Source organism: Kitasatospora sp. NPDC097643, assembly GCF_040302625.1.
GTDB lineage: Bacteria > Actinomycetota > Actinomycetes > Streptomycetales > Streptomycetaceae > Kitasatospora.
Map to the genome: position 1 here is coordinate 114,268 of NZ_JBEOSA010000006.1, position 57,671 is coordinate 171,938.

The following is a 57,671-nucleotide window of genomic DNA, read 5'->3' on the forward strand; positions in this document are numbered from 1 at the left end:
ACCTCGGCGCGCAGCAGGTACCAGCCGTCGTCCGGCCCGGCCGACAGGGTGCCGCCGACCCCGGCGAGGCGGACGGTCAGGCCGCCGATCCCGGAACCGGACGGGCCGCCGACGACCGATGCCGATGGTTCGTCAATTCTGCTACCTGGCACGGACAACGGTGTGCCGATGCCCTCCGGCACCCCGTCGTTCTCCACCTCCAGGCGCGCCACGCCCTCCCGGACGGAGGCGGCGATCCGGGCATGGCGTGCGGAACTGTGCCGCAGGATGTTGGTGACCGCCTCGCGCAGAACGACGCCCAGCACCGCGCCGACCGGCGCCGGCACCGGCTCGTCCTCCAGCTCCACCGTGATCGCCGCCGCCGCCAACACCGCTGCTGCCGAGGCCAGTTCGGCGGTGAACGACAGGCGGGGGCTGTCCTCGGCCACCGTGTGCAGCTCGGTCCGCCCGCGCTCGGCCAGCGCCACGATGTCCCGCAGCTCGGCCAGGCAGCGTTCGGGGTCGGCGGCCGCCAGACGGCGGGCGAGTTCGGCCTTGAGCAGGATCGCGGCCAGTCCGTGGCCGAGCAGGTCGTGCAGGTCGCGGGCGGCGCGCAGGCGCTCGGTCACGACGGCGGCGCGGGCCAGCCCCGACCCGGCCGCCTGGAGCCCGCGCACCAGGCGGACCAGGCGCAGCACCCCGTACACGACCACGCAGGTGACCAGGGCGTTGAGGGCGGTGATCAGCGCCGCCCCCGGGCCGGCGCCGACGATCAGCCCGGCGGCCCCGGCCATCGCGACGGCGAGCGCCGCGCCGGTCCGCAGCGGCAGGGCGATCAGCAGCGAGCCGGCGAGGATTCCGGCCGCGCCGATCCAGTTCCGGCCGAACCAGGGCAGCGGGAGGAGGGCGACGGCCGCCGAGGCCAGCAGGGCGAGCCGGGCGTGGTGCGTGGCGTCCCGGATCGAGAAGCGGATCTGGAGCGCGCAGAAGCCCAGCACGCACGGCACGCCGAAGCCGAGCAGCGGCACCGGGACGAACAGCAGGGCCTTGACGCAGAAGGCGGCCAGCAGGAAGTAGTAGAGGCCGAGCGCCGTCCGCAGCTCGGGCGGGTCGGTGGCGGCCTCCGGCGCGGGGGTGGCCGCGACCACCGCCTCGACGGCGAAGCGCCCGTCCGGTTCCAGACCGGCCGTCAGCCGGCCGCCGACGGCCCGGACCCGGGCGGCGAGGTCGTCCAGGACCTCGGCGCCGAGCGCGGCGGTCGGCACGCCGTCACTGACCACGCGCAGCACCACCCGGTCGAGCCGTTCGCCGGTGGAGACCTCGCACCGTCGTGCGTCGCCGACCCGGACGACCGCCGTCACGGCCTCGCGCAGCACGGTCGCCAGCACCGTCCCGGCCGGCCCGAGCGGCTCGCGGTGCCCGATCCGGACGTCCGCGGCGATGCCGGCGGACGCCAGCAGCGCCCGCGCGCTGGCCGCCTCCGGGGCCAGCGAGAGGCTGCGCAGTTCGGCGGCGGTGGCGCGGGTCGCGGCCAGGGTCCGGCGTGCGACGGCGATCAGGCGGTCCAGGAGCGCCGGGTCGCCCTGCGCGGCCAGGCCGTGCACCTGCGCCAGGCCCCGGTCCAGTTCGGCCTGGAGCTCGGACGCGATGCGCAGCCGCTCGGCGGTGACCGCGGAGGCGGCCAGGGTGAGCCGCGCGGCGTGGACGCGGGCCGCGAGCAGCGCCAGCCTGGTGACGGCGTAGAGCATGACACCGCCGATCGCGACGGTGGTCGTCATGTCGACGGTGTCGCGGACGCTGTCCGACCGCGCCGCCTGCACCAGCACCGCGCCGGCGCCGAGCAGGCCCAGCAGCGCCGGACGTCGCTCCAGCAGCAGCGAGGCGGCCGGCAGGCAGAGCAGCCCGATCGAGGTGCCGAGCGGACCGACCGCGAACGCGGCGACGGCGAGCTCCAGCACCGTCCAGACGGCCGGCGCCACCGCCGGCGCCACCGTCCGCGGCATCGCCACCGCGAATCCCGGGACCGCCCACAGGTGCCGCAGCTGCAACCCCACCAGCGCGAGCGCCGCCACGGCCACCGCCGCCCCGGCACCCGGCTCCGCCGGGATCCGCCCCAGCCCCTTGAGCAGGTGCACCGAACCCAACGCTGCGGCCACCGCCATCACCAGCACACCTGCCAGCCGCGGCGCGATGTCCCTCCCCGCTACCCCCTCCACCCGGGCATCGTACGCGCCGGAAGACAAGTGACAGCCGACAGATAACAGATAACAGATAACAGATAACAGATTTCAACATCTGTCAGCTGTTATCTGTCAGCCGTCACCTGTCACCCCCGCCTCCGCCTCCGCCTCCGCCGCCCGTCTCACCGCGCGTGGTCCGCCAGGGACAGCAACAGGTGGGCCGACTCCGGTCGCAGGTGGTCGGAGTGCGCACCCGCCGGCACCCCTCCCTTCACGAAGACCTCGCTCGCGTCCACACTGACGAACCAGTGATCCAGTGCGGCGAGCGGATAGGGAGCGTCCACCGCCCGCATGCGGATCGACGACACCGGCTCCGGCGTGGTGCCGATGCCCTGGTTGCCGATGCCGCGCCGCTTCTCGGCGATGCGGTGCCACAGCCCGGTCGCCCAGTCCCGCTCGGCGTACGTGGCAACCACCGGGCCCCGCAGCGGTGCCTGCGCGAGTGCGGTGAACGTCGTGTCAAAGGCGTCCCGGGGCGCGGCCATCTGGAACAGCAGCATGCTGTCCACGGTGAACGCCCGACCCGGCGGGCCGGGCCTGGACCAGCCGAGGGTCTCTCCGTGCACGCCGTCCGCCGCCCACTGCACCGCCTCGCAGAGGACCCGGCACCCGAAGGAGTGCCCCACGAGGTGCAGGAACTGCCCGTTCCGCGTCGCGAGCACACCCGACGCGGCCGGATCCCCGCGCCGCTCGTCGAGGTATCCGAGCAGCTGTCCGATGATCCGGGCGGCGTGCGCGTTCTCGCCGGTGCTCAGCGCGTGCGCCCGGTCCCGGGTGGTGCCGTAGCCGGCTCGCGACGGCCACCGGACCGCCACCGTCCACGGCGCGAACCCCTCCTCGAGCTGCGGGTAGAGAACGGCACCCCGCTCCGCGTACTGCTCCTGCGCCAGGGTGTGCAGCCGAGCGGCCGCGGTGAGCGCCGACTCCGCTTTCGTCCTCCAGCCGTGCACGTACACGACGATGTCGGTGGCCCAGGCGGGCGGGGTCAGCACCTCGGCGAACTGATCGAGGAGCCGGTTGGCGGGTACCGGAACACCGTGGTCGAGGAGCCACCCGTGCTCGTCGAGATCGACGGTGCAGAGGTGCGGGGCATCGGGGGCGTCGGGGGCGTCGGTCATCGTGCGAGCTCCAGTCTGCTGTCCATCCCGCGGTGCAGCGCGTACGCGAAGCCCAGCGGGTTGCGGAACTTCCCGGCGAAGTGGCAGGCCAGGTCATGGGCGATCTCGCCCGCCGTCTCCAGGCCCTCCAGATAACGGCTGACGAACGCCCGCGCGTACTCGGCGGCGAAGATCTGCGGCATCTCGATCAGCGGGCCCAGCACACCCTTCGCTCCGGAGTCGATCAACGCACGCCCCAGGTACGGACGTTCCATCGTCTCGCCGGCCAGACCCGCATGACACGCGTTGAGGAACACGAACGGCTGGAACGGGGTCGACTCGCCCGCTCCGCTCCGCCACTCGATGACCGACTGGGCGTCGATCGGCACGGCGTCCGTCAGCGTCACCGCCAGGTGCGGGGGCTGGGAGCCGTGGTTGACGAAGACGCCGTGGCACCAGAAGTACATGAGCTGCTCGTCCAGTTCGGGCCTGGCCAGATCGTCCAGCAGCGCCTTGCGGGTCGTGCGCTCGACGAACTCGGTGTCCCGGGCGAGTGCGGCCGCCACGTCCGCGGTCTGGGGGCGGCACCGGCGGCCGACCATGGTGTCGTGGTTGAGGCTGACGGCCGGCCGCGATCGGGGCACGGCGGGCTCGGTCGGCACGGGGTAGGTGCCCAGGGTCTGCTCGATCTGGTGGCGGAAGCCGAGGAAGCGGTCGAAGAGGCCGTCGAGGCCGTGCAGCGCGGTCCGCTCAGGGGGGAGGCAGAGCATGGGCCACGGCACCGGAAGGTCCGTGTCGAACCGGATCCGCAGGCCGCGCCCCGCGAGCGCCTCCAGCAGGTAGGACCGGAAGAGCCGCACCGGGCGGTCCCCGCTCCCGAGCAGGGTGTCCCACAGCAGCGCGCTCCCGACGAGGGCCAACTCCTGCACCGCCTCGACCAGTTCCTCCTCCGGCAGGCCACTGAGGTCCGCGAGTTCCGTGTACGGCTTCGACGGCCGGCCCGCCACCGGCAGGCCGTGGTCGTCGAGCGACGGGCGGGCGACCAGCACGTCGTTCCAGAGCCCGCACAGCCTGGCGGTCCGACCACGGAGGAGGGACGGCTTCACCGGGAGCCGTGCGGCATGCGGCCCACCGGCCAGTTCGGGCAGGCAGGATCCGTACATCTGGGCGTGAATGGCATCGTCCGCCGTCATCACCAGGGTCACGGTCAGGTCGGGTGCCCTGGTCGCGGTGCGGTGCCCGAGGTGGGTGAAGTTGGCGCTGGGGTTGTGGACGATCCGGACGGGTAGTTCGCGCGGCACTGCCTCAGCCCCTCCGGGCGTGCGTGGGGTTCGGCGTCGCATCCAGGGGATCGTCACCGAGACCGGTCAGGGCGATCTCGGTCTCCACCACCTGGAGAACGGTTCCGGTGTGCTCGTCCGCGATCGTGAAACGAAAGCGGTGCAGGCCGGGCCGGTGCGGAGCGAGCAGGAACTCGGCCCCTCGCGCCGGGTCTGCCGACGGCCGCAGCAGCGCACCGGCCGGCTGGACCTCGGCGGGCGTCAGCGGCGTGGCTACGACGGAGAGCCAGGGAAGCTCCCCCTCCCTCCGCGCCCACGGATGGTCGACGCCCGGCACCACCCTTAGCAATACGCGGGTCGGATGGCCGTCGAGGAGGGCCAACCGGACCTGGCACTTGCCGCCGGGAAGCGCAAGACCGGGACCACTCCTCCGGAGGCCGTGCGGCGCGAGCGCGTTCACGGTGCCCGTCGGAACGACGAAATCCCTTGCCCATCGGGGCAGTTCCGGACGGCGCCAGTCACCGCTGGACAGCCAGAGCTCCAGCCGATCGTCGAACAGCGGGTTGGCGGCATGTAGCGCGTCCGCCGCGGCGCCCGCCGCGCTCCGCAGGTCCTTCCCCGACAGCGCGGCACGCACAAAGGCTCCACAAATCAGACCCGCGCGGTCGCCCAGTTGGGCGAAGCCACTCTCGGCCAGGGCAACGAGCTCCGCCAGCACTTCCTGGCTGCCCCGCCACGCCAGCTCCAACTGGGTCCAGGCAATCCCCCGCGGACATCCGGCCCACTCGAACTCACGCCCGGCCTCCAACAGCGCGCCAGGTGAATGGTCGGGCATCCGGAAGTGTCGTTCCACCCAGTCGAGTTGATGGAGCGCCCAACCCACTCCGACATTGTCCGACAACCGCCTGAACACCTTGAGCGCGCCGTGCAGGTCCTCCCACGCCTGCTCACCGTCGCCCATATCCGCCAGGACAAGCGCTCGCTGGTAGGTGGCCCACCCGATTCCGCGCAGATCCTCGGTCTCGCCATGGCGGTCGAGCGCGGAGCGCAGAGCGACGAGGGCCGAGTAGTGGTCCCCTTGCAGGTGGTGGGCCCGGCCGACGCCGGTCGCGACCCAGGCCGACGCCCGGGTGTCCCCGATCCGGTGGAAGACCTCGTCGGCCTCGTGCAGAAGATCGTTGGCCGAACCCGGCGAGCCCCGCAGCAGGTCCAACAGCCCCTGGTGGAGCCGGGCGTGGGCCAACCCACGCCCACTGCCGACAGCGCGATGCGCTTCCTCGGCTTTCGCGAGAGTACCCACCGATCGACCGTGGGCACCCTGCTCAAGGAAGGTCGCCGCGTCGGCGAGCCAGGACCAGCCGTCGTCCGCCCCACACAGGGCGGTGAATCGGCGAACCTCGTTCAGCAGACCCTGGTGGACGTGGAGCACCGCCAAGTCCGTCCACGCCTGGTCGGGGTTACGAGCCAAATGGGCCTTCGCCCGGTTCAGCTCACCGATGTCTCGGGCCACGACACCGAGCCAGCGGTCGAGGTCCACGGCCTCCGCCTGGGAGGTGCCGAGCCGGGACACCGCTCCGCGGAGGGCGATCAGATCGTGGGCATTGCCGCGCAGGGCGTGGTACTGGGCCAGATGCCAGAGGAGTTGCGCGTCCAGTTCGGCGTCCGCGCTGCCCCGGTCGACGATGGTGTTGATCTCGTCCATCCGCTGGTCCAGGTCACCGTCGGCTCCGAATGCATCCGATCGCGGCTCCGCGCGGTCGATGCGCTCCAGGGCACGCCGGATGAGACCGAGGCCGTGCCGACCGTGTTCGACCCGCGGGTCCCGGCCGAACAGGGCCGACGGAGAGGGAACGACCGGAGTCGCCGTGAGCACGTAGCGGTTGACGCCCAGATGGTGGACGAGCCCCTTGCTCAGTAGCTCCTGGGACTCCGGAATCGTCTCGTCCAGACTCCGGAGCACCTGCCGTCGCATCACCCGGGCCATGGTGGCCAGGTCGAAGACCGGGGCGTCCAGGAACTCCAGGGCCCCCAGCACCTGCCTCGCCTCCTCGCTCACCTGGGCACAGGCGAGGCGGACCAGGCCGGTCGGCGACGGGTCGCCCAGGCGAGGGACTCGCCCTTCTCTACCCCCCTCGGGGAGCGTCACGGCGATCCGCAGGAGCCGAGGCAACCCCTGGGCCGCAGCGATCAGTTCGGACATCGACTCGCTGTCGGCAGGCGGCCGGTCCCAGCCGAGGGCAACCCGGCCGGCCAACTCGCGGGCTGCCGTGGGCCCCAGCGGCGACACCGCGTGGATCCGCCCCCTGAACGAGGTAGGAACGCCCCGGTCCGACAGATCCTCGCGGGTGGTCAGGACGATCACCGCGGAGGTGGCGGCGAAGGCCTGAAGCAGCGGCTCCGCGGACTCCAGTGACGGCACTCCGTCCAGGACGACCACGGCGGGCCTGCCGCCGAGGTGGTTCTGGACCAAGGAGGTGAAGGAGACACCGTCCCCCCGGAAGAGGTCCCGCCGAGGGGCACCCAGCCGCCCCAACAGCCGGGCCAAGGTCGCCTCGGGATCGAACTCCCCATTCCACAACGGCACCCAGCACACCGGCCAGCCGAGCGCCGCGCCCGCATCCTGCGCCAACCGCGCCGCCAGCGCCGACGTACCCACGCCGGCCCGCCCGTGCAGGGTGAGCGTGCGCGGCCGGGGCAGGGGACCGTTCGTCAGATGGACGAGCAGCTCGGCGAGTTCTTCGTCCCGCCCGACGAGGGGGTCGGCGAGCCAGGGAGGCGGCGCGGGCCTGCGCAGTGGGAACGAGTCGGACAACGGTGTCTCTACCCCCTGGATGGCGTTCCGTTCCGGTCAGCATCCCAGCGCCGCGCCCGACCCGACAAGGCCGGCGCGGGCGGGCTGACGGGTAACAAGTAACAGATGACGAATGACAGGTAACAGATGACAGATGACAGATTTCAACATCTGTCATCTGTCATCCGCCGCCCGCGCCCCCCGTCAGCGCGAAGCGCGGGTGACCGGTATCCAGAGTTCCGACTCGGCGTCGGGCGTGCCCGGGACAAAGCGGAGCTGGAGGACCTCCGGGCCCGGGCGGGCCTCGTACGGGTTGGACGGGAACCACTGGCTGGCCACGTCGCCCCACATCCGTTGCAGCGCCTCCGGGAACGGCCCGCTGTTGGTGAACACCGCCCACGTCCCGGCCGGGACGTGCAGGACGTCCAGGTCGTCCGGGACGACGGCGTCCTCGCGCGCCACCACCGCGTGCCAGTAGTCGTATTCGGACCCCTCCTCCCGGTTGGGCGAGAAGCCGTCGCTCACCGACACGATGCCGACCGGGTCCCGGCCGGTCAGGGCCGTGATCCGCTCGACGGTCTCCTTGCCGATCCCCTGGATGAACTCGGCGACCTTCGGGTTGACGCCCTCGTAGATCAACGTCACCCGGGCCTTCTTGCCGACGATCCGGAAGTCCGGCCGCTCGACGATCCGGTACTCCATGCTGCTGCTCCCTTCCACGACGAGTCGGAAGGACATCCGGGGCTGGGAGGTGAGCACCGCGCCGTCGCGCCGGGCCTCGCCCGGTCCGACGCCGTGCATCGCCCGGAACGCCCGGGCGAACGCCTCTCCCGAGGTGTAGCCGTACCGGACCGCGATGTCGAGCAACGTCCGCTCGCCGTCGAGGACTTCGGCCCCCGCGACGGTCAGTCGCCGGCGCCGGACGTACTCCGACAGCGGCATCCCGGCGAGCATCGAGAACAACCGCCGGAAGTGGTACTCCGACGTCATCGCGATCCGCGCCAGCCCGGCCACGTCGATCTCACGGTCCAGCTCCCGTTCGATGTGCTCCATCGCCCGGTTCAGGTGCTCCAGCACTCCGACCCCCGTCCTTCCCTTACTGATCTCCACCGTAGGAAGGACCCACCCTGCCGTACCCGACAATCGGTGCCCGCTCCGGTCGGGTCCGACGCGGGTCCGACGCGGGTACGGCAGGGCGGAGACCAGGGAGCGTCAGACCAGGGAGCGTCAGACCAGACCCTGGGCCAGCATCGCGTCCGCGACCAGCTCGAAGCCGGCGATGTTGGCGCCGACCACGTAGTCGCCGGGGTGGCCGTAGCGCTCGGCGGTGGCGTGACAGGTGTCGTGGATGTGCTTCATGATCGCGGCCAGCCGCTCCTCGGTGCGGGCGAAGGTCCACGAGTCGCGCGAGGCGTTCTGCTGCATCTCCAGGGCGCTGGTCGCGACGCCGCCGGCGTTGGCGGCCTTGCCCGGGCCGAAGGCGACCCCGGCCTGCTGGAAGATCCGCACCGCCTCCGGCGTGGTGGGCATGTTGGCGCCCTCGGCGACGGCCGTGACCCCGCCGCGGACCAGCGCCAGCGCGTCCGTCTCGGTGAGCTCGTTCTGGGTGGCACAGGGCAGCGCGATGTCGCACGGCACGTTCCACACCCCGCCCGCCCCCCCCCCCCCGACGAACCGGACGTGGCTGCCGCGCAGTCGGGCGTAGTCGGCGACCCGGCCGCGCCGAACCTCCTTGACCTCCTTGAGGAGTTCGAGGTCGACGCCCTTCTCGTCCACGACGTGGCCGGAGGAGTCGGAGCAGGTGAGCACGGTCGCGCCGAGCTCCTGCGCCTTCTCGATCGCGTAGACGGCGACGTTGCCGGAGCCGGAGACGACGACCCGGCGACCCTCCAGGTCCTCGCCGCGGCTGCGCAGCATCTCGGCGGTGAACAGCACGCAGCCGTAGCCGGTCGCCTCGGTCCTGACCTGCGCGCCGCCCCAGCCGATGCCCTTGCCGGTGAGCACGCCGCTCTCGTACCGGTTGGTGATCCGCTTGTACTGGCCGAAGAGGTAGCCGATCTCGCGGCCGCCGACGCCGATGTCCCCGGCCGGTACGTCGGTGTGCTCGCCGAGGTGGCGGTACAGCTCGGTCATGAAGGACTGGCAGAACCGCATGATCTCGGCGTCCGAGCGGCCCTTGGGGTCGAAGTCGGAGCCGCCCTTGCCGCCGCCGATGGAGAGCCCGGTGAGCGCGTTCTTGAAGATCTGCTCGAAGCCGAGGAACTTGACGATGCCGAGGTTCACCGAGGGGTGGAAGCGCAGCCCGCCCTTGTAGGGGCCGAGGACGCTGCTGAACTCCACCCGGAAGCCGCGGTTGACGTGGATGTCGCCGGCGTCGTCCGTCCACGGCACCCGGAACATCAGCTGCCGCTCGGGTTCGACGATCCGCTCGACGATCCGGGCGTCGACGAACTCGGGGCGGCGCGCGAGCACCGGCTCCAGCGTCTCCAGCACCTCGTGCACGGCCTGGTGGAACTCCGCCTCGCCCTTGTTCCGACGGACCACGTCGGCGTACAGCGCTTCGATCGACATCTGCCAAGAACCTTCCGTAGTGAGGGTTTTGCGTTCCGTACGATCCCCCGGCGCGCTCGCGAACACATGGAGCGGGACTGAACCGCCGGGTACCTCCCGGCGTACCTCCGGGGTGGCGGCGGGCTTCGGGATCGGCTCGGTCGCGGCCCGCGCGCTGGACACCGCCACGGTCGAACAAATCGCCGGGAAGGTGGCAGGGAACAGGCCGGGCGTCCGGGGTGTTGCCGCCTCCGTAGTCACGCCCAGTCACGCCAGCCGGGGAAAGGGCACCGACCGTATCTAGTTGTTCAAATTGGAACGACCTAGTACGGTCGGCATCCTCGATCCCCTCAGGAACGGAGGCCCGCCCATGCCGCAGCCCGGCTCCGCCACGGTGCGCTCGCGTGTGCGCATCCCGCTGACCTTCCCGGACGGCTACCGCGCCGAGGCGGAGGTGTTCACCTTCCACGGCCTCGCCGACGGCGCCGAGCACCTCGCGCTCTCCTTCGGCGAGGTCCCGGACGGCGGGACACCGCTGGTGCGCCTGCACTCGGAGTGCCTGACCGGGGACGTGTTCGGCTCGGACCGCTGCGACTGCGGCCCGCAGCTGCGCGAGTCGGTCGAACGGATCGCCGAGGCCGGCGGCTACCTGCTGTACCTGCGGCAGGAGGGCCGGGGCATCGGCCTCTACAACAAGCTCGACGCCTACGCCCTCCAGGACTCCGGCCTGGACACCTACGACGCCAACACCGCGCTCGGGCTGCCCGAGGACGGCCGGGACTACACCGCCGCCGCGCAGATGCTGGCCGCGCTCGACACCACCGGCGTCGACCTGCTGAGCAACAACCCGGACAAGGCCGCGCAGCTGGCCGACCTGGGCATCACCGTGCGGCGCCGGGTGCCGACCGGCGTGCACCTGTCGGCGAGCAACGTGCGGTACCTGCGGGCGAAGGTGGAGCGGACGGGGCACTCGATCGAGCTGTCCCGGCTGGTCGGCTGAGCCGGCCGACCAGCCGCACGCCGGTCGGTCGGCTGAACCGGACGACCGGCCGGGACGCGGTCGCTTCCTCAGCGGCCGGCGCGCAGGACGGCGCGCTGGACCGCGAGGCAGGCGAGCGGGAGGGCGACCAGGATCGCCGCCCAGAAGGCGGCGTGCCCCCAGAACCCGGCGATCCAGCCGTAGAAGGGCTCGGCCACCGTGATCCGCAGCGCCTCCATCGGCCCGAGCGGCGGCGGCAGGGCGCCGAGCAGCACGGTGGCGGGCACCCAGAGCACGAAGAGCCGACGGGCGGTGGCCGGCCCGGCCAGCATGCTCGCGCACGAGACCGCCGCCAGCAGCACGGTGAACCCGGCCTGGTAGGAGGCGCCGACCTGGCCGGTGCCCCAGGAGGCCGGGGTCGGGTGGTGCCCCGTGACGGCCAGCCGCACCTCGACGGCCGCCCACAGCAGGACGACCAGGACGAACGTGCCGCCGAGCGCGAACCGGAGCCGGTCGCGCAGCCCGGCCCCGCCCGTCCGCCAGGTCCGGGACGTCGGCCCCCGGACCGGCGCCGGTGCCGACGTGGAACCCGCACCACGCCGTCCCGCCGCACCCCGCCCCGAAGCCGAAGCCGAAGCCGAAGCCGCGCCCGAACCGGAACCCGAACCCGCACCCGTACCCGCGCCGGAACCCGCCGCGACCCCGCCCCCGGACAGCTCCCGCCACTGCCGGCCGGTCCGCTCCCGCGCGACCCGCGCCGCCTTCAGGAGGCGCACGGCCCGCTCGGCCAGCACCAGGGCCAGGACGACCCCGACGGCCGCCGCCACCCCGGCCCAACTCCCCATCCCGCCCTCGAACATCACCATCCGGTCGACGACGGCGGGCGGCGGCGCCAGCGCCGTCATCGGCGGCCCCAGCCGCAGGTAGCCGATCGCGCCGGCCCCGACCGCGACCAGCGCCACCGTCCCCCGGCCGACCCGGGCGGGGTAGGCCGCCAGGATCAGGCCGGCCGCCACGGCCGCGCCCAGCTGCTCGGCCACCATGCGGGCCGCGTGCTCGCCCGCCGTCCGCAGCGGGCCGCCGAACAGGCTGTTGGGCAGGATCTTCAGCTGGTTGCCGGCGTCGACGCTGATCCGGGCGACCCGGCCCGCCCAGAGCAGCAGCGCGAGGGCGAGGAACAGCAGCAGCACGGCCGCGGCCTGCCGGGGCAGCGCGATCCGGGCGTTCGCCCACCAGACGCGGGCCAGCGGGAGCAGCCGGTCCCCGAGGACACCACCGGTCGCGCCGCCGGGCCGGGCCGCCCCCGCGGCGCCGGTCCGCCCGGTCGCGCCCGCCCCGGCGGGGGCGCGCCGGGCCCGGAGCGCCTCGGCGGCGACCAGCGTCGCGCAGCCGGCCACCGTCGCGGGGTCGGCCCGGACGGCCCGTCGGCGCAGCGCGGACCAGCGGCGGCGCACGTCGTCGGCCGCGCCCCGGCGCAGGCCGGCCCAGGCGGCGAGGAGGAGGTCCACCACGACCGCCGCGACCAGGGCCATCGCGGCCGACACCCGGGCGGACAGCGGCAGTCGGTGGAGCGCGGCGGGCAGCGGGGAGAGCCGGGCGATCAGCCGGGCGTGCTCGTCGGGCTGGACGGTGAGCCAGACGGTGAGGCGGTACGCCTCGGCCTGTTCCTCGGCGCTCAGGCCGTCGCCGGTGCGGCGGCCGCCGCCGAGCTCCCGGGCGGCGCGGTCGGTCTCGGCCACGACCTGCGGCACCCGGGCGAGGGCGAGCAGCCGTCCGCAGTGCTCGCCGTGGCACTCAGGGTGGTCGCAGTCGTAGCGGGCGGCGAGGGGCGGCACCGCCGCGTTGACCAGCTCGTCGACGAAGGCGACGGCGTCCGGCTCGGTGCCGATCAGGGTGAGTCCGGCGGAGTCGATCGGGCGTTCCCGGTAGACCGGGGTGGCGGAGGGCGCGAAGGCCGCGCCGAGGGCGAGGATGGCGAGCGCGGCGGCGCGGGCCCGCGCGGGGCCCCGGGCGCCCTTGACGGCCCGCAGGTAGTCCAGGTCGAAGACGGTGTCGCGGACCTCGTCGCGCAGCCAGACGAGCAGGCGTTCGGCGCCGCCGTCGACCAGCCACTCGGCGGCCTCGCCGGGGCGGTTGAGCATGCTCCAGGCCAGCCCGGACGGGGCGTGGTACGAATCACCGAGGAAGGTGACCGGCCGGTGGGCGTGGCCGCCGGGGGCACCGCCGCCCGGGGCCTGCTGGCGGACCACGGCCGGGCTGCGGCCCGCCAGCCAGTCGCCGACCTGGGCGGCCTGCCAGCGGTGCGCCGGGTTGCGGGTGAACAGGCCCTGGAGCAGCAGCAGTCGGCGCGGGTCGGTGACGGCGGAGAGGTCGACCTCGTGCCCGAAGACCAGGTCGTACTGCAGCACCTCGTCGCTGACCAGCAGGCCGTCGGCGTCCAGGTAGCGGGGCCGGCCGGTGTACAGCTCGTACAGCACGTTGCCCAGGCCCCACCAGGGCCCGGCCGGGTGGTTGGCCCCGGCGAGCTGCTCGGGGGCCATGTAGGCGACGGTCACCTGGAGTTCGGGCGAGAAGGTGCGGCTGGCGGTGAGCCGGGCGACGCCGCCGAAGTCGGCGATCACGAACCGGCCGGGGCCGTCGCCGGGGCGCACCAGGATGTTGGCGGGCTTGAAGTCCAGCGGGTTGCGCCGGATCTCGCGCTGCCAGAAGTCGAGCATGGCGACGAGTTCGCGGACGATGCCGTCGCTCACCGCGGGGTCGGCGAGCCGGCCGTCCCGGCGCAGTTCGGCGATGTGGTCGGCGAGGGTGACCGGCAGGTACTCCATCGCGACCCAGTCGCAGCCGATCCCGGCGTGGTCGACCTGGCCGTAGTCGAGCAGGCGCGGCACGTGCCGGTGGAAGGCCGCGTTGCGCAGGTGTTCCAGCAGTTCGGTGTCCATGGCCTGGCCGGAGCGGGTGACCTTCACCGCCGCGTCCCCGCCGCCGTCCGTCCGCCGCACGTGCCAGACGGTGCCCTCGGTGCCGGATCCGGCCACGGCGTAGGGCTCGTAGCGGTTCAGCAGGGCCGCCGGGAAGGCGCCGCCGAAGTGGCCGCCGCGGGCGGGGGCCGGGCGGCGGCTGACGGTCGGCGGGGTGGCGCCGCGCGGGGTGACCCGGGTGGGCGCGTCCGGGGCGGCGCGGAACCGTTTGAGCCGCGAGGGCGGCCCGGCCGCGCCGGTCTGGTCGGCCTGCGCCCAGGGCATCCGGTCCACCCGGGTGCGCGGGCCCGCTCCGGTCGGCGTACCGTCGGCCATCCTGTCGTTCTCCCTCCAGCCGCACGGCGTGACGCATCATCATGTCGCAGGTGGGAGCGGATCGTTAAGGCCGTCGGCGGCTGTGGCCAAGCCGTTACGGACGGCCTGGCGGGCTCAGGGCGTGTCCGACGATCCCTAGTGCTGCCAGACCCGGACGTAATCGAAGCGCAGGGTCGCCGGGACGGAGGTGGGGCCGCCGATGGAGGGCTGGACGGCGTTGTCGAGCATCAGCCACATCGGGTCGGAGGTGATGCCCTCGGTGAGGGTGGCGACCAGGACGCCGTCGCGGTAGTAGTCGACGCGGTCGCTGCGCCACTCGGCGCCGAAGACGTGCCAGCCGGTGAGGTCGCTGTCGGAGCAGCTGCCGGTGGAGGCGGCGGCGGAGTTGAAGTAGGCGCAGATCTTGCCGTGCAGCCCTTCCATCACGTCGTTCTCGCCGCCGTTGGGCCAGTCGGCGCCGACGGCCCAGAACGCGGGCCAGTTGGCGACCACGCCGGGTTCGGCGGCGGGGACGTCGACCCGGGCCTCCATGGCGCCGAAGGTGAAGGAGAACTTGTCCTTGGTGTTGACCATGCCGGAGACGTACGGCAGGGTCCGGTCGTCGCAGGACTGTTGGCGTTCCTCGGCGGTGATGTGCAGCATGCCGGCGTGCACCGCGACCTGGCCGGCGTCGTAGCAGTCCAGTTCCTTGTCGCCGACCGGCGGGGTGATCGGGCCGTGGTCGACGTACGGGTTGCCCTTGGACCACTTGGCGGGGTTGAGCGAGGTGCCGTCGAAGTCGTCCTCGAAGACCAGCCGCCACTCGCCGGGGATGCCGGTCGGCTGGGCGCGGTGCGGTGTCGCGGTGGTGCTGCCGGACTCGCCGGCGGACTTCGGCGCCGCCCCGCCACCGCCGCCCGAGCAGCCGGCGAGGGCGGTGAGCAGGAGGGCGAGGGCCGCGGCCACCGCGGCGGACCACGGCCGGCGCCGGTGTTCCATGACGCACCCACTTTCCTCGCCTGATCAGGGTTCCACCCGGACCGGGCGCGCGCATCCGGTGCGGGCCCGAACGCCGTGGGACCGGGCGCCGTGGGCCCGAACGCCGTCGGCCCGAACGCCGTGGGACCGGGCGCCATGGGCGCGGGCCGGCGTGGGCGCGGGCGCAGGTGCGGGCCTGTGCCCGCCAATCAGCTCCCGCTCGCCGTCGCCCCCAGGCCGGACCGCCAGACGTCCTGGACGGCGGTGGTGTCCGCGGCGGCGCCGGTCGGCGGCAGGCCGAGGGCGTCCTCCAGGGTGCGCAGCAGCCGGTAGTGGTCGATCCGCTCGTCGTAGCCGCCCGGGGCGACCTGCTGGCCGACGATGACGGTCGGGATCCGGTTGTCCTGGCCGCCGTCGTCCTCGTCCCAGGTGACCACGAGCAGGCTGTTGTGGGCGCGGGCCCAGTCGGCGTAGCCGGCCAGGTTCTGCTGGAGCCAGGTGTCGCCCTGGCGCACGGAGCCGTCGTGCATGTCGTGGTCGAGGTCCGGGATGACGAACGACAGCGTGGGCAGCGTGGCGTAGTCGTGCGGGAAGGCCGAGAAGGGCTGGTTGACGGCGGGCGGCAGGTCGGTGAAGTCGACCCACGGGTTGTGCTTGCGGGCGTACCCGCCGCTGTCGCAGCCGGTGTAGCCGGGGGACGGCAGGCCTTCGGAGTACCCGGTGAAGCTCAGGCCGGCGGCGGCGAGTGCGGAGCCGAGGCTGGGCGCGCTGAGGGCGTGCGGGCAGGAGTCGTTGGTGATGCCCTGGGTCGAACCGGAGAACAGCGCCAGGTAGTTGGGCTGGCTGGGGTGGGTGAGGGCGAAGGACTGGGTGAAGTTCGCGCCCTGGGCGGCGAGCGCGTTGATGAACGGCGCCTCGTCGCTGCCGATGACGTCCTGGTAGGGCTTGTTCTCCTCGACGACCACCACGACGTGGTCAGGGCGGGGCACCCCGGCGGCCCCGGGGCTCGCCGGGCCCGCGCTGGGCCCGGCGGAGGTCGCGGCCGGGGCCGGGGCGCTGCGGGCCGTACGGTCGGCGGCCGTGCACCCGGCCGCCAGCAGGGCGGCGGCGGCCACCGCCACCGCGCGGGTCGTCGCCCGGGCGGCCGCGCCGGACCTGCGGCGGTACCGCCCGGCGCGCGGGTTCTCCTCGCGGACCATGTCATCAAGACTGACCACCGGGGTGGGGGCGGTCAACCGGAACGGGCCCCGGCCCGGCCACCACCGGGGCGGCCACCGGGGTCGGGCAGGTCCGGACAGTGCGCCCGGAGGGAGCGTCAACTGTGGTCACCCGGGCCGGGCTTCGGCCCCCGGGTGCGGCGGCCCCGCTGATTCCGTTCGCCGCGCGATGATTACTCCACGTCACAGTGAATACGCATATTTCGGATAAAACCTATGGAATTCTCTGTCGTATTGACTGAAGGTAATCACCGGACCGAAGATGGGAGGCAGTACCGCTGGTGCTCCGGTGATCTACGCCGGAGTGAGGATTCCAGCCTCTCGGGGAGTCCGAGCATGAGTGACGCGCAGAATCCGGCGACACTCTCCACGGCGGAACACTCCAGCCGCCCGTCCTCTACGCGGTTCGGTCCGGACCTCTCGTCCGACCCCGTCGATCTGTATCTCGACGCACCTGAGCTGACGGCACGGCTGATCGCCGCCGTCGACGAGTCACGTCTCCTGGACGCATACCTGCTGAGCGCGGGCATCTGCCAGATCGTCGAGGACCGCCTCCAGGGCGCCTCCTGGGGGCCGCGACGCCTGGTCGACCACCTGGACGGGTCCGCGCGCGGGCCGGCCGCCCGAGTGGCGCTGCGGTCCGCGCGCGGTGGCCTGGCCCTGTCGACCGGGGCGCTGCGGTCCTGCCTGCCGGGGGTGCGGTCCTGGGGCGAGGAGCTGGCCGCCCTGCGCGACCGGCTCGCCGCCCTGGTGGTCGCCGACCTCACCGGCACCGGGCTCACGGGTACCGGCCTCACCGGCACCGGGCCCGCGAGCACCACCGCGGACGGGGTCGCGGAGCTGTCCCGGGCCGTCCACCGGGCGGCCGACCGGCTCGGTCGGCTGCCCGGGGCCGGGCCGCTGCTCCGTTCCGCCTACCTGCGCCCGCCCTCCTGCTTCCGCAGCTTCGACCAGCACCCGGCGGACGTCGTCGAGCTGGCCCGGCGCTACGCCGCCCTCGGGGGCCCGCCGGGTCGGCCACTGCTGGTGCTGGGGGTGCGCACCTCGGGCAGCTACCTGGCGCCGCTGGCCGCCGCGGCCCTGCGGCGGCACGGCCTGGGGCCGGTGGTGGTCGGCACCACCCGGCCCGGCATGGCGCTGCTGCCCGGCCGGGCGTCCGTGGTGCGCGGCATCCGTGAACGCGCGGGTGCGGTGGTGGTCCTGGACGACCCGCCGGTCACCGGCGGGTCGCTCGCCGAGGTGGCCGCCCGGGCCGAGCAGGCGGGCTTCCCCGCCGGGGCCGTGGTCCCGCTGTTCGCCACCTTCGACGACGAGGGCCGGATCCCCCCGCCGCTGCGGCGCTACCCCTGCGTGGTGCTGCCCGGCGCCCGGTGGGAGGTCCGCCGCCGGCTGGGGGCGACGGCCCTGACCGCGCTGCTGCCCGAACTGCTTCCCGGCCTCCTGCCCGGCCTCCTTCCGGGACTCCGACCGGGTTCGCCTCGGCCGGCCGGCCCGGAGCTCGACGTCGGCGCGCCGGGCCCGCTCTCCCGCTGGTCGCACCTCGCCGTGCCGCTCACCGTCCGCGTGCCCGACGGCGACGGTACGGACCGCACGCTGCCCCTGCTCGCCCAGTGGTCGGGGGTCGGCTACCTCGGCCGCCAGGCCCTGGCCGTCGGCCGGGCCCTGGACGGCCTGGTGCCCGAGGTGCACGGTTTCGCGGACGGGGTGCTGCTGCGGTCCCGCCTGCCCGGGGAGGGGCCCGGGCCCGGGGAGAGCGGCGCGCCCGCCGGGGTCAACGGCGCGGCCCGCCCCGGCCCGGCCGAGGTGGCCCGGTACGTCGCGGCCCGCCAGCGGCGCCTGGCCCTCCCGACCGACCGCAGCCTGCGGCTCGCCGGACGCCAGCCGGTGTGGGAGGTCGCGGCCCGCGTCCTGGCCCCGGTCTTCGGCCGGCTCGACCCCGCCCTGCGACCCACCCTGCTGCACCCGCTGACCCGCGCCCTGCTCGCCGCCCCGCAGCCCTGCCTGACCGACGGCCGCACCGGACACGGCGCCCGCTGGGCCCCGGACGGTGCCGGCGGCTGGGCCAAGACCGACTTCGCCGACGGCTCCTTCAGCAACCTCGACCTGGCCGGCTACGACGCGGCGTACGACCTGGCCGGCGCGGCCCTCGACGCCTCCCCCGGCCCGCTCTCCCCCGGCCTGCTCTCCCCTGGCCGTCTCTCCCCTGACGGCGCCCACTCCCCCCGCTACGAGGCCGAGCTGCTGGCCCGCTACGAACAGCTGACCGGCCGCCGGATCGACCCGGCGCGCTGGTGCCTGCTCCGGCTGGTCCAGGTCTGGAACACCGCCCGGCTCGCCCGCGCCCAGGGCACCGGCCGAGCGGCGGACATCCGCGCCCACGAGCGCCGCTCCCAGGCCGCCGCCGTCCAGCGCCTGCTCGCCGGGGCCTACCTCGCCGACCTGACCGCCGACCCGCACGGGCCCTGGTGCGTGCTGGACGTCGACGGGGTGCTGGAGACGGACGCCCTCGGCTTCCCCGCCTCCTCCCCGCAGGGCCTGCTCGCGCTGCGGGCGCTGCGCGCGCACGGCTACCGGGTACTGCTCGCCACCGGCCGCTCGCTGCCGGAGGTCCGCGACCGCTGCGCCGCCTACCGGCTGGCCGGCGGCGTCGCCGAGTACGGCGCGGTCGGCTACGACGCGGCAACCGGCGCCACCCACCTCCTGCTGCCCCCCGCCGCCGGGCGCGCCGCGGACGGCGGGCACACCGAAGACGCCAGGTGGGCCGAGGACGGCGGACCGGCCCGGGACGGCGGACTGCGCCGACGGCTGTCGGACCTGCCCGGCGTCACCCTGGACCCGTACTCCCGCTGGTGCCTGCGCGCCAGCCTCGGCACCGGCCCGCGGCGCACCGGCCTGCCCGCCGGGACGGTCGCCGCGCTGCTGGACGGCACGCCCTACCGGGAGCAGTTCACCGTCCGGCCCGGGGACGCCCAGACGGACTTCGTACCGCGCGACGCCGACAAGGCGGACGGGGTGCGCGCCCTGCTGGCGGCGCTCGGCGAGGGCGAGGCCGTCCCGGCCCTCGCGGTCGGGGACGGCCCCGCCGACCTCCCGCTGCTCGGCTGGGCCCGGCACGCCGGTGCCCCGGCCAACGCCGCGCCCGAGCTGGCCGCCGCCGGGGTGCCGATCGCCCGGCGGGGCTACCAGGCCGGGCTCGCCGAGGTCGTGGGCGGCCTGATCGGCCACCGGCCGGGCGGCTGCCCGGACTGCCGGGCGCCGGACTTCGGCCCCGGACTGGGCGCGCTGCTGGCCCTGTTCGCCGTGCCCGAGGCCGGGAGGGCCGGCGCGCCCGCCCGGATCGCCGCGCTCGCCCGGGCCGTCGCCCGGCTGCGGACCAGCGCCAGCACCAGCACCACCGCCGACCCCGGCACCACCACCACCGACCGCACCACCACCGACCGCACCCGGTCCAGCCACGGGGGGCCGCCCCGATGAACACCCCCGCAACACGGACCGACGCCCACCCGGCCGCCGCACGACGGTCCCCCGCCGCCACGGCACTGGCGGCCGTCCGACGCTACGACCCGCTGCTGCGCAACGGGCACCTGCTCACCGCGAGTTCGCTGCTGACCGCCGGGGTCGGCGCGGGCTACTGGGCGATGGCCGCCCACCTGTTCTCCCCGGTCGCGGTCGGCGTCGGCTTCGCGGCCGTCTCGGCGATGATGTTCCTGGGCGGGGTCGGGCAGCTCAACCTCGTCAACACGATGATCCGGTTCGTCCCCCCGGCGGGGCGGCACACCGGCCGGCTGGTCGTCCGGGCCTACCTCGCGGCGGCCGGCTGCACCCTGCTGCTCGGCACCGGCTTCGTCCTGCTGGTCCCCCGGCTGGCCCCGGGGCTGGACTTCCTGCGCTCCCCGCCGGTGGCGGCCGGCTTCGTCGCGGCCACTGCCGGGTACGCGATCTTCGTCGTCCAGGACGGGGTGCTCACCGGGCTGCGCCGGGCGGACTGGGTGATGCTGGAGAACGCCCTGTTCGCGGTGGTGAAACTGCTGCTGCTGGTGCTGTTCGCGGCCGCCGGGGCCCGGGCCGCGATCCTCGGCTCGTGGGGCGCCGGGCTGGCCTTCTCCGTCCTGTTCACCAACACCTTCGTCTTCGGCTGGGCCGTCCCCCGGCACGCCAGGCGCGCCCGCGCCGTCCCGGACGCCCCCGCCGCGGCCACCGGCCACACCCCGACCCCCGGCTACCTGGCGGCCGACTGGACCGGCTCGCTGTGCTGGCTGGCCGCCACCACCCTGCCGCCGATCATCGTGCTGGAGGAACTGGGCCCGGCCTCCGGCGCGTACTTCTCGGTCGCCTGGCTGGTGGCGTACGCGCTCTACCAGTTCGCGATCAACATGAGCGCCTCGCTGATCGTCGAGTCGACCGGCCTGCCCGCCGAACCCGCCGCCGCACCGCCGACCGGCGGCCCGCCGCCCGGCGCCGCCACGCCTCGGGCCGCCACGCCGTGGGGCGCCGCACCCTGGGGCGCCACACCCCGGGCCGCCGACCCGCAGCAACGGCTGCTGCGGCACTGCCGCCGGGTACTGCGGCACTCCGGTGCGCTGCTGGTGGCCGCGACGGTCCTGGTCACCGCCACCGCCCCCTGGCTGCTGCGGGTGTTCGGGCCCGGGTACGCGCAGGAGGGGACCACCACCCTGCGGCTGCTCGCGCTGTCCGCCCTGCCGAACCTGGTGGTCGCGGTCGCGGTCGCGGCCTGCCGGGTGCAGCGCCGGATGCGGGTCGTGCTGACCGTCCTGACCACGCAGGCGGCCCTGGCGCTCGGCCTGACCGCCGTCCTGCTGGAGCCGCTGGGGGTCGCCGGGGCGGGGCTGGCCTGGCTGGTGGCGCAGTGCACGGTGGCCGCCGCGCTGCTCGTCCGCCGCTCCGCCTGGCTGCCGGCCCGGGCCACGGCGGCCGGTGCCGGGACGGCCGGTGCCGCGGCGCACCCCGCCGATCCGCGCCGGACCGCCACCGCCCCGGATGCCGCGGCCCCGACCAGCACGGCCCCGGCCACCGCGGCTCCCGCCACCACGGCCCGACAAGCCACCGTCCGACATGCCGCCGCCCCGAATCCCGGCGCACACAGCGACCTGCAAGCCGTCCCCGGCCGGGTCCGGGACAACCCCGCGCTCGCCACGCTGCTCGGCCTGCTGCCGATCCGGCGCCCGGCCCTGCTGTACCGGCCGGTCGACCGGCTCACCGCCCACCGGGTCGCCCGCCAGGCCGACCCCCGCGGCGGCGGCACCGCGCGCCGCAGCACCCAGGGCCGCTCCGACGTGCTGGTCTTCCGCCTGGACGCCGCCCCCGCTGCCATCGACCCCAGCCCCGGCCCCGACGCCCTCACCGACCCCGGCACCGCCGCCCGCCCGGCCGCGCTGGCCGTCAAGCACCCGAGGAGCGGGCCGGCCGCAGCCACCCTGGACTGCGAATGGGACGTCCTGCGGCGGCTGGAGGCCGACCCCCGGCTGGGCGAGTGGCGGCGGCTGCTGCCCCGCCCGGTGACCCGCCGGCTCGACGGCCCGCTGCCACTGGTGACCCAGAGCTGGCTGCCCGGGGTCGCCGCCGACGGCTACCTGACGCACCACCCCGAACACGCCCCACGGGTGGCCTCGGCCGCCCTCGCCACCCTCGCCGAACTGCACCGGCTGACCGGGCGCACCGAGCACCCGACGCACCGCCTCGACGACTGGGTGGAATCCCGCCGGGCCCTGCTGACCGCGCAGATCCGGTGGTGCCGTAGCGGCCCCGGGGCCGAGGGCCTGGCCGCCCTCGTCGCCCGGCTGCGCCGTGACCTGACCGGGCAGCCGACGACGGTCGGCTGGTTCCACGGCGACTTCGCCCCCGGCAACGTCCTGCTGAGCGAGGACGGCACCCGGGTCACCGGGGTGCTCGACTGGGGCGGCGCGCGGGCGGACGGCCCGGCCGAGGTCGACGCCTTCACCTTCGTCCTCGCCATGCGCGCGCACCTCACCGGCCGCGCGTGGGGCGCGCTGGCGACCGAGGCCGTCCGGGCCGGCGCGCTGCCGCCCGAGGAGCGCGAGCTGCTCGCCGCGTACGGCTACGGCGCCGGCGCCGACGGGATCGCGCTGCCGCTGCTGGCCTGGCTCTGGCACGTCGCCTCGAACGTCGACAAGTCGCCACGGTACGGGCGCAGCCACTGGTGGGTGGGGGCCAACGTCGTCCCGGTCCTGACCGCGACGGCACGGTGGCGCAGCGGCGCGGCAGCCGGGCTGACGCGGTGATCCAAGTGATCGGGGTGATCGGGGTGAAGCACGGTGATCAGGATGACGCGGTAACCGGAATGACCCAGTAACAGCAGGATGACGCGGTGATCGGGATGACGAAGTCCACGACGACCGAGGTCGACGGCGTCCGCACGGATCGGATGCCGCCGGTCGAGACCGGCGTGCGGCCGGCCCGGCCGAGCGTCCGGACGGTCGTCGCCCGGGCGGCGCTGCCGGTGGCCATGGTGCTCTGGCTGCTCTCCCTGCGCCGCGTCCACCTGGAACTGATGGACGACCTCGGGCTGATCGAGGTACTGCCGGTGCTGTTCTGGGTCGCGCTCGGCGTGCTGACCCTCGGCTTCGCCTGCCACCTGCGCGGCCCGCGGCTGAGCCACGCCTGGTCGGCGGCGTACGTGATCGGGTTGATCGCGATCGTGCACGCCACCCCGAGCCTGCTCTACCCCACCGTGCGCTACTCCTGGGCGTGGAAGCACGTCGAGGTGGTCGACGCCATGCTGCGGCACGGCGGCACGGTGCCGCGCCCGGGCTGGCTGGACATCTACAACCAGTGGCCGGGGTTCTTCACGGTGAACGGCCTGCTCCTGCGCACCACCGGGCTGCACTCGGCCATGGGGTACGCGCACTGGGCCACCCCGGTGGCGGACGTGCTGCTGATCGGCCCGCTGCTGCTGGTGTACCGGACGATCAGCCGGGACTGGCGGCTGATCTGGGGGGCGGTCTGGATCTTCTTCTCCTGCCTGTGGATCGGCCAGGACTACTTCGCGCCGCAGACCTTCGGCTTCCTGCTCTTCGTCACCGTGCTCGCGCTGGTGCTCAAGCAGCTGCCCCGGGTCCGACCACCGGGTGCGCACCCGGCCCCCCAGCTGGTGCCCGCCGCAGTGTCCCCGGGGGGCACCGACGGCGGCGGGACGGCGGGGCGCGAGGGCTGGCGACCGGCCCTGTTCCTGATGGTGGTGCTCTGCGAGGGCGTCCTGATCACCTCGCACCAGCTCACCCCGCTGATGCTGATCGCCTTCCTGACCGCGCTGTCCATCCCGCGCCGCAACCGGCGCGTGGTGCTGCCCGTGCTGGCCTGCGCCGTCGTGATGCAGGCGGTCTGGTTCGCCACCGTGGCCCGCCCGTTCATCTCCGCCAACCTGCGCAACTTCATCGCGGCGATCACCTCCCCCGACTCCAACGCCCCCACCTGGCTCACCGGGCTGGGCTCCCCCGCCCCCGGCCAGATCCTGCTGGCCTGGGTGGACCGCGGGCTGTCGGCCGCCGTGGTGCTGCTGGCCGCGATCGCGCTCTGGCGCCGCCCGTGGACCCGCCGCACCCCGCTGCCGCTGCTGCTGCTCGCCCCACTGCCGATGCCGGCGCTGAACAGCTACGGCGGCGAGATGATCTTCCGCTCCTACCTGTTCGCCCTGCCCGCCGCCGCGCTGCTGGTCGCCGCCCTGGTGCTGCGCACCGGGCCGCCGGTGCGGGTGCGGGCGGTGGCCTCGTTCGCGCTCCTGCTGGCGTTCCTCGGCGGGCTGGTCTTCGGCTACTACGGCAAGGAAATGATGGAGTCCTTCACCGCGCGCGAGGCCGCGGCCACCGAGTTCCTGTACCGGACGGCCCCGGCCGGCTCGATGATCGTCTCGGTCACCAACAACGTCCCCGACATCGACAAGGACTACGACCGGCACACCCGTGTGGTCATCGCCTGGAACCTGCTGGCGAACCGGCAACTGCTGCTGAAGAACCCGCTGGCGGGCGTGGAGGACGCCGTGTCGCTGGCCGCCCCGCCCGGCCCGGTCTACCTGATCCTCAACCGCGCCCAGGCCGCCGAGTGCTACATCACGGGCGTGCTGCCCGCCGACACCGTCGACCGGCTGGCGACGGCGGTGGACAGCTCCCGGCTGTTCACCCCGGTGTTCCGCAATTCCGACGCGGTCGTGTACGTGCTCTCCGACCGCAACGCGCCCGAGATCCAGCCCCACCCGCGACCGCCGCAGCACGCCGTACAGCAACAGGGAGGCCGGCCATGAACCGCCCGGCCCCGGCCCGTCCGGCCAAGGCACTCCCGGCCCTGAAACTCCCGGCCTTCAAGCTCCCGGCCCTGACGCGCCTGTCGGCCGCCCGGCTGGGCCTCGCGGCGTCCGGCTGGCTGGCGCTCGCCGCCACCACCCTGCCCGAGGCCCTGATGCCGCTGCGGGTGACCGTCGCGGCCGCCTTCCTGCTGGTCTGCCCCGGGGCGGCGGCGCTGCGGCTGACCCACCCGGTGCGCCCGGGGCGGCACCGGGACACCCTCGAAGCGGTCGTGCTGGCCGTGGCGTTCAGCATCGTGATCGACACCGTGGTCGCCGAGGTCTTCTTCTTCACCCGCTCCATCACCACGCTCCGGGCGGTCGGCGCGCTCGCCCTGCTCACCACGCTGCTCGCACTGTGGCCGGTCGGCGTCCGCCGGAAGCGGGCGGCGAGTCGGCCGGGCCCGGCCGACGCACCGGACCGGGCCGCCGAGACGATGCCCGTCGCCGGGGCAGGGTCGGACGGGGCCGGGGACCGGTCCCCCGACGGGAGGAACGCACCATGAGGCGCCGCACCCGGACGCCAGGACGCTGGAGCGCGAAGCGCCGGACGGCCGAACGCCGCACCGCCGAGCGCCGCACCGTCAACCGCGCCACCCGGATCGGCCGGGCGGCCGGGGCGGGTCTGCTCGTCCTGCTGGCCGCCACCTCGGGCTGCGCCGGCGGCGGGCCCGAGCCCACGCCCGACGCCCCCGGGGCCTGGCACCTGGTCTTCAAGGAGGAGTTCCACGGCTCCACCCTCGACCCCGCCCGCTGGACCACCTGCTACGACTGGAACAACTCCGGCTGCACCAACTCCGGCAACCACGAGTCCGAGTGGTACCTGCCCGGGCAGGTGTCGGTCGGCGGCGGCGCCGTCACGCTGCACGCCCAGCGCGCCGGCACCCCGGGCTCCGACGGCCACGCGTACCCGTGGGCCTCGGGCATGATCTCCACCGGCCGGGACAGCTGGGACGGCGCCCCGCGCTTCACCTTCACCCATGGCTACGTCGCGGCGGCCGTACGGATCCCGCCGGAGCAGGGCATGTACCCCGCGTTCTGGCTGATGCCCGTCACCCGGGTGGCCCCGCCGGAGATCGACATCGCGGAGTTCCTCGGCACCTCGCAGAACGTCCAGCAGACCGTGCACTGGGCGGGCCCGAACGGGGCGGACCAGTCGGCGGCCGGCCACTACGGGCCGCTGGACTTCCCGGCCGGCTACCACGTCTTCGCCCTCGACTGGGAGGCGGACTCGCTCACCTGGTTCGTCGACGGGCAGGCCCGGTTCTGGATGACCGACCCGTCGAAGATCCCGGACGTGGCGATGGAGATCCTGCTCAACCTGGCGGTGGGCGTGCCGAACCAGCCGTCGACGGCGGTGGACTCGGCCCAGATGCAGGTGTCCTGGGTCCGGGTCTGGCAGCACTGACCGCGCCGCACCGAACGCGCCGCGGTTGACGCACCGTACTCAACGCATGCACTGATAAACGCCCCTGAACATACCTACCGGGCCCGGTGACTCCGGGCCCGGTAGGTAATGTCCGGGGGTGGTCCGACAGGGCCGTGACGAGCCGTTCAGGGGTGCCGGCGACGGCGTTCAGGGCTGCGGCGGGCCGCCGACCGGGTGCCCGAGCCCCGCCCGCAACCGGCGGTAGCCGCGCCAGGCCCGGGTGCGGGCCGACTCGGGGAACGGCGCCACCCGGGCGCCCTGGCCCAGCGTCCAGCCATGGAACACTCCTGGCGGGGTGTCGGCCCGGACGGTCAGCCGGGCGATCCGCAGCGGGTCGTCCGCGCCCGAGCTGAACGCGTCGCGCACCGCGCACGCCGAGGTCCACCCGTACTCGCGGACGCGTCGGCGCACGGTGACGCTGGAGTAGCCGTGCGGATAGGCGAAGGCGTCCACCGGGTGGCCCAGCGCGTCCTCCAACTGCTGCTTGCAGTACCCGATCTCGGTGTCCAGCAGCCCCCAGCCCACGGTGTCGAGCTGGGCGTGGGTGTGACTGTGCCCGCCGATCTCGACCCCGCCCAGCGCGTCCAGGTTGGTGATCTGACGCCACGTCAGCATCGCGGCCGGCGGCAGCAGACTGCCCTCCGGCGCGCCACCGGGCGGGTGGACCGCGCCGGTGGTGACGAACAGGGTGGCCGGCAGGCCGCGGTCGGCGAGCTGCGGGGCGACCGTCCAGAAGAAGTCCTCGAAGCCGTCGTCGAAGGTCAGTACCGCACAGTGCGGCGGCAGTTGGGGACCGCCGTGCAGGGCGGAAACCAGCCGGCGCAGCGGCACCACCGTGAGGCCGCTGTCGGCGATCCGGTCGAGCTGCTCGGTGAAGGTCCGCGGGGGCACCGTGAAGGGCGCGATCCAGGCCGGCGGGTCGTCGGCGACCGAGTGGTACAGGAAGACGGGCACGGGGGTCACGGCGGGCTCCCGCGGTACGGGTCGGCCCGGGTGTCCTGGCGCAGCAGTCCGACCGCGTAGCCGGCCGAGGTGACCGCGACGCCGGCGAGCAGCGCCCCGAGCGCCTGCGGGCCGCCGTGGCCCACCGCGCCCGGTCGCAGCCCGCGGACCCCGCGGGCCAGCGCCCGGGGCAACGTGGAGCGCAGGTACCGGCGTTCGCTGGCCAGGGCCGGTCCGGCCCCGGCGCGGCGGGCCACGGCGGCCTTGGACAGGCCCTCGCCGTAGCAGCGCGCGCGGAAGTACCGCCAGGTGGTCCGGGCGGTGGGGACGTGGTGGCGGACGGCGGCGGACGGTTCGTACAGCAGCACCCCGTGCGGGGTGTCGGCGGTCAGGCGCAGGCACAGTTCGGTCTCCTCGCAGCCCAGCGGCCGGGTGCCGACCCGGCCGAGGTCGCTGCGGAAGCCGCCGGCCGCCAGCAGCCGGGCCCGCCGGAAGGACATGTTGGCGCCGATGAAGTTCCGTACCGGGCACGGCTGTTCGGGCAGGCCGCGGTAGGAGCAGCCGACCACCCAGTCGAACTCGGGCGGGAACCAGGACGGCCGTCCGGTCTCCCACCAGGGCCGCACCAGGCCGCCGACGCCGAGCACCCGGGGGTCGCGGTAGCCGGCCAACAGCCGTTCGGTCCAGTCGGGTTCGGCGGCGGCGTCGTCGTCCAGGAAGGCCACCACCTCGCAAGTCGCCGCGCGCACACCGGTGTTGCGGGCGCCGGACAGGCCCCGGCGCTCGCCGTTGGCGACGATCCGCACGGCGGGCGGCCCGGCGGGCAGCAGCGCGGGGAGTTCGGCGGCGGCGCGCACGGCGAGTTCTGGGCAGTGGTCCACCACCAGCAGGATCTCGTCGGCGGGCCGCCGTTGGCGCCGGAGCGAGCCGATGCAGGCGCGCAGGTCGTCCCAGCGGTCCATGGTGTAGGCGCAGACCACCACGGACAGGCTGGGGGTGCCTGTGCTCGCGGTGGCGGCGACGATCGGATCGGCGGGGCTTCGATCGGTGGTGCTCATGCCGGCCGCCGAGGGTGGTGACGGAAGGACGGGCGGTGCGCCCGTCCTCCGGTGCGCAGTGGTGTCCCGGGCGGTGCGCTCAGCGCCCGGACGGCCAGGCCGACGACCAGGTCGGTCAGGATGCCGAGGAAGGGCCGGGGCAGGCCCGTCCGGCCGGTGACGGCCGTGGCGCCGGCCCCGGGATCGGCGCTGGCCCCGAGGGTCCCGGGAGTCCCAGGTCCGGTGCTGCTCCCGGGAGTCCCGGGAGACGTGGTGGCCCCGGCGGTCCCGGGTGCGGTGGTGGTCCGGGGTGCGGCGGTCACGACGAGCTCGGTGTCGTTCCCGCGCAGGGTGTCGGTCCCGTCCATGGCCTCGCGTCAGCTCCTCCGGTTGTCGTGATGCGCCTGGCGCACGGCGCGTAGGTAGCCGACCGGCCCGTACAGCAGGCCGCGGATCTCCAGTCCGGAGTGGCGCCAGGACCAGGTGCTGTCCGCCGCCGGGCGGGCGCGGGCCCGACCGAGGGCGAAGCCGACGCCGCGCGGCAGCCGGCGCAGCAGCGCGGGCAGCAGCTGCGGCTCGTGCACGACCGCGGCGGTGAGGTACGCCCCGAAGCCGGCGCCGTAGCCGAAGGCCTGGGTGGCCAGCGCCTCCTCGGTGCGGCGGTGGCGGTGCCAGATGACGGCGTCCGGCTGGTAGACGAGGGTGTGTCCGTCGGCGAGCACCCGTAGGAAGGTGAGCAGGTCCTCGCCGCCCTTGGCGTGGGTGCCCGGGCCGGTGGCGACGTCGAACCCGCCGAGGGAGCGCAGCAGTTCGGCGCGGACGGCCATGTTGGCGCCGGAGCCGAAGCGGCCGGCGGTGAACGGGAACATCGGGTCCGGCGGCGGGTCGGCCAGCGACCACCGTTTGACGGTGAATCCCTTGTCGAAGTCCGCGTGCCGGACCAGTGCGGCCTGGGCGGCCGTCTCCAGTTCGGCGGGCAGGATCAGCCCGGTGACACAGCCGACCCGCGGTGAGAGCGCGAACGCCTCGGCGACGGCGGCCAGCCAGGACCGGTCGACGATGGTGTCGTCGTCGACGAAGGCGACGATCGGCGCCTCGACCGCGGCGAGCGCGCGGTTGCGGGCCCGGGACAGGCCTGCGATCGGCTCGCGCAGGTAGCGCACCCGGTCCGGGTAGCGTTCGCGCACCAGTCGGGCGGACTCCTCGCTGTGCGGGGCGTTGTCGACCACGATGACCTCGAAGTGCGGGTAGTCCATCCGCAGGATCGAGTCCACGCAGTCCCGCAGCATCGCGGGGCGGTCGTGGGTGCCGACGACGACGCTGATGAACGGCGCGTCCAAGAGGGTGTCCGCCCGGGCCGCGAGGCAGTGGTGGTGGCGGGCGGACGTCTGGGGGCGGTGGTAGAGCGTGCCGTTCATCGGCCGCATCCGGTCGGTGGCGAGGTGCCGGTCGATCGGGACGGCGAGCTCGCGGCGGGCCGTCTCGGTCAGGGCCCGGAGCAGTTGGTCGGGGTCGTCGGCGGTGGCGGTGACCATGCCGAGCGGGTGCCCGTGCAGCCGCACCAGGGCGAGCGCCCGGCCCGACATGGCGCCGGCCGCGGCGCCGTTCGGCAGCCGCACCCGGCCGGGCTCGGCGGGCTGGAGGTCGTCGAGGGGCTGGAGGTCGTCGAGCTCCAGGTCGAGGACGTGCCCGGGCCGGGACGCCGCAGCAATGACGGTCGTCGCGGTGACGGTGGCCGCGGCGACGGCCGCCGCGAGGGCGGCCCCGGACCGGGCACCGCCGCCCGGGTGCTGGGCGCCGGACCTGCTGGTGCCGCTCATCGCTCCTCCTCGGTGGACTTGACGCGAGGTCGGGTTCCGACCGTCCGGCCGGCCGACCGATCGGCCGGCCGGCCCGGGGTCAGCCCGCTTCGCCCACGTCGCTCGTGCCAGGACATCGGGCCCGGCAGGCACGCCCGACTCGCCCTGCCGTGGCCCGTGTCCGGTGGGCGGACAGGCATCCCGGGCGGAGCCGACCCGACCTGGCCGTACCCGGGATGTCTGCCCACGACGGCGCCGACAGCCGATCGGCGCCCTGGGAGGGCCGGCGGCGGGTGGCCGCACGGCCGCTGTGGTCCGGTGCGCGGGGCGCCACGAGGTGGGCCCGCGCGGTGTGTTCGTGCGATCGGTCGTGCGACGGGTCACGCGATGAGTCGTGCGACGGGTCGTGCGTCCGGTCGTTGTCGCCGCCTGATGCGGCGTCGACCAGCGCCCGGTGCAGCGTGGCGTACTCGCCTGCTGCTCCGGTGGCCGTGGCCAAGCCGAGCGGGTGTCCGTGCAGCCGCACCGACGCCAACACGCGGCCGTCCGCAGCGACCGTACCGGGACCACCGGGCGGGCGCGGCCCGCTCGCTTCGTCCAGGACCGGTGCGGTGACGCGGACGGGGGTGTAGAGCGAGTCATGGGCGGCGGGGCGCGGGCAGGCGGCTGCGGTGCGCCGGTCGGTGCCATTCATCAGCGCTCCCCCACGGGGGCGGCCGCCGGGGACCGGGCGCCGGGACGCTCGGCGATCAGGGTCCTCAGCACCCGGCGGCCGTCGGAGACGGCGTGCAGGTGGGATCGACCGCTGCGGCGGGGGAGTTCCAGGCTCGGCACCTCGGCGATCCGCAGCCCCGAACGCAGCGCGTGCGCGATCATCTCGGCCTCGATCTCGAAGCCGGTGGAACGCAGGTCGAGCGCGTCCAGGAAGGAGCGGCGGAAGGCGCAGTAGCCGTAGCACAGGTCGGTGAGGCTCGCGTCGTACAGGTGGTTGACGACGGCGAGCAGCGCGCGGTTGCCGAGCGAGCGGACCGGGGTGAGGTCCAGCGATCCGCCGCCGGCGATGCAGCGCGAGCCCTTGACGAAGTCGTAGCCGTGGTCCAGGAAGTGCAGGTAGTGCGGGATCTCGCCGGGCCACATGGACCCGTCGGCGTCCATCATGACGATGTACTCGCCGGTGGCGGCGGCGAATCCGGTGCGCAGCGCGTTGCCCTTGCCGGGCCCGCTCTGTTGCACGCTGCGGACGGTCGGCAGGCAGTGCCGGGCCATCGGGACGGTGGCGTCGCTGGACGCGCCGTCGACCAGGATGACCTCGTCGACGCAGCGGGGGATCTGCTCGAACACCCAGGGGATGTTGCGGGCCTCGTTCTGCGCGGGGACGACCAGGCTGACCGTGTGGGTGGTTTCGACGGCGTCGCCGGACCGGCGCATCGGCCGGTGGACGGCGACGCGGTCGCCGGCCCGGCGGTGCGGGTGGCCGTCCCTCAGGGACGGATCCGGGTACGGCTGGTAGGGGTAGGGCTGGGCCCGGCCCGGCTCGTGCGGGTGCGGCCCGTAAGGCTGCGGACGGGGGTTGGGGGGCAGGGTGGTGCTCATCGGGAGCGGCCTCTCGGAGGGAGGCGGCGGGCCGGCGGCACGGGCGCGGCGCGGCCCCTGAAGTGTGGTGAACGGGTCGCGGCGCGGACGGATACGCGCGGGCGGAGCCCGGATGGGAAGCCCCGGAGGGGCTGCCGAAACGTGGAGAGCGCTGTGGCGGCCGGATGTGGGTGCGCACCGCCGGGCTCTCACGGCGCCGGAGCGCCGGTTGATCGAACTGGCCGAATGCCCTGCCGCACCTTCCGGTGCGGGGTTGTGCCAGGGCCTCATCGTGCACAGGAACGGACGGCCACGTCAAGGGGATTTGTCCGTTTTTTACCTTTCTGCCCGGCGTGGCGCACGCCTTTTGGCATGGCGCGCGCCGTCCGGCGTGGCGCGCGCCTCAGCCGTCGACCGGGCGCCCCTTCGGCTCCTCGGCGATCCGGCGCGCGATCTCGGCCGGCCGCACCGGGCGCCCGAAGTGCCAGCCCTGCGCCCAGTCGCAGCCGATGGTCCGCAGCCGCTCGGCGTCCCTGCGGGTCTCCACCCCCTCGGCGGTGACGGTCAGCCCGAGCGCGTGCGCCATCGACACCAGGCCGCTGACGATCCGCCAGCCGGTCGACTCGTCCTTCGCCGGATCGTGAAGATCGCCCACGAAGGACCCGGCGATCTTCAGCCCTGAGACCGGCAGGTCGCGCAGGTAGGCGAGGTTGGACCAGCCGGTGCCGAAGTCGTCCACGGCCAGTGACACCCCGAGGTCGACCAGGCCGTGCAGGGTGCGCAGCGCCTCGTCCTCGGGCCCGACCACGGTCGACTCGGTGATCTCCAGCTGGAGCCGGGCCGGGTCCAGGCCGGAGGCGTCCAGGATCCGGCCGAGGTCGGTGACCAGCGCCGCGCTGCGCGCCTGACGCACCGCCAGGTTGACGTTCAGCTGCGGCGCGGCGTCGCCGAACCGCTTGATCCAGTCCGCGGCCTGACCGCAGGCCTGCTCCAGCACCCAGCGGCCGAGCGGCATGATCAGCCCGGTCTCCTCGGCCGTGGTCACGAACTCGTCCGGGCCCAGCACGCCCAGCTGCGGGTGCCGCCAGCGCACCAGCGCCTCGACGGCGGCCAGCCGGCCGTCCGCGAGCGCGTACAACGGCTGGTAGTCGATGAAGAACTCGCCGCGGTCGAGGGCCGCCGGCATCCGCACCGACACGGCGTAGCGGCTGACCGCGCGGGCGTTCTCCTTCGGGTCGAACAGCGTCCAGCGGCCCCGCCCGGCCTCCTTCGCCCGGTACAGCGTCAGATCGGCGGCCCGGACGGCGGCGCCCGGCGTGGTGGTCGACACCCGCCGCTCCAGCACGCCGACGCTGGCGCCCACGGCGAGCTTGTGGTCGCCGATCAGCACCGGCCCGGCCAGCGCCTTGAGCACCGTCTTCGCGGCGGCGACCGCCTCCTGCTCGCCCCGGCAGTTCTCCAGCAGCACCACGAACTCGTCGCCGCCGAGCCGGGCCACCAGGTGGCCCAGCGGGGTGAGCGCGGCCTTCAGCCGGGCCGCGACGGCGGACAGCAGCTGGTCGCCGGTGTCGTGCCCGAGGCTGTCGTTGACCACCTTGAAGCCGTCGAGGTCGACGTAGCAGAGGCCGAACCGGGCACCCGGCTCCGGCTCCTCGAACAGCTTCTCCAGCCGCTCGAAGAAGGCCGCCCGGTTGGGCAGACCGGTCAGCGGGTCGTGGGTGGCCTGGTGCCGCAGCCGCTCCTGGAGCCGGTAACGGTCGGTGATGTCCTCCAGCATCGCGACCTGGTACTGCGGGCGGCCGTCGTCGTCGCGGATCAGCGAGACCGTGAGGTGGGTCCAGACCACCTCGCCGTCCTGCCGGTAGTACGGCTTGTCGAACTGGAAGTACTCCCGCTTGCCGCTGATCAGCTCCTCGTACGCCTCCCAGACGCCCGGGGTGTCCTCGGGGTGCACGAGGTCGCCGACCCGGCGGCCGGTCATGTCCTCCGGGGCCGCGCCGAACAGCTCCTGGAGCGCCTTGTTGACGGCCAGGATGTTGCCGTCGGTGTCGCCGATGCCGATGCCGATGGCGGCGCTCTCGAACAGCGCGCGGAAGCGGGCCTCGGAGGCGCGCAGCGCCCGCTCGGCCTCCTTGCGGGCGGCGTCGGCCGCGGTGCGGATCGCCTCCTGCTCGCGCAGGGTGCGCTCGCGCAGCGCCGCCGCCCAGCCGGCCGCGAAGGCACCGGTCAGCGCCGGGCCGCGGTCGTCGCCGATCGGCTGCGCCTGCAACAGCTCGACCGCCCGGGCCAGCACCACGGGGTCGGTGAAGTGCGCGTCGACCAGCTCCGCGCCGGCCTGCGCGGCCAGCCGGGGCTCGAAGGGCTCGTCCCGCTGCGCGCGGTGGAGCAGCGCGGCGGTCCGGGACACCAGCCGGCCCAGCAGGCCGGGGTGGACGACCGTGCCGTGGTCGGCGGACAGCAGCCGCGCCCAGTCCTCGTGGAACCGCTCGGCGCTGCCGGACACCGGGGTGGCACTCATCCGCCCGCCCCTCCCCGGGGCCGGGCACCGGCCGGGGCCCCGCACGGGCGGGCGGACCGGCCGGACGCCACGTGCCCGGTCGGATATCCGGACGCGTGGTGCCGGGACGCGTGGTGCCGGGACGGGTGGTGCCGGGACGGGTGGTGCCGGGACGGGTGGTGCCGGGACGGCCGGGCGGGCGCCTCACCGGGCCCGCGGCCGACGGTCGGTCGCCCGCTGCGTCCGCTCAAGGGCGGAACCCCACGCCCGCCACCCCGGTCATCCGCTCGGGGTGCTCGCCGACCGCCTCCGGCTGGTCCGGACGCCACTGCGGCAGGTAGACCACGCCGGGCTCGACCAGCTCGAAGCCCGCGAACATGGCGGTGATCTGCTCGTGGGTGCGCATGGTCAGCGGGGTCGGCGTCATCCGGTACAGCTTCTGGTGGTTCTCCGCCTGGTCCGGGCGGCCCTCCAGGGAGGCGTGCGAGAGGAGCAGCGCGCTGCCGGGCGGGAGCGCGTCGCGGATCACGCCGATCAGCTTCCAGGGGTCCTCGTCGTCGGTCACGAAGTGCGCGACGGCCACCAGCAGGACGGCCACCGGCTCGCCCTCGGCCAGCAGGGCGGCCACCTCGGGGCGGTCCAGCAGGTCGTGCACGTCGCGCAGGTCGGCCTGGACGACGGAGCTCAGCGGGTCGTCCGCCATCAGCAGCCGGCTGTGCGCGACGGCGACCGGGTCGCGGTCCACGTAGACGACCTGCGACTCGGGCCGGATCGCCCGGGCGATCTCGTGCACGGCGCCGAAGGTCGGGATGCCGGAGCCGATGTCCAGGAAGCGGGTGACGCCGCGCTCGGCCAGGAAGGTCACGGCACGGCGCAGGAAGGCCCGGTTGGAGCGCATGATCTGCGGCAGCTCCGGCCACAGGGCCATCGCCTTGCGGGCCATCTCCCGGTCGACCTCGAAGTTGTGCGAACCCCCGAGGTAGTAGTCGTAGACCCGTGCGGCGTTCGGTTTGTCCAGGTCCGTACCCTCCGGTACCCAGCTCGGTCGCCGCATGCCTGTGACTCCTTCACTCCGGTTACGGGGATGCAGCGCCTCGCAGCCACTGCTGTGACAGATGAGACTACAAGCACAGAAGATCCTCCTCCGCACCCCGAACGGGTGCAAGCGGAGTGCTCCCTTCCCGGCATCGATTTCCGGCATCTCTTCCCGGCTGCCCTCTCGCCGTGCCGCCCCACCGCGCCGTCCCACCTGGCCGTCCCACCGCGCCGTCCGCCCGACTTCCAGCGGAGAATGGAGCGTGATGGCCGGAGGCATCGAGGACTACGCCCTCATCGGCGACCTGCAGACCGCCGCCCTGGTGGGCCGGGACGGTTCGGTCGACTGGCTCTGCCTGCCCCGGTTCGACTCCCCCAGCTGCTTCGCCGGGCTCCTCGGCGACCAGCGCCACGGCGCCTGGCGGATCGCCCCGGCCGGCGCCGCCGAGTGCCACGCCCGCCGCTACCGGGGCGACAGCCTGGTCCTGGAGAGCGAGTGGCAGACCGCCGGCGGGCGGGTGCGGATCATCGACTTCATGCCCCAGCGCGGCCGCGGCGGGCACCGCGAGCCGCAGCTGATCCGGATCGTCGAGGGGCTGGAGGGCACCGTCCCGATGCGCGGCACCCTGCGGCTGCGCTTCAACTACGGACGGATCGACCCCTGGGTGCGGCGCACCGGGCACCACCGGGTCGCCGTCGCCGGACCCGACTCCGCCTGGCTGCGGGCGCCCGCCGGGGTCCACACCTACGGCCAGGACGGCGCCACCACCTCCGACTTCACCGTCACCGCCGGGCTACGGGTGCCGTTCGTCCTCACCTGGCAGCCCTCCCACCTGCCCACCACCCCGCGCACCGACCCCGACCAGGCCCTGCTCGCCACCGTCGCCGAATGGCAGCAGTGGGCCTCCGGCTGCCGCTACCGGGGCGAGTGGCGCTCGGCCGTCCTGCGCTCGCTGATCACCCTCAAGGCGCTCGCGTACGAACCCACCGGCGGGATCGTCGCCGCCGCCACCGCCGGACTGCCCGAGCGCATCGGCGGCGCCCGCAACTGGGACTACCGCTTCTGCTGGCTGCGCGACTCCTCGATGACGCTCTCCGCGCTGCTGCGCGGCGGCTTCCGCGAGGAGGCCGCCGCCTGGCGCCGCTGGCTGCTGCGCGCCATCGCCGGCGGCCCGAGCGACCTCCAGGCCGTGTACGGGGTCGCCGGGGAGCGCGTGCTCGGCGAGACCACGGCCGACTGGCTGCCCGGCTACCAGGGCTCCCGGCCGGTGCGGTTCGGCAACGCCGCCGTCGGCCAGCTCCAACTCGACGTCTACGGCGAGGTGGTGGACACCCTGCACCTCGCCCTGCTGGCCGGACTGCCGATGGAACGGCACGTCTGGACGCTGCTGCGCTCGCTGATGGGGCACCTGGAGCGGCACTGGCAAGAACCCGACGAAGGCCTGTGGGAGGTGCGCGGCGGGCGGCGGCACTACGTCCACTCCAAGGTGATGTGCTGGGTCGCCGCCGACCGCGCGGTGCGCCTCGCCGAGGCGACCGGGCTGCCCGCGCCGGTCGAACGGTGGCGGGCGATGCGCGACGCCGTCCACGCCGACGTCTGCGCGCACGGCTACGACCGGCAACGCGGCGTGTTCGTCCAGCACTACGGCGGACGGGGCCTGGACGCGGCCACCCTGTTCGTGGTCAAGAGCGGCTTCCTGCCGCCGGACGACCCCCGGGTGGTGCGCACCGTCGACGCCGTCCGCGACGGCCTCGACCACGGCGGGCTGGTGCGCCGCTACCGGGCCGGACAGCACAGCGACGGCCTGCCGGGCGGCGAAGGCGCCTTCCTGGCCTGCTCGTTCTGGCTCGCCGACGCCCTGGCCGCCACCGGCCGCACCGCCGAGGCCCGCACCCTCTTCGCCCGCGTGGTCGGGCTCGCCAACGACCTCGGACTGCTCTCGGAGCAGTGGGACCCGCGCGTCGGACGCCAACTCGGCAACACCCCGCAGGCGTTCAGCCACGTGGCGCTGGTGAACACGGCCTTCACCCTGGCCGAACCGGCATAGCGCACGGACTGTGACGAACAGGGCTTTTCCACCCCGGGTGGTGTGCGTATGGTGGGTGGTGAGTCTTCTTCACTCCCGCTGCCGCTGCCGCTGCCAGCGCCACCGGCTCCGGTACCGGCTCCGGCTCCGGCTCCGGCACGCTCGGCGGGACTCGTCCCGGGTGAGGCCGCCACGTCGTGCGCCAATCGCGCAGGCTGCCTTGGGCGTTGGTCCCTTCAGCCCTCACCCCGTCACCGAGAATCGCCGTGAGAGCACGTGCTGCTCCCACCCCCGAAAGCCATCACAGGTACGTCATGCGTCCCGGCCTGGCCAGACCGGCCGTCGCCGCCCAGCGCCCAGCGCGCGTCCGACAGCGCCCCCGTGCCCTGCGGACCACAGTGCTTCAAGCCGCGCTCGGGTACTGCCTGTTCGGTATCGGCGCACTCCCCGTGCTCGCCATCCCGCTCAGCCTGTTCGGGGTGATCGGCCTGCACACCGCCGCGGACGTCCTGGTCTTCCCGCTCTGGGGGCTCGCGTTACCACTGCTGTGCCTTCGCACACCGGTCTCCCGGGCGGCGGCAGCGGGACTGATCGGCGGGCTGATCGCGGTCACCGCCTACGACATGCTGCGCCTGCCGTTCATCCTCTACGGCGGCTGGCCCGACTTCATCCCCCGCCTCGGCGGCTGGATCACCGGGTCCGGCCACCGGAACGCCCTGGTCGGGTACCTGTGGCGCTACATCGGTGACGGTGGGGGCATCGGCATGGCCTTCGCCCTGTTCTGCCTGACCCTCGGCCTCCGCCGCCGGCTGACGCTCCTGGGCCTGGGATACGGGGTCTTCGTGTGGTCCGGCCTGATCGGCACGCTGCTGTTCGCCCCGCACGGCCAGCCCCTGCTCTTCCACCTCACCCCGGCCACGCTCGCCGTCAGCCTCGCCGGCCACCTGGTCTACGGCAGCGTGCTGGGCTGGACCCTCGAACGACTCGACCGGAAGTACGGAGTCCTCGACGGTCCACCGATCCGGCTCCGCCCACGCCTGCGGCCCCGCCTGCGCCGACCGGACGGGCCCGAAAGGCATCCGCGGCAGCGGACCGGGGCGGGCTAGTGTGAGCGCGTGGACCCCAACCACTACCGGTTCCGGGGCGTGTGGCGGCTCGGGGCGCCGGCGCCCGCCGTGTACGCGGCGCTGGAGGACGTGCGCAGCTACCCGCTGTGGTGGCCGGAGGTGCTCGAAGTCCGGCCCACCGGCGAGGAGTCCGGCGACGTCGTGGTGCGCGCGCTGCTGCCGTACCGGCTGGTGATCGGGCTTCAGGCACGGCGGCGCGACCCGGCCGCCGGGGTGCTGGAGGTGGCGATGCGGGGCGACCTCACCGGGTGGTCCCGGTTCACGGTCGCCGCCGACGGGGCGGGCAGCCGGGTCCTCTTCGAGGAGGACACCCGGCCCGGCCGGCCGCTGCTGCGCCGGCTCGCCCTGCCCCTGCACCCGCTGTTCCGCGCCAACCACGCGGTGATGATGCGCCGGGGGCGGCGCGGGCTGGCGCGGCACCTGGGAACAGCGACGAACAGATGACAGATTTCAAACTCTGTTATCTGTTCGCTGTTATCTGTTCGCTGTCATCTGTCGGCTGTCATCTGTTCGCCGCCGCCTGTCCGCTGTCAGCTGTCCGCCGGGAAGAGCCACCGCCGTAGCAGCCGCGTCACCGCCGGCAGCGCCGCGTACGTCATCAGCCCGCTGATCAGCGGCGCGGTGACCAGCGGACGGACGGCCACCGGCAGGCCCGCCAGGTGCGGGGTGAGCAGGACGGCCGCGGCCACCGTCAGCGGCGCGATGGCGACCGTCGAGGCGACCGCCATCTTCCACCGCACCGGGGGCCGACGCTGCGCCGCGCCCGGGGTGGTGGCGAACCAGCCCTCCATGCCGAGGATCTCGTGCCGGTGCACCTCGTGGTGGTGGCCGTCCGCCCGGGCGAAGCAGGCCGCCCGGGCCGGGGAGTCCTGCCAGGAGCGGAAGGCGTCGCCGTCCCGGAAGTGCAGCATCAGGTGCCAGGGGGTGTCCGGCCCGGCCGGGCGCAGCAGCCCGGTGCCGAGGTTGCCCTCGTGCGCGGAGGCGGCCGCGAGGATGTTCTTCGCCCACAGCTCGAACGCCGTCTCGTACCCCGGCTCCACCCGCCGCGCCACGAACAGCGTGACCTCGTCGCCCTGTTCGACCAGTTCGCCCTGCTGGGTCGTCATCGTCCGCTCCCTTGCCCTGCCGTCCCGGACCCCCCGTGACAGAGCGGCAGCGTAGACGGTGGCCGCGGCCCGCACGGCCCCCGGGGCGGCGGCCCCGCACGGAACCTGATCTTCGTCCAGCCGCCCCGCCCCCGCGCGGCGTTCCGGTTCGGCGGATCGTCCGAAGCCGATACGCCCGAAGCCCTATCGTGGCCGGGCAGCCCGACGCGCCGGAGGCCCGCCATGTCCAGCACCCCGCCCGCCGACTTCGGCTTCGACGCGCCCTTCGACCGCGCCGGTACGGGCAGCAGCAAGTGGGCCCGGGCCGAGACCCCCGGGGTGATCCCGATGGGCCTCGCGGACATGGACCTGCCCGGCCCGCCCGCGGTGGCCGAGGCACTGGCGCGGCGGGCCCGGCACCGGGCGTACGGGTACACGGTGTGCGACCCGGCCGGGCGGGCGCTGGTGGCGCGCTGGTACCGGGCGCGGCACGGCGTCGAGGTCGACCCGGACTGGGTGCTGCTGCTGCCGTGCGGCCCGCGCACCGCGCTGCGCCTGCTGCTGGAGACGGTGCGGGGCACGTTCCGGCCGCGGGCGCCCGTGCTGTTCCCGACGCCGGAGTGGGGCGGCTTCGCCCAGCTCTGCCGCGCCGCCGGCATCCCGTTCCAGGAACTGCCGCTGCGCCTCACCCCGGACGGTTACCGGCTCCCGGGCGACCCGCTCCCCCGCCCCGCCGCCGTGCTGCTGAGCAACCCGCACAATCCCTCCGGCACGGTGTGGCCGACCGGCGTGGTGCGCGGCCTCGCCGGGTGGGCGGCGGACAGCGGCGCGCTGCTGGTCTCGGACGAGGTGCACGGCGACCTGACCCACCCGGGCCGGCCCCATCCGGTGGCCGTCACCACCGCCGATCCCGAGCACCGGCACCACGTCGTGACCCTCAACTCCGTCGGCAAGACCTTCAACTGCTCCGGTCTCCCGAGCAGCTTCGCGCTCGTCCCCGATGCCCATCTGCGCACCCGGTTCACCGACACCATGGCCGGGTTCGGCCTCTGGGAGGGCGGCCTCGTCGAGCAGACCGTCCAGCAGGCGGCGCTGCGCGAGGGCGGCCCGTGGCTGGACGCGTTGCTCGCCCACCTGGTCGCCGCCCGCACCCGGCTGACCGACCGCCTCGGCCCGGCCGTCCGCTCGGCGCCACGTGCCTCCTACCTGCTCTGGCTGGACGCCGCCGCCCTCGGCCTCCCACCTGCCACCGCCCGCCGGGCGCTCCTGGACCGCTGCGGCCTGGAGGCCTCGGACGGCGCCGAGTTCGGCCCCGGCGGCCACGGCGCGCTGCGCCTGAACTACGCCCTGCCGCGGTCCGTGCTGGAGACCGTCCTGGAGCGTCTGGACCGGCTCTGAAAGCACCCGGCGCGCCGCCCGCCGACCCTCGATTCACCCGATCGCCACGTCCCTGACCTGCGAATACGAACATTCACGCGAATTTTGCGGAGCGCCTCCGCATGCTCCGTAGCAGACTGGGCAAGGTAGACCGGGCCGCAATCGTGATCCCGAGGATGGTGAGTCCGGTGATACCCGTATCCCGCACAACTCCGCCCGACCGGCAGAGCACGCCGACACCCCCGCCGGGGGTGGTTCCGCTGACCGAGGCGGAGGCGTACAGCCATGTGTCGGGCGTCTGCTTCAAGATCGGACCTCCCCGCCTGGTCGGGGTCGAGGTCGAATGGTTCGTCCACGACGACCGATGTCCCGGCCGGCCCGTCCGGCCGGAACTCATCCACGCCGCACTCGCCTCGCTGCCGCTCGGCGGCACCGACGGCACCTCGCTCCCCTCCGGTTCGCGCCTCACGCTCGAACCCGGCGGACAGGTCGAGCTCAGCTCCCCGCCCGCCACCGGCCTCCTGGCCTGCGTCGACGACACCCGACGCGATCTGACCGCCCTGCGGGCCGCCTTCGCGGCGCAGGGCCTGCGCCTCACCGGCACCGGGACGGACCCGCTGGCGCGCCCCCGGCAGATGGTGCTGGACCACCCCCGCTACCTCGCGATGGAGCGCTTCTTCGACTCGGCCGGCCCCTGGGGCCGGATCATGATGACCGGGACCGCGTCGGTGCAGGTGTGCCTGGACGCCGGCGACGCGGACGGCCCGCAGGCGATGGCCCGACGCTGGCGCCTCGCCCACCGGCTGGGCCCGGTGCTGGTCGCCGCCTTCGCCAACTCCCCGCTGCTGGACGGCCGCCCGACCGGCCACCGGTCCACCCGGCAGACCGTCTGGTCCCGGATGGACCCGACCCGCACGCTCGCCCCCGGCCTCGACCACGGCGACCCGCGGCAGGCCTGGGCGCAGTACGTGCTGGACGCCGAGGTGCTGTGCCTGCGCCGCCCGGACGGCCTGCCCTGGACGGCCCCGCCCGGGCTGACGTTCCGCGACTGGATCCGCGGCGCCGGTGAGCGCCCGCCCACTCTCGCGGACCTCGACTACCACCGCACCACCCTCTTCCCCCCGGTGCGTCCGCGCGGCCACCTGGAGCTGCGGATGATCGACGCCCAGCCCGGGGACGGCTGGGTGGTGCCCGCCGCGTTCGTCACCGCGCTGCTGGACGACCCGGTGGCCGCGGACGCCGCGCTCGCCGCGCTGGAGCCGCTGGAACCGGCCGAACGCGCCGACGGTCCGCGCCCGCCGCGCAGCGAGGCGTGGCGCCGGGCCGCGACGCTGGCCGTCGCCGATCCCGAGCTGCGCCGCGCCGCCCTCTCCTGCTTCGCCGCCGCCGACGCCGCGCTGGGCCGCCTGCCCGGCGCCGGGCGGCTGCGCACCGCCGTCGCCGAGTTCGCCGAGCGCTACCCCGCGCGCGGCCGCTGCCCGGCCGACGACCAGCTGGACGCCCTGCGCTCCGGCACCCGACGCACTCCTCCGGAGGAGGCCGCACCATGACCGACGTCCGACCCCCTGCCGCGCCCGGAGCGCCCACAACGCCCGCGCCCGGCGACGGCATCGAGGTGCTGCGCGAGAGCATCGCCGCCGAGCTGCTGGCCGCCCGTGCCCGGACCGCCGCGCTGACGGACTGCGTCGAGGACCGCGATCTCACCGCCCAGCACTCGCCGTTGATGTCCCCGCTGGTCTGGGACCTCGCGCACATCGGCAACCAGGAGGAGCTGTGGCTGCTGCGCAACGTCGGCGGCTGTGACCCGATGCACCCGGAGATCGACCCACTGTACGACGCGTTCCAGCACGCCCGGGCGGAGCGGCCCAGCCTGCCGCTGCTGCCGCCCGCCGAGGCCCGCGCGTACGCGCACGAGGTGCGCGGCCGGGTGCTCGACCTGCTCGCCGCCAGTCCGCTGGAGGGGGCGCCGCTGCTGGACGCCGGATTCGCCTTCGGGATGATCGCCCAGCACGAGCAGCAGCACGACGAGACCATGCTGATCACCCATCAGCTGCGCCGGGGCGAGCCGGCGCTGGCCGCTCCGCCGCCACCGCCCGCCCCGGCCGACGCGGCCACGTTGCCCGCCGAAGTGCTCGTCCCCGCCGGGCCGTTCACCATGGGCACGGACACCGAGCCGTGGGCGCTGGACAACGAGCGCCCGGCGCACGTCCTCGACCTGCCGGCCTTCCTGCTGGACACCACGCCCGTCACCAACGCCGCGTACCAGCGGTTCATCGCGGACGGCGGCTACGACGAGCCGCGCTGGTGGACGCCCGAGGGCTGGGAGCACCGACAACGCGCGAACCTCACCGCCCCGCTGTTCTGGCACCGGGAGGACGGCCAGTGGCTGCGCCGCCGGTTCGGCACGGTGGAGCCGGTACCGCCGAACGAGCTGGTGCTGCACGTCAGTTGGTACGAGGCGGACGCCTACGCCCGGTGGGCCGGCCGGCGGCTGCCGACCGAGGCCGAATGGGAGAAGGCGGCTCGGCACGACCCGGCCACCGGCCGCTCCCGCCGCTACCCGTGGGGCGACCAGGCGCCCGGCCCGGAGCACGCCAACCTCGGCCAGCGCCACCTGCGCCCGGCCCCGGCCGGCAGCTACCCGGCGGGCGAGTCACCCTGCGGCGCACGGCAGTTGATGGGCGACGTGTGGGAGTGGACGGCCAGCGACTTCCGCTCCTACCCCGGGTTCCGGGCCTGGCCGTACCGGGAGTACTCGGAGGTCTTCTTCGGGCCCGAGTACAAGGTGCTGCGCGGCGGCTGCTTCGCGGTGGCGCCGGTCGCCTGCCGGGGCACGTTCCGCAACTGGGACTACCCGATCCGGCGGCAGATCTTCGCGGGCTTCCGCACCGCCCGCGACGCCGAAGCCCGTGACGCCGAGGCCCGCGACGCCGACGGCGCCATCACCCCGGGGGCGGTCTGATGTGCCGCCACATCGCCTACCTGGGCGAGCCGCTGGCGCCGCGCGAGCTGCTGGTGCACCCGCCGCACGGGCTGTACCGGCAGTCCTGGGCGCCCCGGACGCAGCGGCACGGCACGGTCAACGTGGACGGCTTCGGCCTCGGCTGGTACGCGGACGGCGACGAGATCCCGGCCCGCTACCGCCGGGCCGGGCCGGTCTGGGCGGACGCCGCCTTCGCCGACCTCGCCCGGGTGATCCGCACCCGGGCGCTGCTGGCGGCGGTCCGCTCCGCCACCGAGGGCTGCGCCGCGGGCGAGAGCGCGGCCGCGCCGTTCACCGCCGGGCGGTGGCTGTTCAGCCACAACGGCGCGGTGGCCGGCTGGCCCGGCAAGCTGGACGCGCTCGCCGCGCTGCTGCCGCCCGCCGAGCTGCTGGAGCTGGAGGCGCGCACCGACTCGGCACTGCTCTGGGCCCTGGCCCTGCACCGGCTGCGGGCCGGGGCGGACCTCGGCGAGGCGCTGGCGGGCACCGTCGCGGACGTCGTCGCGCACACCACCGGGCGGCTCAACCTGCTGCTGACCGACGGCCGCTCGCTGGCGGCGACCACCTGGGGCGACACCCTGCACCACCGCACCCTGCCGGGGCTCGGCACGGTGGTGGCCTCGGAGCCGTTCGACGACGCCCCGGGCTGGACGGCCGTCCCGGACGGCTCGCTGTTGCTGGCCGGCCCGGGCGGGGTCACCGTCCGCCGGCTGCCGGGCCGGGACTGACCCGCCGTTTCCCCGCCTCCCTCTCCCTTCCTTCATCTTCTGAACAGAGGACGCACCCTGCCATGGACACCTTTGATCTCACCCGTCTGCTGCCCGCCGACCACTTCAGCACCGCGTTGCGCCACGACGTGCAGCACGGCCTGACCTCCGAACCCAAGTGGCTGCCGCCGAAGTGGTTCTACGACGCGCGGGGCAGCGAGCTGTTCGAGGAGATCACCCGGCTGCCGGAGTACTACCCGACCCGCGCCGAACGGGCCATCCTGACCGCCCGGGCCGGCGAGATCGCCGCCGCCACCGGGGCCCGCACCCTGGTCGAGCTGGGCTCCGGCTCCTCCGAGAAGACCCGGCTGCTGCTGGACGCGCTGCGCGGGCTCGGCACCCTGGAGACGTACGTCCCGGTGGACGTCAGCGAGAGCGCGCTCACCGCGGCCGGCATCGCGCTCGCCACCGAGTACCCCGGGCTCGCCGTGCGCGGGGTACTGGCCGACTTCACCGCCCGGCTCGACCTGCCCTCCGGTGGCGGGCCCCGGCTGGTCGCCTTCCTCGGCGGCACCCTCGGCAACCTGCTGCCCGACGAGCGGGCGGCCTTCCTGAGCGGCCTGCGCGCGGCACTCGACCCGGGCGACTTCCTGCTGCTGGGCACCGACCTGGTCAAGGACCCGGCGGTGCTGGTCGCCGCCTACGACGACGCGGCCGGGGTCACCGCCGAGTTCAACCGCAACGTCCTCAACGTGCTCAACCGGGAGCTCGCCGCCGACTTCGACCCGGAGGCGTTCGAGCACGTCGCGCTCTGGGACCCGGAGCAGGAGTGGATCGAGATGCGGCTGCGCTCGCTGCGCTCGCAGACCGTGAAGATCCCGGCCCTGGACCTGCCGGTGCACTTCGACCGGGGCGAGGAGCTGCGCACCGAGGTGTCGGCCAAGTTCCGCCGGGAGCGGGTGGCCGGCGAGCTGGCGGCGGCCGGGCTGCGGCTGAGCCACTGGTGGACGGACCAGGAGGGCCGGTTCGGGCTGTCGCTCGGCGAGCCGGTCTGACCGTCGGGCTCGTCTGACCGCCGGGCCCGTGGGACGCATTTGATAATTCACCTTACGAATTCCTGAAGGGAGTTGAGGCCGGGCCGATGTACAACACTTGAATGAACAGGGGTTACGATCGCGACTACCGAGCTCAGTGTTGAGTACCAGGAGTCAAGATCGTGAGCGTCACCCAAAAGCCCTCCGGGGCGGTCGAGGCCTCCGCGCCCGGCCGCCTCGGCTTCGTCGTCTTCATCACTGCCGCAGCGGCCCTCGGCGGGTTCCTGTTCGGCTACGACAGCTCCGTGATCAACGGCGCCGTCTCCGGCATCCAGGAGAAGTTCGGCGTCGGCGACGGCGTGACCGGTCTGATCGTCTCCTCCGCGCTGCTGGGTTCGGCGGTCGGTGCCGCGGTGGCCGGCCGGTTCGCCGACCGGTACGGCCGCATCAAGGTGATGAAGGCGGGCGCGCTGCTCTTCGCGGTCAGCGCGCTCGGCTCGATGCTGCCCTTCTCCGCCTGGGACCTCGCCGTCTGGCGCGTCCTCGGCGGCGCGGCCATCGGCATCGCCTCGGTGATCGCCCCCACCTACATCGCCGAGGTCGCGCCGACGAAGTACCGCGGCCGGCTGGCCTCCTTCCAGCAGGCCGCGATCGTGCTCGGCATCGCGATCTCCCAGCTGGTCAACTGGCTGCTGGCGGACGCGGCCGGCGGCGACACCCGCGGGCAGCTGCTCGGTCTGGAGGCCTGGCAGTGGATGCTCGGCATCTGCGTCGTCCCGGCCGTGGTGTACTTCGTGCTCGCCTCGGTGATCCCCGAGTCCCCCCGCTACCTGATCCAGGCCGGCCGGCTGGACGACGCCCGCCGGGTGCTCGCCGACGTCGAGGCCGAGGGCGTGGAGCCCGACACCCGGATCGCCGAGATCCGGGAACTGATCGCCTCCGACCACCGCCCGCGCTTCCGCGACCTGCTCGGCGGCCGGTTCGGCCTGCTGCCGGTCGTCTGGGTCGGCATCGGCCTGTCGGTGTTCCAGCAGCTGGTCGGCATCAACGTGATCTTCTACTACTCGTCGATCCTGTGGCAGTCGGTCGGCATCGACCAGAGCAACTCGCTGCTGATCAGCTTCATCGGCTCGGTCATCAACATCCTCGGCACCGTGGTCGCGATCCTGCTGGTCGACCGGATCGGCCGCAAGCCGCTCGCCCTGATCGGCTCGGCCGGCATGGCGGTCGCCCTCGGCGCGGCCGGCTGGGCGTTCTCCTCGGCCACCGGCACCGGGAGCAACGTCACGCTGCCCGACCTCCAGGGCACCGTCGCGCTGATCGCCGCCAACGCCTTCGTGCTGTTCTTCGCGATGTCCTGGGGCGTGGTCGTCTGGGTGATGCTCGGCGAGATGTTCCCCAACCGGATCCGGGCCGCCGCACTGTCCGTCGCCGCCTCCGCACAGTGGATCGCCAACTGGGCGATCACCGTCACGTTCCCCTCGCTGTCGCGCTGGAACCTGTCGGCGACCTACCTGGTGTACGCGGCGTTCGCGGCGCTGTCGATCGTCTTCGTGGCGAAGTTCATGAAGGAGACCAAGGGCGTCCGACTCGAGGACATGGGCTGATCCGGACATGAGCTGATCCGGAGACGAGCTGATCGGCACATGAGCTGATCAGACCGTCGGACCTTTCGGCCCCCGCACCCTAGCGCGATCAGCGCGGGCGCGGGGGCCGAATCGTTCACTCTCTGCGGCGGCGCGGCCACCTCCGGTACTCCTGTGCGACAGGAGGGATGTGTCCTTGATCTTCAACCGGCTTCGCACCCGCAGCAGACGCGGACCGGCCGCCGCTCCCGCCGGCGGCTGCCCGTACGCCCACACCCACGCCCCGGCGGCGCACCCGGCGCCCGCCGCCAGACCGGCCGTCGTGGCACCGCGCACGCCCGTCGCGTCGGCTCTCCCCGAACCGGCTCTCCCCGAACCGGCTGTCGCGACGGCGCCCGCGTTCACCGACCCGGATCAGGCCGCCGCGTTCATCCGCCAGTTCCACCACGAGCGGCCCGCCGCCGGCGACCCGGCGGCCCGGGTGCGCGCCGTCCTCGGCGAGATCGACCGCACCGGCAGCTACGAGCACACCCCCGCCGAACTGGCCTACGGCGCCAGGCTCGCCTGGCGCAACGCCGCCCGCTGCATCGGCCGGCTGTACTGGCGCAGCCTGGTGGTGCGCGACCTGCGCCACCTGAGCTCGGCCGACGACATCGCCGACGGCTGCTTCGAGCACCTGCGCCTGGCCGGGAACGGCGGGCGGATCCGACCGGTGGTCTCGGTGTTCGCCCCCGACCGGCCCGGCCGCCCGGCCGCCCGGATCCTCAACCAGCAACTGGTCCGCTACGCCGGCCACCGGGTCGGGGACGACGTCGGGGACGGCGTCGTGGGGGATCGCGTCGCCGGAGGCCGCGTCGTCGGGGACCCGGCCGGCGCCGCGCTCGCCGCCCGCGCCGTGGACCTGGGCTGGAAGTGCGCCGAGGACCGGTTCGAGGTGCTGCCGCTGCTCGTCCAGGAGCGCCCCGGCGAGCGCCCCGCCTGGTACGAACTGCCGGACGACACCACGCTGGAGGTCCCGCTGCTGCACCCCGAGCACGCATGGTTCGCCGAGCTCGGCCTGCGCTGGTACGCCGTCCCGGCGATCAGCGACATGACGCTGGAGATCGGCGGCGTCCGCTACCCCACCGCGCCGTTCAACGGCTGGTACATGGGCACCGAGATCGGCGCCCGCAACCTCGCCGACGCCGACCGCTACGACATGCTCGGCACCGTCGCCGAACGGCTCGGCCTCGACACCTCCAGCCACCGCACGCTCTGGCGCGACCGCGCGCTGGTCGAGCTCAACATCGCGGTGCTGTACTCCTTCCAGGAGGCCGGGGTGACGATCGCCGACCACCACACCGAGTCGGAGCGCTTCCTCAGGCACGTCGCCCAGGAGCGGCGGCTGGGCCGGCCCACCCCGGCGGACTGGAGCTGGATCGTGCCCCCGGTCTCCGGCGGGCTCACGCCCGTCTACCACCGGTACTACGACCCGGTGGACCCCGCGCTGCGGCCGGCGTTCGTGGCGCGCGAGCCCTGGTGAGCGTTCACCTCGCCGGCCGGCCGGCGCTCCGCGGGGCGGCCCCCGGCGAGGCGTTCGAAGCGTAGGGCGAGCCCGTCCAGCAGCGCCTCCAGGCCGGTCTCGAACGCGCCCTCGTCGACCGTGCCGCGGTGCCCGGCCAGCCGGTGCGCCTCGCCCAGGTGCGGGTAGTCGGCGGCGTCGTACACCTCGGCGTCGGCCGGGAAGCCGGCCGCGAAGGAGGCCAGCGCGGAGCCGGTGACGAAGTAGCGCATCAGCGCGCCGATCCGGGTGGCCTGGCCGCGCGGCCACCCGGCCTCGACCAGGTGGCCGAAGACGGCATCGGCCAGACGCAGCGCGTTGGGCCGCCGGCCCGGGCCCTGGGCGAGCACCGGGACGATGTTGGGGTGGGCGGCCAGGGCGGCCCGGTAGGAGCGGGCCCAGTCGCGCAGCGCCTCGGGCCAGGGCGTCGCCCCGCCGGGCACTTCCCCGGGCACCTCGCCGGACGCATCTCCGGGCACCCCACCGGACACCCCGGTGAACATCGACAGGTCGACTTCGCCGATGACGGTGTCCACCACCGCGTCCAGCAGCTCGTCCTTGGTGGCGAAGTGGTTGTAGAGCGAGGGCCCGCTGACCGACAGCTCGGTGGCGAGGCGGCGGGTGGAGAGGGCGTCCAGGCCCTCGGTGTCGATCAGGTGCAGCGCGGCGGCGACGATGCGCTCGCGGTTGAGCAGCGGGGTGCGCGGGCGGGCCATCGGGGCGCTTCCTCCGGTTCCTCCGGTCGGGTGGGACGGGGACCGATTCTGGCAGGCGGCCCCGGCGCCCCTTCCCAGCGCGGGCCGGTCGGGGCTACAGTCCCCCCGTAAAAACTTGCAGCGCTAGTTTAACGGGATGGTCGTCACCATGAACCTGGAGCTGTCCGAGGAGCAGAGCGCCGTCCGGGACCTCGCGGCCGACTTCACCGACCGCGAGATCGTGCCGCACGCCGCCGCGTGGGACCGCGCCGAGTCCGTCGACCGCACGATCATCGGCAAACTCGGCAAGATCGGCTTCCTCGGCCTCACCATCCCCGAGGAGTACGGCGGCAGCGGCGGCGACCACCTCGCCTACTGCCTGGTGCTGGAGGAGCTCGGCCGCGGCGACTCGGCCGTGCGCGGCATCGTCTCGGTCTCGCTCGGCCTGGTCGCCAAGTCGATCAACGGCTACGGCACCGAGCAGCAGAAGCGGCACTGGCTCCCCCGGCTCACCTCCGGCGACGCGCTGGGCTGCTTCGCCCTCACCGAGCCCGGCACCGGCTCGGACGCCGCCAACCTCACCACCCGGGCGGTCCGCGACGGCGACCACTGGCTGATCAGCGGCGCCAAGACGTTCATCACCAACGGCACCTGGGCCGACGTCGCCCTGGTCTTCGCCCGCACCGGCGGCGACGACCCGGCGCTGGCCGGGCACAAGGGCATCACCGCCTTCCTCGTCCCCACCGACCTGCCCGGCTTCACCCGCACCGAGATCCACGGCAAGCTCGGCCTGCGCGGCCAGGCCACCGCCGAACTCGCCTTCGACGGCGTCCGGGTGCCCGACGAGGCCCGGCTCGGCGAGGTCGGCCAGGGGTTCCGGGTCGCGATGTCCGCGCTGGCCAAGGGCCGGATGTCGGTCGCGGCCGGCTGCGTCGGCATCGCCCGCGCCTGCCTGGAGGCCGCCGTCCGCTACGCCGGCGAGCGCGAACAGTTCGGCAAGCCGATCGCCTCGCACCAGCTCGTCCAGGAACTGCTGGCCGGCATCGCCGTCGACGTCGAGGCCGCCCGGCTGCTCACCTGGAAGGTCGCCGACCACATCGAACGCGGCCTGCCGTTCGCCACCGAGTCCTCCGTCGCCAAGCTCCACGCGAGCGAGGCCGCCGTCCGGGCCGCAAACAACGCGCTCCAGGTGTTCGGCGGCTACGGCTTCATCGACGAGTACCCGGTCGGCAAGTACCTGCGCGATGCGCGGGTGATGACCCTCTACGAGGGCACCAGCCAGATCCACCAACTGCTCATCGGGCGCGCCCTCACCGGGGTCAACGCCTTCTGACCTCCACCAAAAAACGCCCACCCTCCACCGATCACCCGATCACCAGATCACCCGATTAGGAGCACGACGTGCGTCCTGTCTACTTCGCCGCCGCCCGCCGCACACCCATCGGCCGGCTGCGCGGAGCGCTCGCCACGGTCCGCCCGGACGACCTCTCGGCCACCGTGCTGCGCGCCCTGCTCGCCGACGTACCCGCCCTCGACCCGGGCCGCATCGACGACGTCTACTGGGGCGCCGCCAACCAGGCCGGCGAGGACAACCGCAACGCCGCCCGGATGGCCGTCCTGCTGGCCGGCCTGCCGGACACCGTACCCGGCGCCACCGTCAACCGGCTCTGCGCCTCCGGCATGGAGGCCGTCACCCTCGCCGCCCGGGCCATCGGCTCCGGCGAGGCCGACGTGGTGCTGGCCGGCGGCTGCGAGTCGATGACCCGCGCCCCCTTCGTCCTCCCCCGCCCCGACGAGGCCCTGCCGCACCGGATCGAGACCTACGACACCCGGCTCGGCTGGCGCCTGACCAACCCGCGGATGGCCGAACTGCACGGCGTGCTCAGCATGGGCGAGACCGCCGAGGAGGTCGCGGGCCGGTACGGCATCACCCGGGAACGCCAGGACGCCTTCGCGCTGCGCAGCCACCAGCGGGCCGCCGCCGCCCGCAAGGACGGCCACTTCGACGCCGAGCTGACCCCGGTCGATCGCCCGGACGGCGTGACGGTGAGCCAGGACGAGGGCATCCGCGAGGACACCAGCCTGGAGAAGCTCGGCCGCCTCAAGCCCGCGTTCCGCCCCGGCGGCACCGTCACCGCCGGCAACGCCTCGCCGATGAACGACGGCGCGGCCGGGCTGGTCCTGGTCAGCGAAGAGGCGCTGCGTGACCTGGGCCTCACGCCGCTCGGCCGGTACGTGGCCGGCGCCTCCGCCGGGGTGCACCCGGACGTCATGGGCATCGGCCCGGTGCCGGCCACCGCGAAGGTGCTCGGCCGGGCCGGCTGGTCGCTCGCCGACCTGGACACCGCCGAGCTGAACGAGGCCTTCGCCGCGCAGGCGCTCGCCTCCGCCGACGGCATCGGCTTCAGCCCCGAGCAGGCCGACGAGCTGGTCAACCCCAGCGGCGGGGCGATCGCGCTCGGCCACCCGCTGGGCGGCTCCGGCGCCCGCATCCTCACCACCCTGCTGCACCGGATGCGCCGCACCGGCGCCCGGCGCGGGCTCGCCACCATGTGCGTGGGCGTCGGTCAGGGCACCGCCGTCCTCGTCGAGAACGTCTCCTGAAGGGGCTTGCAGTGACTGAACACATGACCGGACACGTGACCGAACGCGCGGGCAGGTTCGCGGGCAAGGTCGCCGTCGTCACCGGCGCGGCGCAGGGCATCGGCGCCGCCACCGCCCGTCGGCTCGCCGAGGAGGGCGCGGCGGTCGCCGTCGTCGACCTGACCGCCGAGCGGGCGGCCGGGACGGTCGCCGAGATCACCGGCAAGGGCGGCACCGCCCGGGCCTACGGCTGCGACGTGGCCGACTACGACGCCGTGGAGGCGGTGTTCGCACAGGTCGCCGGCGACTTCGGCGGGGTGCACATCCTGGTGAACAACGCCGGGATCACCCGCGACAACCTGTTCTTCAAGATGCCGAAGGCCGACTGGGACGCAGTGCTGACGGTCAACCTGACCAGCGCGTACAACTGCAGCCACGTGGCGCAGAAGTACATGGTGGCGCAGAAGTACGGCAAGATCGTCTCGCTCAGCTCGCGCTCCGCCCTCGGCAACCGGGGCCAGGCCAACTACGCCGCCGCCAAGGCCGGCATCCAGGGCCTCACCGCGACCCTGGCGATCGAGCTCGGGCCGTTCAACATCAACGTCAACGCCGTCGCCCCCGGGTACATCGCGACGGCGATGACCGCGGCCACCGCCGAACGGATCGGCAGCACGGCGCAGGACCAGCAGGAGGAGGTCGCCGCCCGGACCCCGCTGCGCCGGGTCGGACAGCCGGAGGAGATCGCGTCCGTGGTCGCCTTCCTGGCCAGCGAGGAGGCCTCCTACGTCAGCGGGCAGACGCTGTACGTCAACGGCGGGGCCCGCTGACACCTCGGTGAGATATTACTGACGTGTCATCACATGGCCGTCCCGGGTGCACGGTTACTTTCACCTGGGACGGCCTTTACCTTTTCGCGTGGCCGAGCATGACCATGGCACCGATACGACGACCCCACCAAATGACTATGGCATGATCATGCGGCTCTCGATGGGATGGCCGAACCGCCCCGACCGGACCAGGTCGGGCCCTGCGTCCCAAGGAGTCCCATGGGCAGCCCCGCTACCCTCCGCCGCGCCCTGGCTCTACTCGCCGTCGGGGCCACCGCCCTCACGGCCGGCACCGTCTCCGTACCGGCGGTCGGCGCCGCGAGCGCCGCCCCCGCGCACAACCTCGCGGGCGTCCACGTCCACCCCGCGTCCATGGGCCACCACAACGCGCAGGCCCGCGTCGCGCCGCTGACCACCAGCCAGTGCGTCAGCCAGATCGGCATCCACTGCTACTCGCCGGTGCAGTACCGCAACGCCTACAACCTGAACGCGCTGTACCAGGAGGGCGTCACCGGCAAGGGCCGCACGATCGTCATCGTCGACTCCTTCGGCTCGCCGACCATCCAGCACGACCTGGAGGTCTTCGACAAGCAGTGGGGCATCCCGGACACCCAGGTCGAGGTGGTCAAGTGGGGCAACGTCCCCGTCTTCGACCCCAAGAACCCCGACCACACCGGCTGGGCCGGCGAGACCACCCTGGACGTCGAGTACGCCCACGCGATCGCCCCCGACGCGCACATCATCCTGGTCGAGACCGGCGTCGCCGAGACCGAGGGCACCACCGGCCTGCCGGAGATGATGGACGCCGAGAAGGAGCTCATCAAGTCCGGCCGCGCGGACGTCATCTCGCAGAGCTTCGGCGCCACCGAGAACACCTTCCCGGGCTACGACAAGGGCGACTTCAAGTCCCTCACCGACCTGCGCTACGCGTTCAAGGCCGCCGCCGACCACAACGTCACCGTGCTCGCCTCCTCCGGCGACAACGGCGCCACCGACGCGCAGCTCAACGGGGAGGACCTGTACCCGTACAAGGTCAACTCCTGGCCGTCCACCGACCCGCTGGTCACCTCCATCGGCGGCACCCAGCTCACCCTGGACGACAGCGGCAAGCGCACCGCGCCCGACAAGGTGTGGAACGACAAGTCCGGCGCCGGCGGTGGCGGCATCTCCGGCATCTTCGAGCGGCCCTGGTACCAGGCCGGCGTCGCGGGTGCCACCGGCAACCACCGCGGCACGCCCGACATCAGCATGAGCGCGGCGGTCGACGGCGCGGCCTGGACGTACGAGTCCTACGACCCGACCGCCGTCGGCTGGCACCTCACCGGTGGCACCAGCGAGGCCGCCCCGATGTTCTCCGGCATCGTCGCCCTCGCCGACCAGCTCGCCGGCCACCGCCTCGGCCAGCTCAACTGGCGCCTCTACGGCCTCAACCTGCTCCCGAGCCAGTGGAGCGGCATCGTGGACGTCAAGGAGGGCGACAACTCCTGGAACGGCGTCACCGGCTACAAGGCCACCGAGGGCTACGACCTGGCCAGCGGCCTGGGCACCATCGACGCCAACAAGTTCGTCCACGCGCTCGCGGGGCGTTGAGCGTTACAGGTAGCAGATAACAGGTAACAACTGACAGCGGACAGATAACAGATTTCAGCATCTGTTATCTGTCCGCTGTCGTCTGTTATCTGTCGGCTGTTATCTGTCGGCTGTCAGTTGTTCGCGGGTCTCAGGAGCCCTCGGCCGGGGCGGCGGTGGCCGCGAGCTGGGCGAGGTAGCGCTCGGCGGCGCGGAGCTTGCGGTTGTCGCGGCCCGGGAGGTACGCCCGGAGCTCGATGATCTCCGGAGCGATGCGCAGCGCCTCCGCGCGGTCCGGGATCGAGCGCCAACAGGCCTCGGCGTTGGTGGCCGCCTGCTGGGTCTCCGGGTGGTCCGCGCCCTGCGAGCGCAGCAGCGTCAGCGCCACCTCGCGGTAGATGTCCGCCGCCTCGGCGGTCCGGCCGGCGAGGCGGCACACGTGCGCGCGGACCTGGCGCACCTGGAGGACCGGTTCGGACACGGCGCCGTGCTCGGCGATCGCCTCCAGTTCGAGGGCGAAGGCCAGGTCGGTGGCGGCGGCGTGGTCCCCGGCGTCGGCGCTGCGGACGATCCGGCCGATCACCTCGCGGTAGTCGGCGCGCGGCTGGCCGGAGGCCGACGCCTCGGCGGAGGCCTCCGCCGAGGCGGGGGCGGGGGCAGGGGCCTCGACCGGGGCGGGCGCCTCGGGCTCGGGCTCGGCCTCGGGCTCGGCTTCGGCTTCGGGCGTCGTATCCGCCGGGACGGCGTCGGCGGGCACCTCGGGCACCTCGGGCACCTCGTCCGCCGGGACGGCATCGGTCGGCACCTCGTCCGCCGGGACGGCGTCCTGCGGCTCCTCGGAGGCCTTCGAGCCGCCCTTGGCCAGGGTCACGCCGGCGGACGGTTCGGCGTCCTCGGGGACGGCGTCCGCCGGTGCGGGCTTGCGCAGCGTCACACCGGAGGGAGCCTCGCCGGACGGGACCGCGTCCGACGGGATGACCTCGGCCGGGACGATGTCCGACGGGACGACGTCCGACGCGACCTCGCCGGCCGGGGCCACGTCCGCCGGCACATCCTCGGCCGGGCCTTCGGGCCCGCCCTTGAGCAGGCTGACCGGGCGGGCCGGCGGGGGCGGGGTGGGCGGTACGCCGGGCTTGACCAGGTTCACCAGGCCGCCGGCAGTCGTGGCCGCCGCCACCGGAGCGGGCGTCGGCTCCGGCGCGGCCGGGGCCGGGGCAGCAGCCGGGGCCGGGGTCGCCAACGACCGTTCGGCAACGGCGCTCTGCGGCTCCGTCGGGCGCGGCACGAACGGTGCCGTCGGCGCGGGGAGCGCGGCCGGGACGGCGTCGCCCACCGGCCCGTCGGCGCGGCGGGCGGTGTTGCGGAAGACCGGGCGGTCCGGGGCGTGCGTGGCGAGGATGATCACGTCCGGGCGCAGCACCGAATACACCTGCTGGCGCAGCTGTTCGGGCGCGAGGACGTCGCCGGCACCCGGACGGCCGCCGTGCAGGGCCTCGATCAGGGCGCGGGTGAAGGTGCCGATCTGCTCCGGGTCCGGGCTGACGACGGCCCAGAGCGGGATGCCCTCGCTGAGCGGCGAGACGGTGCCCTGGAGGTACGGCCAGGCGTTCTGGTCGGCGCTCAGGTCGGCGATGACGAGGGTCTGCCAGTCGGCCGGGCGGTGGCCCAGCTCGGCGGCGATGGCCTGCCAGGGCAGGCCGTCCTGCTTGGCGTCGCGCAGGGTCAGCTGGAGTTGGCCGCCGCGCTTGTCGGCGACGACGTGCCCGCCCAGGTGGACCAGGAGCGGCCCGGGGTGGCGGGCGGCCGCGCGCAGGTGGGCGAGGACGGTCTGCGGGTCGCTGGCGCCCGGGAGGTGGACGGCGTCGACCGCGTCGGCGGCGAGCAGCACCTGCGGGGAGACGGCGGCGAGCATCGCGGACAGCACGGCCGCCTGGGCGGGCCCGCCACGGCCCCAGGTGCGGCGGCCGGAGTTGCCGTAGCCGCCTTCGACGACCAGGATCCGCCCGCGCGGCGCCGTCCCGAGCCCGCCCGTACCGGGGGCGGCACCACCGGCACCCGGCACCGGGAACGGCAGCGGCGTGGCCGAGGAGGAGGACGCGGCCGGGGCTGGTGCGCCCGCCGCGGGCATGCCGGTGAGGGTCCATCCGGTCGGCGGCATCGGCAGCGGAGCCGCCGCAGGAGCCGACGGCGGGACGGGCGGCGGCGCGGGTGCCGCGACCGCCGCCGCGACCGGCGGTGCGGGCGGCGGGTCGTACAGGGCGGCGGGCCCGGGCGGGTGCTCCTCGGCCGGGCCGCGCGGCGGCAGCGGCGGTACGGCGTCCCAGGGCCCCGCGTCCGCTGCCGGGTCGGGGCCTGCCGGGACAGCCGTCGTCTCCGCCATCTTCTGGTCACCGCCCCGCCCCGCCGCTGAGCGGCGTCTGATGCCCTTGCTGCGTGGTGACTGCCACCACTCCCGTTCGCGCCACCCTACGAGATCCCGGCGCACCCGAGCCAGGCCGGGTCGCCGATCGGCGCTCCGCCCGGCCCGCTATCGTGCCGTCATGACGGGCACCGGACTTCCCCTGTTGTTCCTCGACGTCGACGGACCGCTCATCCCCTTCGGCGCACCTCCGCCGGGCGGCTACCCCGTCCACCACAGCCCGTACCGCACCGCGCCCGCCCCGGACGCCAGCCCGCTGCTCACCCGGGTCGACCCCCTCCTCGGGCGGCGGCTGCTGAGCCTGCCCTGCGAGCTGGTGTGGGCGACCACCTGGCTGTCCGACGCCAACGACCTCCTCGCGCCCTGGCTCGGCCTGCCCCAACTACCGGTCGTGGACTGGCCGGTGGACGACCCGGCGGTGGCCGACCCGGCGGTGGCCGACGGCGTGCACTGGAAGACCCCGACGCTGCTCGCCCGGGCCGCCGGCCGGCCGTTCGTCTGGGTGGACGACGAGATCGGCCCCGCCGACCACCGCTGGGTCACGGCCCGCTCCCCCGCCCCCGTCCTCCTCCACCGCGTCGACCCCCAACACGGCCTCGTCGATGCCGACTTCGCCACCCTGGACACCTGGCTGAGCACCGTCTGAGCTCCTGGCCGATCGCCCGCCCGAGCTCCGGCCGAGCTCCGAGCGCCGCACGCCGCACGCCGCACGCCGCACACCGCGCGCACCGATGGCCGGATCCGCCACAACCTCGTCATTGCGGCCATCCGAGCAGCCGCGTGATGATCAGCGCATGCCCGCACCGCACAGAGTCGTCATCGCCGCCTTCCCCGGCGTGGAACTGATGGACGTCACCGGCCCGGCCGAGGTGTTCTCGGTCGCCTCCCGGGTCCTCGGTGCCGACCGGCCCGGCTACCGGGTGCGGCTCGCGACCGTCGACGGCGGCGAGCTGCCGACGGCCGGCGGGCTCCGGCTGGTGTCCGACCTGACCCTCGACGAGGTGGACGACCGGTTCGACACCCTGCTCGTGGCGGGTGCGATCGAGTTCGTCGACGGTGCGGTGGAGCCGGTGGTCGACGCCCGGGTGACCGCCTGGCTGCGCG

The 57,671-nt window shown here is 74.4% G+C and carries 41 protein-coding genes (2 of these 41 only partly in view); 22 read left to right on the forward strand and 19 right to left on the reverse strand.

What is annotated here, in order from left to right; genetic code table 11:
* The 6 genes from ABTY15_RS06510 to gdhA all read right to left on the reverse strand — a co-directional run.
* Positions 1–2,195, reverse strand: the 5' portion of a protein-coding gene (locus ABTY15_RS06510; RefSeq protein WP_350577001.1) for a sensor histidine kinase. The gene continues 13 nt to the left of window position 1, outside the view; the window shows 2,195 of its 2,208 coding nt (coding positions 1–2,195); the start codon lies at positions 2,193–2,195; the stop codon falls past the left edge of the window.
* Between the two features lie 146 nt (positions 2,196–2,341).
* Positions 2,342–3,337, reverse strand: a complete 996-nt coding sequence (locus tag ABTY15_RS06515) for a hypothetical protein (protein ID WP_350577004.1) — start codon at positions 3,335–3,337, stop codon at positions 2,342–2,344.
* Positions 3,334–4,617 (reverse strand): hypothetical protein, encoded by a 1,284-nt coding sequence (locus tag ABTY15_RS06520; RefSeq protein ID WP_350577007.1) that lies wholly within the window; start codon positions 4,615–4,617, stop codon positions 3,334–3,336. The genes ABTY15_RS06515 and ABTY15_RS06520 overlap by 4 nt, the downstream gene beginning before the upstream one ends.
* A gap of 4 nt (positions 4,618–4,621) precedes the next feature.
* The gene (locus ABTY15_RS06525) at positions 4,622–7,408 is read right to left on the reverse strand and encodes an AAA family ATPase (protein WP_350577010.1); all 2,787 of its coding nucleotides are present in this window, start codon (positions 7,406–7,408) and stop codon (positions 4,622–4,624) included.
* 183 nt (positions 7,409–7,591) lie between these two features.
* Complete coding sequence (locus ABTY15_RS06530) at positions 7,592–8,464, reverse strand: AraC family transcriptional regulator (protein ID WP_350577013.1); 873 nt, start codon at positions 8,462–8,464, stop codon at positions 7,592–7,594.
* Positions 8,465–8,614: 150 nt separating this feature from the next.
* Complete coding sequence (gene gdhA / locus ABTY15_RS06535; RefSeq protein WP_350577015.1) at positions 8,615–9,958, reverse strand: NADP-specific glutamate dehydrogenase; 1,344 nt, start codon at positions 9,956–9,958, stop codon at positions 8,615–8,617.
* A 349-nt stretch (positions 9,959–10,307) separates the two neighbouring features.
* On the opposite strand from gdhA, the gene ABTY15_RS06540 reads away from it, so the two are divergent.
* The gene (locus ABTY15_RS06540; RefSeq protein WP_350577018.1) at positions 10,308–10,937 is read left to right on the forward strand and encodes a GTP cyclohydrolase II; all 630 of its coding nucleotides are present in this window, start codon (positions 10,308–10,310) and stop codon (positions 10,935–10,937) included.
* A gap of 68 nt (positions 10,938–11,005) precedes the next feature.
* Here the strand turns inward: ABTY15_RS06540 and ABTY15_RS06545 are convergent, their stop codons facing one another.
* The 3 genes from ABTY15_RS06545 to ABTY15_RS06555 all read right to left on the reverse strand — a co-directional run bounded on the left by ABTY15_RS06545 (position 11,006) and on the right by ABTY15_RS06555 (position 16,365).
* The gene (locus tag ABTY15_RS06545; RefSeq protein WP_350577020.1) at positions 11,006–14,209 is read right to left on the reverse strand and encodes a protein kinase domain-containing protein; all 3,204 of its coding nucleotides are present in this window, start codon (positions 14,207–14,209) and stop codon (positions 11,006–11,008) included.
* Between the two features lie 135 nt (positions 14,210–14,344).
* A complete protein-coding gene (locus ABTY15_RS06550; RefSeq protein ID WP_350577023.1) occupies positions 14,345–15,187 on the reverse strand; it encodes a glycoside hydrolase family 16 protein in 843 nt (280 codons plus the stop codon).
* A gap of 188 nt (positions 15,188–15,375) precedes the next feature.
* Positions 15,376–16,365 (reverse strand): alkaline phosphatase family protein, encoded by a 990-nt coding sequence (locus tag ABTY15_RS06555; protein ID WP_350577025.1) that lies wholly within the window; start codon positions 16,363–16,365, stop codon positions 15,376–15,378.
* Between the two features lie 354 nt (positions 16,366–16,719).
* Here ABTY15_RS06555 and ABTY15_RS06560 point away from each other — a divergent pair, with 354 nt between their 5' ends.
* The 5 genes from ABTY15_RS06560 (at position 16,720) to ABTY15_RS06580 (ending at position 26,105) form a co-directional block, all read left to right on the forward strand.
* The gene (locus ABTY15_RS06560; RefSeq protein WP_350577028.1) at positions 16,720–19,857 is read left to right on the forward strand and encodes a hypothetical protein; all 3,138 of its coding nucleotides are present in this window, start codon (positions 16,720–16,722) and stop codon (positions 19,855–19,857) included.
* A complete protein-coding gene (locus tag ABTY15_RS06565; protein ID WP_350577034.1) occupies positions 19,854–22,643 on the forward strand; it encodes a phosphotransferase in 2,790 nt (929 codons plus the stop codon). The genes ABTY15_RS06560 and ABTY15_RS06565 overlap by 4 nt, the downstream gene beginning before the upstream one ends.
* Before the next feature lie 95 nt (positions 22,644–22,738).
* Complete coding sequence (locus ABTY15_RS06570) at positions 22,739–24,658, forward strand: glycosyltransferase (protein ID WP_350577042.1); 1,920 nt, start codon at positions 22,739–22,741, stop codon at positions 24,656–24,658.
* Positions 24,655–25,203, forward strand: coding sequence for a hotdog family protein (locus ABTY15_RS06575; protein ID WP_350577043.1), 549 nt, complete (start codon positions 24,655–24,657; stop codon positions 25,201–25,203). Before ABTY15_RS06570 ends, ABTY15_RS06575 begins: the two co-directional genes overlap by 4 nt.
* A complete protein-coding gene (locus tag ABTY15_RS06580; protein WP_350577045.1) occupies positions 25,200–26,105 on the forward strand; it encodes a glycoside hydrolase family 16 protein in 906 nt (301 codons plus the stop codon). The genes ABTY15_RS06575 and ABTY15_RS06580 overlap by 4 nt, the downstream gene beginning before the upstream one ends.
* A 168-nt stretch (positions 26,106–26,273) precedes the next feature.
* Here ABTY15_RS06580 and ABTY15_RS06585 read toward each other — a convergent pair whose 3' ends face one another.
* The 7 genes from ABTY15_RS06585 to ABTY15_RS06615 all read right to left on the reverse strand — a co-directional run bounded on the left by ABTY15_RS06585 (position 26,274) and on the right by ABTY15_RS06615 (position 35,027).
* Positions 26,274–27,089 carry a polysaccharide deacetylase family protein gene (locus ABTY15_RS06585; RefSeq protein WP_350577047.1) on the reverse strand — a complete coding sequence of 272 codons (816 nt, stop codon included), beginning with the start codon at positions 27,087–27,089 and terminating at the stop codon, positions 26,274–26,276.
* A complete protein-coding gene (locus ABTY15_RS06590; RefSeq protein ID WP_350577050.1) occupies positions 27,086–28,126 on the reverse strand; it encodes a glycosyltransferase family 2 protein in 1,041 nt (346 codons plus the stop codon). The genes ABTY15_RS06585 and ABTY15_RS06590 overlap by 4 nt, the downstream gene beginning before the upstream one ends.
* Entirely contained in the window at positions 28,123–28,473 is a 351-nt protein-coding gene (locus ABTY15_RS06595; protein WP_350577053.1) for a hypothetical protein, read from the reverse strand. Before ABTY15_RS06595 ends, ABTY15_RS06590 begins: the two co-directional genes overlap by 4 nt.
* 9 nt (positions 28,474–28,482) lie before the next feature.
* Positions 28,483–29,925: a glycosyltransferase gene (locus ABTY15_RS06600; RefSeq protein ID WP_350577055.1), complete on the reverse strand. Its 1,443-nt coding sequence runs from the start codon at positions 29,923–29,925 to the stop codon at positions 28,483–28,485.
* A gap of 672 nt (positions 29,926–30,597) precedes the next feature.
* Entirely contained in the window at positions 30,598–31,497 is a 900-nt protein-coding gene (locus tag ABTY15_RS06605) for a glycosyltransferase family 2 protein (RefSeq protein ID WP_350577058.1), read from the reverse strand.
* Positions 31,498–31,879: 382 nt separating this feature from the next.
* The gene (locus ABTY15_RS06610) at positions 31,880–33,994 is read right to left on the reverse strand and encodes a putative bifunctional diguanylate cyclase/phosphodiesterase (protein ID WP_350577062.1); all 2,115 of its coding nucleotides are present in this window, start codon (positions 33,992–33,994) and stop codon (positions 31,880–31,882) included.
* Positions 33,995–34,220: 226 nt separating this feature from the next.
* Positions 34,221–35,027 carry an SAM-dependent methyltransferase gene (locus ABTY15_RS06615; protein ID WP_350577065.1) on the reverse strand — a complete coding sequence of 269 codons (807 nt, stop codon included), beginning with the start codon at positions 35,025–35,027 and terminating at the stop codon, positions 34,221–34,223.
* Between the two features lie 247 nt (positions 35,028–35,274).
* On the opposite strand from ABTY15_RS06615, the gene ABTY15_RS06620 reads away from it, so the two are divergent.
* From ABTY15_RS06620 to ABTY15_RS06630, 3 genes are all read left to right on the forward strand, one after another.
* Positions 35,275–37,056 carry a glycoside hydrolase family 15 protein gene (locus ABTY15_RS06620; protein ID WP_350577069.1) on the forward strand — a complete coding sequence of 594 codons (1,782 nt, stop codon included), beginning with the start codon at positions 35,275–35,277 and terminating at the stop codon, positions 37,054–37,056.
* A gap of 293 nt (positions 37,057–37,349) precedes the next feature.
* Positions 37,350–38,141 carry a DUF6789 family protein gene (locus ABTY15_RS06625; RefSeq protein ID WP_350577072.1) on the forward strand — a complete coding sequence of 264 codons (792 nt, stop codon included), beginning with the start codon at positions 37,350–37,352 and terminating at the stop codon, positions 38,139–38,141.
* Between the two features lie 9 nt (positions 38,142–38,150).
* The gene (locus ABTY15_RS06630) at positions 38,151–38,606 is read left to right on the forward strand and encodes an SRPBCC family protein (protein ID WP_350577075.1); all 456 of its coding nucleotides are present in this window, start codon (positions 38,151–38,153) and stop codon (positions 38,604–38,606) included.
* 86 nt (positions 38,607–38,692) lie between these two features.
* Here ABTY15_RS06630 and ABTY15_RS06635 read toward each other — a convergent pair whose 3' ends face one another.
* The gene (locus tag ABTY15_RS06635; protein ID WP_350577077.1) at positions 38,693–39,268 is read right to left on the reverse strand and encodes an antibiotic biosynthesis monooxygenase; all 576 of its coding nucleotides are present in this window, start codon (positions 39,266–39,268) and stop codon (positions 38,693–38,695) included.
* Positions 39,269–39,490: 222 nt separating this feature from the next.
* Between ABTY15_RS06635 and ABTY15_RS06640 the strand changes: the two genes are divergently transcribed.
* The 7 genes from ABTY15_RS06640 to ABTY15_RS06670 all read left to right on the forward strand — a co-directional run bounded on the left by ABTY15_RS06640 (position 39,491) and on the right by ABTY15_RS06670 (position 48,456).
* Positions 39,491–40,645 (forward strand): aminotransferase class I/II-fold pyridoxal phosphate-dependent enzyme, encoded by a 1,155-nt coding sequence (locus tag ABTY15_RS06640; protein ID WP_350577079.1) that lies wholly within the window; start codon positions 39,491–39,493, stop codon positions 40,643–40,645.
* A 230-nt stretch (positions 40,646–40,875) separates the two neighbouring features.
* Positions 40,876–42,174, forward strand: coding sequence for an ergothioneine biosynthesis glutamate--cysteine ligase EgtA (gene egtA / locus ABTY15_RS06645; protein ID WP_350577081.1), 1,299 nt, complete (start codon positions 40,876–40,878; stop codon positions 42,172–42,174).
* Positions 42,171–43,586 (forward strand): ergothioneine biosynthesis protein EgtB, encoded by a 1,416-nt coding sequence (gene egtB / locus ABTY15_RS06650; RefSeq protein ID WP_350577083.1) that lies wholly within the window; start codon positions 42,171–42,173, stop codon positions 43,584–43,586. Before egtA ends, egtB begins: the two co-directional genes overlap by 4 nt.
* Positions 43,586–44,335, forward strand: a complete 750-nt coding sequence (gene egtC, locus ABTY15_RS06655) for an ergothioneine biosynthesis protein EgtC (protein ID WP_350577086.1) — start codon at positions 43,586–43,588, stop codon at positions 44,333–44,335. The genes egtB and egtC overlap by 1 nt, the downstream gene beginning before the upstream one ends.
* Before the next feature lie 62 nt (positions 44,336–44,397).
* Positions 44,398–45,369, forward strand: a complete 972-nt coding sequence (gene egtD, locus ABTY15_RS06660) for an L-histidine N(alpha)-methyltransferase (protein ID WP_350577089.1) — start codon at positions 44,398–44,400, stop codon at positions 45,367–45,369.
* Positions 45,370–45,530: 161 nt separating this feature from the next.
* The gene (locus ABTY15_RS06665) at positions 45,531–46,955 is read left to right on the forward strand and encodes a sugar porter family MFS transporter (RefSeq protein WP_350577091.1); all 1,425 of its coding nucleotides are present in this window, start codon (positions 45,531–45,533) and stop codon (positions 46,953–46,955) included.
* 301 nt (positions 46,956–47,256) lie between these two features.
* A complete protein-coding gene (locus ABTY15_RS06670) occupies positions 47,257–48,456 on the forward strand; it encodes a nitric oxide synthase oxygenase (RefSeq protein ID WP_502893437.1) in 1,200 nt (399 codons plus the stop codon).
* Here the strand turns inward: ABTY15_RS06670 and ABTY15_RS06675 are convergent.
* Positions 48,399–49,190, reverse strand: a complete 792-nt coding sequence (locus ABTY15_RS06675; RefSeq protein ID WP_350577094.1) for a TetR/AcrR family transcriptional regulator — start codon at positions 49,188–49,190, stop codon at positions 48,399–48,401. The two genes, ABTY15_RS06670 and ABTY15_RS06675, sit on opposite strands and share 58 nt — an antisense overlap.
* 148 nt (positions 49,191–49,338) lie before the next feature.
* Here ABTY15_RS06675 and ABTY15_RS06680 point away from each other — a divergent pair, with 148 nt between their 5' ends.
* The 4 genes from ABTY15_RS06680 to ABTY15_RS06695 all read left to right on the forward strand — a co-directional run bounded on the left by ABTY15_RS06680 (position 49,339) and on the right by ABTY15_RS06695 (position 54,169).
* Positions 49,339–50,502, forward strand: a complete 1,164-nt coding sequence (locus ABTY15_RS06680; protein ID WP_350577222.1) for an acyl-CoA dehydrogenase family protein — start codon at positions 49,339–49,341, stop codon at positions 50,500–50,502.
* 68 nt (positions 50,503–50,570) lie between these two features.
* Complete coding sequence (locus tag ABTY15_RS06685; protein WP_350577097.1) at positions 50,571–51,773, forward strand: thiolase family protein; 1,203 nt, start codon at positions 50,571–50,573, stop codon at positions 51,771–51,773.
* A gap of 23 nt (positions 51,774–51,796) precedes the next feature.
* Positions 51,797–52,579: a 3-oxoacyl-ACP reductase FabG gene (gene fabG, locus ABTY15_RS06690; RefSeq protein WP_350577225.1), complete on the forward strand. Its 783-nt coding sequence runs from the start codon at positions 51,797–51,799 to the stop codon at positions 52,577–52,579.
* A gap of 219 nt (positions 52,580–52,798) precedes the next feature.
* A complete protein-coding gene (locus ABTY15_RS06695; protein WP_502893433.1) occupies positions 52,799–54,169 on the forward strand; it encodes a S53 family peptidase in 1,371 nt (456 codons plus the stop codon).
* Positions 54,170–54,299: 130 nt separating this feature from the next.
* Here the strand turns inward: ABTY15_RS06695 and ABTY15_RS06700 are convergent, their stop codons facing one another.
* Complete coding sequence (locus tag ABTY15_RS06700; RefSeq protein ID WP_350577100.1) at positions 54,300–56,528, reverse strand: hypothetical protein; 2,229 nt, start codon at positions 56,526–56,528, stop codon at positions 54,300–54,302.
* A 160-nt stretch (positions 56,529–56,688) separates the two neighbouring features.
* On the opposite strand from ABTY15_RS06700, the gene ABTY15_RS06705 reads away from it, so the two are divergent.
* Both ABTY15_RS06705 and ABTY15_RS06710 read left to right on the forward strand, forming a co-directional pair.
* Complete coding sequence (locus tag ABTY15_RS06705; protein ID WP_350577103.1) at positions 56,689–57,213, forward strand: HAD domain-containing protein; 525 nt, start codon at positions 56,689–56,691, stop codon at positions 57,211–57,213.
* 148 nt (positions 57,214–57,361) lie between these two features.
* Positions 57,362–57,671, forward strand: the beginning of a protein-coding gene (locus tag ABTY15_RS06710; protein ID WP_350577106.1) for a GlxA family transcriptional regulator. It continues 686 nt past the right edge of the window; 310 of the gene's 996 nt are visible here — the first part of the coding sequence; it begins with the start codon at positions 57,362–57,364; its stop codon lies off the right edge, out of view.

What these genes read in the sequence shown, in the direction of transcription:
- ABTY15_RS06515 (WP_350577004.1), bottom strand. Translation starts at nt 3,337, where the DNA reads ATGACCGACGCCCCCGACGCCCCCGATGCCCCGCACCTCTGCACCGTC.
- gdhA (WP_350577015.1), bottom strand. Translation starts at nt 9,958, where the DNA reads ATGTCGATCGAAGCGCTGTACGCCGACGTGGTCCGTCGGAACAAGGGC.
- ABTY15_RS06540 (WP_350577018.1), top strand. Translation starts at nt 10,308, where the DNA reads ATGCCGCAGCCCGGCTCCGCCACGGTGCGCTCGCGTGTGCGCATCCCG.
- ABTY15_RS06545 (WP_350577020.1), bottom strand. Translation starts at nt 14,209, where the DNA reads ATGGCCGACGGTACGCCGACCGGAGCGGGCCCGCGCACCCGGGTGGAC.
- ABTY15_RS06550 (WP_350577023.1), bottom strand. Translation starts at nt 15,187, where the DNA reads ATGGAACACCGGCGCCGGCCGTGGTCCGCCGCGGTGGCCGCGGCCCTC.
- ABTY15_RS06555 (WP_350577025.1), bottom strand. Translation starts at nt 16,365, where the DNA reads ATGGTCCGCGAGGAGAACCCGCGCGCCGGGCGGTACCGCCGCAGGTCC.
- ABTY15_RS06560 (WP_350577028.1), top strand. Translation starts at nt 16,720, where the DNA reads ATGAGTGACGCGCAGAATCCGGCGACACTCTCCACGGCGGAACACTCC.
- ABTY15_RS06565 (WP_350577034.1), top strand. Translation starts at nt 19,854, where the DNA reads ATGAACACCCCCGCAACACGGACCGACGCCCACCCGGCCGCCGCACGA.
- ABTY15_RS06570 (WP_350577042.1), top strand. Translation starts at nt 22,739, where the DNA reads ATGACGAAGTCCACGACGACCGAGGTCGACGGCGTCCGCACGGATCGG.
- ABTY15_RS06575 (WP_350577043.1), top strand. Translation starts at nt 24,655, where the DNA reads ATGAACCGCCCGGCCCCGGCCCGTCCGGCCAAGGCACTCCCGGCCCTG.
- ABTY15_RS06580 (WP_350577045.1), top strand. Translation starts at nt 25,200, where the DNA reads ATGAGGCGCCGCACCCGGACGCCAGGACGCTGGAGCGCGAAGCGCCGG.
- ABTY15_RS06590 (WP_350577050.1), bottom strand. Translation starts at nt 28,126, where the DNA reads ATGAGCACCACCGATCGAAGCCCCGCCGATCCGATCGTCGCCGCCACC.
- ABTY15_RS06595 (WP_350577053.1), bottom strand. Translation starts at nt 28,473, where the DNA reads ATGGACGGGACCGACACCCTGCGCGGGAACGACACCGAGCTCGTCGTG.
- ABTY15_RS06600 (WP_350577055.1), bottom strand. Translation starts at nt 29,925, where the DNA reads ATGAGCGGCACCAGCAGGTCCGGCGCCCAGCACCCGGGCGGCGGTGCC.
- ABTY15_RS06605 (WP_350577058.1), bottom strand. Translation starts at nt 31,497, where the DNA reads ATGAGCACCACCCTGCCCCCCAACCCCCGTCCGCAGCCTTACGGGCCG.
- ABTY15_RS06610 (WP_350577062.1), bottom strand. Translation starts at nt 33,994, where the DNA reads ATGAGTGCCACCCCGGTGTCCGGCAGCGCCGAGCGGTTCCACGAGGAC.
- ABTY15_RS06615 (WP_350577065.1), bottom strand. Translation starts at nt 35,027, where the DNA reads ATGCGGCGACCGAGCTGGGTACCGGAGGGTACGGACCTGGACAAACCG.
- ABTY15_RS06620 (WP_350577069.1), top strand. Translation starts at nt 35,275, where the DNA reads ATGGCCGGAGGCATCGAGGACTACGCCCTCATCGGCGACCTGCAGACC.
- ABTY15_RS06625 (WP_350577072.1), top strand. Translation starts at nt 37,350, where the DNA reads ATGCGTCCCGGCCTGGCCAGACCGGCCGTCGCCGCCCAGCGCCCAGCG.
- ABTY15_RS06635 (WP_350577077.1), bottom strand. Translation starts at nt 39,268, where the DNA reads ATGACGACCCAGCAGGGCGAACTGGTCGAACAGGGCGACGAGGTCACG.
- ABTY15_RS06640 (WP_350577079.1), top strand. Translation starts at nt 39,491, where the DNA reads ATGTCCAGCACCCCGCCCGCCGACTTCGGCTTCGACGCGCCCTTCGAC.
- egtB (WP_350577083.1), top strand. Translation starts at nt 42,171, where the DNA reads ATGACCGACGTCCGACCCCCTGCCGCGCCCGGAGCGCCCACAACGCCC.
- egtC (WP_350577086.1), top strand. Translation starts at nt 43,586, where the DNA reads ATGTGCCGCCACATCGCCTACCTGGGCGAGCCGCTGGCGCCGCGCGAG.
- egtD (WP_350577089.1), top strand. Translation starts at nt 44,398, where the DNA reads ATGGACACCTTTGATCTCACCCGTCTGCTGCCCGCCGACCACTTCAGC.
- ABTY15_RS06675 (WP_350577094.1), bottom strand. Translation starts at nt 49,190, where the DNA reads ATGGCCCGCCCGCGCACCCCGCTGCTCAACCGCGAGCGCATCGTCGCC.
- ABTY15_RS06680 (WP_350577222.1), top strand. Translation starts at nt 49,339, where the DNA reads ATGAACCTGGAGCTGTCCGAGGAGCAGAGCGCCGTCCGGGACCTCGCG.
- fabG (WP_350577225.1), top strand. Translation starts at nt 51,797, where the DNA reads ATGACCGGACACGTGACCGAACGCGCGGGCAGGTTCGCGGGCAAGGTC.
- ABTY15_RS06695 (WP_502893433.1), top strand. Translation starts at nt 52,799, where the DNA reads ATGGGCAGCCCCGCTACCCTCCGCCGCGCCCTGGCTCTACTCGCCGTC.
- ABTY15_RS06700 (WP_350577100.1), bottom strand. Translation starts at nt 56,528, where the DNA reads ATGGCGGAGACGACGGCTGTCCCGGCAGGCCCCGACCCGGCAGCGGAC.
- ABTY15_RS06705 (WP_350577103.1), top strand. Translation starts at nt 56,689, where the DNA reads ATGACGGGCACCGGACTTCCCCTGTTGTTCCTCGACGTCGACGGACCG.